We start from the raw sequence: 57,671 nt of genomic DNA on the forward strand, positions 1-57,671 counted from the left end.
TAGGAAAGCCTTTTCTTATTTTTGAAATTTAATTTTATAAGGGGGATTTTATTATGTCACAACAAGTTACAATGTCATTTTCAGTAGTACCACAAGCGAAAACGAAAGATGTATATTCTGTTGTCGATAAAGCAATTGAAGTTGTGCAACAATCGGGAGTTCGTTATGAAGTAGGGGCAATGGAAACAACTTTGGAAGGAGAATTAGATGTACTTCTTGATGTCGTTAAACGTGCGCAACAAGCTTGCGGCGACGCTGGAGCAGAAGAAGTGATTACTTCTATTAAAATCCATTATCGTCCAAGCACTGGTGTAACGATAGATGAAAAGGTTTGGAAGTACCGTGATGAATATGCAAAACCAGAAGCAATCTAAACTTATTACAACTATTTGGCTTATCCTTCTCATTGCGATATGGGAAGGATCTGTTTCATTATTTAAAATCGAACCGTGGATTTTACCAAAGCCTTCTGCCATTGTTCAAGAATTAATTGGGATGAAAGATTTACTATTACCAAATACGATGCAAACACTGCAGGAAGTTATAATTGGACTATTCTTTGCAATTTTATTGGGGACGAGCATCGCAATTATTATGGACGTTATACCGTTATTTCGTATTTTAATAAATCCATTGCTCGTTATTTCGCAAACAATTCCAATTGTTGTACTTGCACCGCTATTTATTATTTGGTTTGGATATGGGATGTTACCGAAAGTAATGGTCGTAATACTCGTTTGTTTCTTCCCAATTGCGCTTAGTATTTTAGAAGGTTTTCAAACAGTAGATAAAAACATGCTGAAACTGTTACAAACAATGAAGGCGACAAAATGGCAAGTTTACCAGAAAGTAAAATTTCCAGCAGTGCTTCCATACTTTTTCTCAGGTTTAAAAATTGCAGTTACATATAGCGTAATGGGGGCAATTATCGGAGAATGGCTCGGTGCAAGTGAAGGATTAGGCGTTATGCTTACGAGGGCTACAAAATCCTTTTTGACTGCCCGAGTATTTGGTGTTGCAGCAATCATCGTTATAGTGACATTATTCCTGTATTTTATCGTAGAGTTTATGGCAAGAATAACAGCACCATGGATATATAGAAAGGACGGCAGAAAATGAAAAAAGGTTTGAAAGTTATGTTAGCTGCCTTAGTAGCGGTAGGTGTGGCTGGATGTAATCCGGCGAAGAAAGAAGAAAGTGCAAGTAAAGATCAAAAAGTAAAAGTAGTATTAGATTGGTTTCCAAATACGAATCATACTGGCTTGTATGTAGCGCAAACGAAAGATTATTACAAAAAGCAAGGATTAGATGTAGAAATTATTCAACCAGGTGACAATGTAACAGCAGAGCAAATGATAGCATCAGGAAAAGCAGACTTCGCAATAAGCGCACAAGAAAATGTAACGTTAGCTCGTGTAGAAGGAATTCCTGTTGTATCTGTAGGAGCGATTATTCAGCATAACACTTCAGCGTTTGCATCGCTTAAGAAAGACAATATGACGTCCCCGAAAGATTTTGAAGGTAAACGTTACGGCGGCTGGGGAGGACCAGCAGAAGAAGCGACATTAAAGACGATTATGGATAAACATCAAGCTGATTTTAATAAAGTTGAAAAAATCATCTTAGGACAAACCGATTTCTTTAAATCAATTGGCCGTGATGCAGACTTTGAATGGATTTATTACGGATGGGATGGTATTGAAGCGAAGCGTCAAGGAAAAGAGTTAAATACGATTATGGTGAAGGACTTAGATCCAGCGCTTGATTTCTATAGTCCTGTTATTATTACGAGTGAAAAACATACGAAGCAAGATAAAGACTTTGTGAAAAAGTTTATGAGTGCAACGACAGAAGGTTATAATTTTGCAATTAAGGAACCGAAAGAGGCTGCTGATATTTTAATTAAAGCTGTTCCAGATGTGAATAAAGATTTAGTTCAAGAAAGCCAAAAATGGTTAAGTACGAAGTATCAAGATGATGCTAAAGCATGGGGAGTACAGAAGGAAGAAATTTGGACGAATTACATGAATTTCTTATATGACAACAAAGTTATTAAAAAGAAAATCGATGTAAAAGATGCTTTTACAAATGAATTCCTTCCAAGTGAAAAATGAGCGGATTACAAATAAAAAATATAGTGAAATCTTTCGACGGAAAGAATGTATTAGAGAATATTAGTGCCTCTATACAAGAGGGAGAGTTTGTTTCCTTTGTAGGACCGAGTGGTTGCGGGAAAAGCACATTATTAAACATGATTGCAAATGTTGAAAAACCAACAAGCGGGAACGTAACGTATAAAGATAAGCAAGTACAAGAGCAAGATGTTGTTAGTTATATGCCACAACAAGATTTATTACTACCGTGGCGATCAGCTTTGCAAAATATCGTTCTTCCGTTAGAAATTGAAGGAAAGCCGAAAAAGCAAAGGCTGACAGAAGGAATGGAAGCATTAAAGCAGTTCGAACTAGATGAATATGCAGACCATTATCCAGATGAATTGTCTGGTGGTATGCGTCAAAGAATTAGTTTTCTGCGCACATATTTATGTGAAAAGCCAATTATGCTGCTTGATGAGCCTTTTGGAAAGTTAGATGCATTTACAAAAATGGAAGTACATAGCTGGCTTTTAAACTCTTGGCATCAAGAGAAGCAAACAATCATTATGGTTACACATGACTTAGATGAGGCAATCTTGCTTTCAGATCGCGTATTTATTTTATCTCAAAGACCAGCGTCAATAGTTGGTGAGGTACAAGTGAAATTACCTAGACCGAGAACGATGGATATGTTAACATCACTCGAATTAAAAAAGGATAAAGAAGAGATTTTAAGTGTGTTAGCTCCTTATATGAAAAAATAGAAAAAGCTGATGTTTTAATTTTAGACGAACGGACTAATCATTTGGATGTAGAAACTAAGATGGCTTTACAGGAAGCGTTACAACAATACAAAGGAACGGTTTTAATTGTCTCACATGAACCTTCTTTCTATGAATCGTGGATAACAAAAGTATGAAATATAGAAGAATGGAATACTCAATAATATGAATAAAGAAAAGGCATTAGCTTTTATGAGCTAATGCCTTTTCTTTGTGATTAACATGATTTTCGAGAACTCTTACATGAGAATTGTATGAAGAAGCACTCTTATGGTGCGCTTATAAGCGTGCTTTTTCTTTTGTTATATTTATAATAATACGAAAGCCTTTCCCTAACAGGTGACTATCTTTATTTATATATATAGATAGTTCAAAGTGGAATGAAAATAATTCCTATATGTAAAGAATAATATGGATATTATAGGAAGACAATAGAAATTAAAGGAAATTCATGTAAAATTCAAATGAACTTCATATAAACTTCATATTATAAAATGAATGTATAAACTTAATATAATTATAATAAGTTATTATTATAATTTGATTTTCCGTAAAATTAAAAGTTTGAATTTAGGAGGTATTACTCAAACCTAAATTCAAACTTTAGTGAAGTAATTAATGGATATTACGTCTAGTTTTCGCTAATGACGGCATTTAAAAGTTCGGCAGGATTACCTGTTCCTGCACCGCCAATTGTAATAGACCCACCAGGAGGAATTTCACCATTCCATCCTGCGTTCGTAATTACATAATGATTATTTGTTTTACTACTAATTTTAGAATCCCAAACTTGTGTTAAATTGCCGCTATAATCAAATTCTAATTTCCAATTTTTAATAGGAGTCGTTCCATTATTTTTAATTATAATCGAGAAGTTATAACCACTGCCCCAATTCGAAGTGACTGAAAATGTAGCAGTACCATTTCCATCAGGAGGTGTTGTATTAGCTTCATCTGTTTTGACAGTAAAAGCGGTAGGTTGTGATTTATTTCCAGCAGCATCTTTGGCAATTACTGAAAATGTGTATTCCGTATTAGGTTTTAAGTTTTTAATTGTAATGCTATTTGTTGTTGTACTCCATTTCTCTTCTCCAGCAGTAATTTCATATTCCGTAACTCCTACGTTATCAGTAGATGCAGTCCAGTTTAATTGAACTGAGTTTGAATTTTTATTCGTAACTACAATGTTTTTAACATTCGTTGGTGGCTCAGTATCTTTTTGACTAATAGGTCCACCAAGTAATTCTTTTACTAGCGTATCAAGTAATTTTGGACCACTACAACTATATTTTGGACTTGTGCGGCAATCTCCGCTTAGTTCCCAAAACATTGCTCCACTTAAACCTTTCGTCTTTATATAGTCTGTTTTGTATTTCATAGATTCATTGTCATCGTAGCTAATAAATGTGCCTGTAGTTGCATTATATAAATAAGGTACTTTAGCTGTGTCATTCCAGTGGCGTACAAAACCATTTTTATTAACGTAATTGGCTGCTAAATCACCGTAATCATACACACCCGTGTCACCGGTAGAATAATCATCCCAAGTACCTTTAGAAGCAAGTTTCCCATCACTACCTGGTTTGCAAGGTTGATATTGTCCGTTATTTTCTTTGCCACAACTTTTCCAGCCACGTCCGTAAAAGGGTACGCCTAATACTAGTTTATCGACTGGAACACCTTCATTTGTATAAACATTTATAGCACCATCTACGTAAAAATTCGTATTTGCTGCTGGGTCATTTGGATCCTTATATAGAGCTGCATTATGATTAGAAGTAGCTTCCCATCCGCCGTGGAAATCATATGTCATAATATTAATCCAATCGAGTATTTGAGAAATTCTCTTTAGCTCTGTATGATCAGCGTAGCGTTGGCTTGCGCCTGAAGCGATTGTTAGTAAATATTGTTTGCCATCTTCAGCACCTGCTTTATTCAAAGCATTTCGGACGTCTTGAAGAAGGAGAGTGAAATTTTGCTTATCTTCAGGACGGTAACTACCACCAGGAATCGTTTCAACGCCCGGATATTCCCAGTCTAAATCTACGCCATCAAACCCATATGCGCGAAGAAAAGCTACTGTAGAGTCAGCAAATACTTTTCTTGTTTTTTCATCAGCGGCCATATCAGAAAAGCGGTTAGACCAAGTCCAGCCACCAACGGAAATAATTGTTTTTAAGTGAGGATATTTAGCTTTTAATCGTTTTAGTTCACCGAAATTTCCGCAACGGGCATATTTATCGCAATCTTCCCAAGTTGTCCCTGAGCCAGGATACGATTTGGTAACATCAGCCCATGGTTCCCCGAGTACGAGAGTACCATTAGGAACCTCTTTATTTTGCAATGGTACACCAGATTCTTTACAGTTCCACGTTTGTTTATTTGGATTATCAGGATGAGTAGAAGGGTTTCCATGTTTTCCATTCCAACAAATATCCGCGAAAGCATAGTTAAGGTGAGTAAGTTTTGATGCATCAATGTCAGCAACTTGATAATTACGTCCGTAAACGCCCACGAAGGAAAGTACCCAACAATTTTTTGACTTTGCTTTGGTGAATCTGCTAATGCGAGATTTGGAGTAATAAAATTTGTGAGAAAAAGAGGTAAGAAAAGTAGTAGGGATAGTAATAGCAGTGTGAATTTTTGAGACCTCATAGCCATTTCTCCTTTCAAAATAAAAGATATATTTAAAGGCATACGCCAATAAATCAAAATGAATCTAGACGTGTGAAACGTCTAGATAAAATGATCAGACATCACGAAGTCTATACAAGGGAGCTGGGGGTGATTAAATCGTAACAAATGTAAGATTTAGTGTAAACGCTTTATTAAGTTGAAAAAGACTTTCTCAATACAAAAAGGCTTGAATACAAACTATATATGAAAACGAAAAATCGGTATGGGAGGAAAAAGCTCATTATAAATAAATTTGAGAAAAAATTGTATGGAGCCAATTATTAAAGACGTAGAAAGATAAGGAAATATCATGTAAAATAATAGTAAAAATATGTAAAGGAGGGAATAGTGTGGATGTGTTTTTGAACATTGCTGAAGAGAAAATTCGACAAGCAATACGGAATGGTGATCTTGATTATATTCCGGGAAAAGGAAAACCACTACAATTAGAAGATCTTTCAATGGTACCTCCAGAACTTAGAATGAGTTATAAAATTTTAAAAAATGCGGGAATGATTCCACCAGAAATGGAACTACAAAAAGATATATTAAAAATAGAAGATCTAATTGCTTGCTGTTATGATGAAGAAGAGAGAAAGAAATTACGAGAAGAGTTAACAGCAAAAACTCTGCGTTTTCAGCAGGTAATGGAAAAGAGAAAGATTAAAGATAGTTCAGCTTTTCGTATGTATCAAGCCAAAGTATTTCGTAAATTACGTTAAGAGGGATAAGATGAATACATTTAAAACGATAGAAGAATTAGCGACCTATATCGAAGAACAACAATTGGTACTTCTGTTTATTAAAACGGAAAATTGTGGTGTTTGTGATGTTATGCTAAGAAAAGTAAATTGCGTATTAGAGAATTATGATTACGTAGAGAAAATAGAGATATTACTACAAGACATGCAAGAGATTGCGGGGCGATATGGAGTATTTACAGGGCCAACAATTTTATTATTTCATAATGGAAAAGAAATTCTTCGTGAATCACGCTTCATTTCACTTGAAAATCTAGAGAGAACCATTCAATTATTCGAGGAATAAGGGCGGCTTTTAAATGGAATTTATTATTGTCATACTATTATTTGTTGTAGTTGGAACAATCGTAACAGCAGTTCGATCGAACAAAAAGAAGGTAAATCTTACAAAACAAAATAACATTCATAATTCATCTAACAGCTCATCACCATTATTTTTCTTTGCTGGATCTGATAATGATAGCTCGCATGATGGCGGCTCACATGATTGTGGAGGATCTTTTGGGGGAGATAGCGGAGGAAGCTGCGGTGGCGGTGGTGATTGATAAAAATGCGCCTTATATTAGGCGTATTTCTTTTTAAACAAACGTTTGATTAGTCGGCTTACATATGCATAAACACAGTTAAACAAACGTTTGTTTAATATTTTTAACATACTAAGGGGAATGGAAATGAAAAGGGAACCGAAAGTGAAAAATAAGGGGAAAGTAGTGTTATTTTTATTAGCTGCGGGAGGCGTATTTCTTGTTAAATTAGCATTTAAATTTGGAACCATACATATGATTCGAACTTGGTTTGAAAGTACGTTTTCTTAAATAAGGAATATAGCCTCTTGCGATAGAGGTTTTTGATTTGTTATTATTAGACTGAACGGTCGGTTTAAAGAGGTGTGAATATGAGAAGAAGTGCAGAAGAGATAAAGAAAGAAATTGCATATAAAGCAGAAAGTCTATTTTCACAGAAGGGCTACGCAGCTACATCTATGGAAGAGATTTGTGAAATTACAGAGCGAAGTAAAGGAAGTATTTATTATCACTTTAAAAGTAAAGAAGAATTATTTTTATTTGTAGTGAAACAGCATACGTATGATTGGATTGAAAAATGGAATGAAAAAGAGAAGTTGTATAGCACTAGTACTGAAAAACTATATGGTCTCGCGGAATATCATGTAGAGGACATACAGCAACCAATTTCAAATGCAATAGAGGAATTCTCTATGAGCCAAGTTGTAAGTAAAGAGATTCTGGATGAACTGTTAGCTTTAACTAGAGAATCATATGTTATGTTTGAGAAATTAATTGAAGTAGGTATACAGTCTGGAGAGTTCCGTGAAGATAATACTCGTGATCTTATGTATATTGTAAACGGATTATTATCAGGACTTGGAGTGCTTTACTACGAATTAGATTATAAAGAGCTGAAACGTATTTATAAAAAGGCAATAGATGTATTGTTAAAAGGAATGGCAGCTGAATAATAGGTCAGTTGCTTTTCTTACAAAATAAATTAGACCGAACGGTCGGTTTGTGAAAGGGGAATGAAAATGAACGCTTTATTTAAAAACCGAGCATTTATGCTCGTTATGGCGTCTGATATTTTACAACAATTTGCAATTTGGATCAGAAATATGGCTCTTTTGTATTTTATAATGGAGCGAACGAATAATGATCCAGTTTCTGTTTCGTTGTTATCAGTTATGGAATATGCACCTATTTTTATTTTCTCGTTTATCGGTGGTGCGCTAGCTGATCGTTGGAATCCGAAAAGAACAATGGTCGCTGGAGATGTATTAAGTGTACTGTCTATTATAGGAATTGTTTTGTTGTTAAAGCTGGATTATTGGCAGGCTATATTTTTTGCAACACTCATTTCCGCGATTGTAGGTCAGTTTTCTCAGCCCTCATCTTCGCGTATATTTAAGCGCTATGTAAAAGAAGGAGAGGTAGCAAATGCGATTGCATTTAACCAAACATTACAGTCATTATTTCTGATTTTTGGACCAGTGGTAGGATCGCTTGTGTATACACAACTTGGTTTATTTACATCACTATATAGCTTAATCATTTTTTATTTTTGTTATCTGCTATCGCCCTTTCATTCTTACCAAAATGGGTTGAAAAAGAGCAGGTGGCGAGAGACTCATTAAAAAATGATATAAAAGAAGGTTGGAAGTATGTTCTTCATACGAAAAATTTACGTATGATTACGATCACTTTTACAATTATGGGTTTGGCTGTTGGATTAACGAATCCATTAGAAGTATTCCTTGTAATTGAACGTTTAGGTATGGAAAAAGAAGCTGTTCAATATTTAGCGGCAGCTGACGGAATAGGTATGTTACTCGGTGGTATTGTTGCTGCAGTTTTCGCTTCAAAAGTGAATCCGAAAAAGATGTTTGTATTCGGTATGGGTATATTAGCGATTTCATTTTTAGTAGAAGGGCTATCTACATCATTTTGGATTACTAGTTTCATGAGATTTGGAACAGGTATTTGTTTAGCTTGTGTTAATATTGTTGTCGGTACGCTTATGATTCAACTTGTACCAGAAAATATGGTTGGAAGAGTAAATGGAACGATTTTACCACTGTTTATGGGGGCAATGCTAATTGGAACTTCATTAGCTGGAGGATTAAAGGAACTAACTTCACTAGTTACTGTGTTTTGTATAGCAATGGCACTTATTTTATTAGCGATAGGGCCAGTTCTACGCATGCAAATAAAAAAAGACGATGTTGCTAATAAAGAGGCACTAACAAATTCGTTAGTTTCGAAATAACTATTGTAAGGGAGCAAAATTGCTCTCTTTTTCTTTGAGGAACTTTTGACAACTATATGAGCCAATTATATACTGATGTTGTAAAAATAATTTTACAGGTTAGGAGCAATGGTGTGAAAAATCAAATCTATGAATTACGCACTGAAAATAATATTTCACAAGGCGCATTAGCTGATAAATGTAAGGTTTCTAGACAAACGATAAATGCAATTGAGAATAATAAATATGATCCAAGCTTAGCGTTAGCGTTCCGTTTAGCTGAAGTATTAGGAACAACTGTTGATAAATTATTTTTGTACAAGCAGTAGAGTCGTTCATTATAAGGCGCACCTTTAAAAATAAAAAAGATCCTCTTCTTATGAGAAGAGGATCTTTTCTTATAGCGTTTTAGTCTTTGGACTAGGTGGTGTAACGGATGTATTATTTTCTGGAACTCTAGTTAGTAAGAATCCTCCGATAATAAATAGAACAATAATACTAAGAACACCAGCGTTTGTTTGTCCTGTTAATTGCGTTGTAACACCGACTAATACCGGACCCATAATTGCGGCAAACTTTCCAAATATATTATAAAATCCGAAGAATTCATTAGCAGATTCTTTTGGTACTAGTTTTGCAAAGTATGAACGACTTAGTGCTTGAATACCACCTTGAGATGTAGCAACTAACATTGCTAAAATCCAAAAATCAAGTGTTGTTTTTAAGAAATAAGCATATGTGCAAATAATGACATAAATAATGATACCGACATATAGCATTTTTTTACCAGTAAATGGTTCAGATAGTTTTCCGTATAGTAACGCAAATGGACAAGCGACAATTTGTGTTACAAATAATATGATTAATAGATTCGTTGCACTAATACCGAGATCGGTTCCGTAAGCGGTAGACATAGTAATAATTGTATCGACTCCGTCAATATAGAAAAAGTAAGCGATTAGAAACATAAATACAGTTTTATATTCTTTAATATTTTTAAAAGTATCAGCAAGACGTTTGAAGCTCATTCTAATAGGTCTTGGATGACGCTCAATATAGTGTGTTTGCTCTACGTTTTTTAGCATTGGAATTGTAAATAACCCCCACCAAAGAGCTGTTATTGCAAAGGAAATTTGACTAGCAATGCCGACCGATAAGGGAATAGTTCCTTTTTGAGAAAGAATAATAAGAGCGATACAACCGATAAAAGGAATTGTACTCCCGATATAACCTAATGCAAATCCTCTTGTAGAAATTCGGTTCATTCTATCTTCAGAAGTGACGTCTACTAAAAATGCATCATAGAAAATGTTTGCTCCAGCAAAGCCGATTAAGGCGAGCATATAGCACCCTAGCAATAAGTACCACTGAGAGGTTGGAACAATTGCTAACATACTTGTAAATACGATACCAAGTCCAAAGAAGAATGTGAAAAATCGTTTTTTAAATCCTTTATAATCAGCAACTGTGCCGAGAATAGGGGCAAGTATAGAAATTAAAAGTGTTGCGAATGAGTTTGCATATCCCCAATATGCTGTTGAAGTTGCCCCAGATAGTCCAGCTTCTTTTGCAGCTGCTTTAAAGTAAATTGGAAATAATGCAGTTGTAATGACGAGCGAGTATACAGAGTTCGCCCAATCGTATAATATCCAGCTTTTTTCTTGTCTGGACATTTTTTTCATATAATGTTCCCCCTTAAATTTGTTTTACTAACAGTGTACAAAAATAAAAATTATAAAAAGAGAAACAGTGATGAATTTTACATAACTTTTACATATATACACAGTTCTTTACAATTGGAGTAAATCCTCTACAATTGCTCCGTCTGTTTCACCTAAGTGTAAACCTAGTAGTCTAGCGATAGTTGGACCTTCATCAATAAGTCTCATATATGGGATTGTCACACCACTTTTTATGCCTTTTCCGGCAGCGATAAAAATTGTTTCATAGTTAGGTTTTGTTGGAGAGTATCCATGCGTACCAAATGTATATTTTTTACTAGGCGTAACATCTTTTTCGGTAATTTCTTTTATGAAATCTCCTGTATAGTTTTCAGTGAAATAATACCCTTCTCGTGCTTCTAACATGAATAAACAATTACCGTCTGCACCGCAGTCTTTCGCAGCTTCATCATGAAGTATAAATTCAATTCCGTTTTGTTTATTTTGAAGTAGGTCTTCAAGGAGTAGTTGTACCTCCCGAATTGTATCCGTATCATTTTTGTCCTTTACATATACATAGGCAGAGCCGTCGCAACTTTGGCAATAGGCTTTCCAGTCTACTAATTTTCCTTTTTTATTAAGAGATATAAGTCCTCTTTGATGGAATAGCACATTTAATTGGATGGATTTGTTTTCACTTAAAGCGCTATGATCACCAAGGGCAATAATTGTACTTTCTTCGTATAGGTCACTTTCTTTTAGTGCTTGAATAATTTTCCCTAGACGTTCGTCATGTCTCTGGATAGCAGCTATTGTTTCGTTAGATTCAAAGCCGTGATAGTGTCTTTGGGTGTCTAGATCGGTGAAATGTACAAACATGACATTAGGCTTTTTCGTCTGGATTGTATGCACAGCAGAGGCGAGGACGAAATCATCCAGCTCTGGTTGTGATAAACCATTTCTTATATGGCCGAAACGACGATTTAAATCTAATTGGTATAGTGGGCTACCGCTAAATAAGGAAACTAACACTTGATTTTGCCAAGGTCTATTGGGGAAAATTTCTGGTAAATTGTAATCGATGTTCGCTCTTCCAGTAACAGGCCATAGAAGGGCGGCTGTCGTTAAATTTGCTTTGCGCGCTTCATCATACAATGTTGTTCCTTTTATTGATTTTCGGTACCAATGCCAATCAGGTGATTCACGCCCTGGTTGAAGTAACGTATTGCTAACAACACCGTGCTTGTTAGGATAATTACCGGTTACGATTGTTGAGTGGCTTGGATATGTTACAGAAGGATAAATTGGTTCTACTTTTTCGACAACCGTGCCCTTTTTTATTAGAGATTGGAAATGAGGTAGTTTTTGTAGTATAGGAAAATCTAAAGCTGATAAACAGTCGAATGATAAAATAATGACATGGTTTGTTAATGCTTTATCCATAAAGTTCCCTCCTGATTATATAAAACCTATTCTTATATATTACTATTAATACCTAGTAATAAAAATATATTTTTAGGTGAAAATTTATTATTTATTTTCAGAAAAATTAAACATATAATTAAGTATAAGGGAATCTATGGAAGGAGGAAACACTATGGATTGGTTAGATGGATTTGGTATCTTTTACATCATTGGTGGAATCACGATTATCCTTGTATTTGCTATTTCATATTTACTAAAGAAACGGTTTCCAGACAAACAGTTCGATATTATATTTGCACTTAGTTTAATACTTCTTTGCTTAGCGTCCTTTCCCGTTACAATGATGGTTATTGGTGGGTGGGAAGGAATGGGATATGGATTTATTGGTTTCTTCGTCCTACTTGGTAAACTTATCGGTATGATTGCACATCAACTTGTGAAAATTACGCGGAAAAGCTACGTATAAAACTGCAAAAAATGAAAAGAATATATAATAATAAGAAAATTAGCTATTGTTTTAAAAAAGAATTTGTATTATGATAATCAACAAATTTATTTCGTTATAACGATGAAAAAGGACTAGTACATGTTCAACCTTTTTAGCAGAGAGAGAATCCGCCAGGCTGAAAGATTCTTAAAAAGGCAATATGGAACCTGCCTTTGAGTTCTGCATATGCAGCGGGAATTTCCCGTTATCAAAAAGAGAGCATGCGCAATTTTTGTGCATGAATCAGGGTGGTAACGCCGGCAAAGCTCGGTCCCTATTTAGGGACGCGGGCTTTTTTGTATTTTCTAGAAGGAGGAAGACTGACTATGGCAAAAGAACAAGTGCAAGCCATTACGAAGATGGAAGAGGACTTTGCGCAGTGGTATACCGATATTGTAAAAAAAGCCGAACTTGTTGATTATTCAAGTGTAAAAGGGTGCATGATTTTACGTCCGTATGGTTATGCCTTATGGGAGAATATGCAGAAGGTGATGGATGAGAAGTTAAAAGAAACTGGCCATGAAAATGTATATATGCCAATGTTTATCCCAGAGAGTTTATTGCAAAAAGAGAAGGATCATGTTGAAGGATTTGCTCCTGAAGTAGCATGGGTCACGCATGGTGGAGATGAAAAGTTAGCGGAAAGACTTTGTGTACGTCCTACATCTGAAACTTTATTCTGTGAGCATTTTTCAAAAATTGTGCAATCCTATAATGATTTGCCAAAGTTATATAATCAGTGGTGTTCAGTAGTTCGTTGGGAGAAGACAACTAGGCCGTTCCTTCGTACGACTGAATTTTTATGGCAAGAGGGTCATACAATCCATGAAACGGCAGAAGAATCGCAGGCTGAAACATTAAATATTTTAAACTTATATGCTTCTTTCTGTGAGGATTATTTAGCAATACCAGTTATTAAAGGACAAAAAACAGAAAAAGAGAAGTTTGCTGGAGCAAAGGCAACTTATACAATTGAAAGTTTAATGCATGATGGAAAAGCACTTCAAACAGGAACCTCTCATAACTTTGGGACGAATTTCTCAGAAGCATTTGATATTAAGTTTTTAGATCGTAACGGTAAGTGGCAATATGTGCACCAAACATCTTGGGGTGTATCAACAAGAATGATAGGCGGGCTAATAATGGTTCATAGTGATAATAATGGACTTGTAATGCCACCAAAAGTCGCTCCAGTGCAAGTTGTTATTGTACCGATTGCTCAGCATAAAGAAGGAGTTTTAGCAAAAGCAATAGAGTTACAAGCACATATTCAAAAGGTTGCACGAGTAAAAATAGATGCTAGTAATAAAACACCAGGCTGGAAATTTAATGAGTATGAAATGAAGGGGATTCCAATTCGATTAGAAGTTGGCCCTAAAGATATTGAAAAGAATCAAGTTGTACTTGTAAGAAGAGATACGAAGGAAAAAGAGTTTGTACCAATGGATCAATTAGAAGAACGTATTCCAGCATTACTTGAAGAAATTCATATTGCTTTATTTAATAAAGCAAAAGCATTTCGCGATGAGAATACGTATGTTGCGACAAATTTCGAAGAGATGAAAAAAATAGCTGACGAAAAGCAAGGATTTATTAAAGCGATGTGGTGCGGGGAATTAGCTTGTGAAGAGAAACTAAAAGAAGAAGTTGGAGTATCTTCTCGCTGTATGCCTTTTGAGCAAGAGCATTTAGCTGAAGAATGTATTTGTTGTGGTAAAGAAGCTAAACAAATGGTGTATTGGGGAAAAGCGTATTAATACTTTTTCTGATAGGTGATAAAAAGGACTTTGGGCTGCATAATAAAGTGCAATCCAAAGTCCTTTTTAGTTTTATACAGTATTTCATGTATTCTTTAGATGGAAGTATGTTGCTCTTATTTTACGTTTTTACGACGAATAAACAGTAACATACCAATTAGGAATGTTGAAAGACCCATTAAAATAGATGCAGGATAATGTGTTGCTGTATTCGGTAATTTATCACCTTGTTTTTTTGTATTATCTTTTACATTATCCCCTTGAGAACCGTTGCCCTCCTGAGAATTGTTATCGCCTTTAACACGATTGCCACCTTGAGAGCCATTACCACCTTGAGAGCCATTACCACCTTGAGAGCCATTGCCACCAGAGCCACTGCCATCAGAACCGTTACCGCCGGAACCATTGTCACCAGAACCACTGCCGTCAGAGCTGCTACCACCAGAACCATTACCGCCGGAACCATTGCCGTCAGAGCTGCTACCACCAGAACCATTACCGCCGGAACCATTGCCGTCAGAGCCACTGTTACCAGAACCACTATCGTCCTGAGAACCGTTATTTCCTGGAGGTTTATTATTATCCTTTGAGTTTCCTTCTGCAAAATGATCGCTATTTTGTACAATAGCGTTTGTTAATGGTTGGAAGTTTTCAGTTGCAGCATTACCGATATTTAAACCGCTAAAAAAAGATAAAGAGAGTGTTGATGCTAAAATGAAGATTTTCGTCATGGTTTTCCTCCTAAGAAATTAATATTCCATCAATACATCCCTTTGTAATATTTCTTAGGAAAAAGAGTTTTATGCAAAAAAAACTATATATAGAAAAAGGTGGTGTATTTGTCAAAGCAGAAAAGAGTTAATGTAGATTTTCTACAAATAATAGAGGTGGAGAATTTACATTCATAACGGTAGAGGAAGTGGCAGTGGATGAAAGAGTATATAGCGTTTGATATTGGCGGTACGCAAATTAAGTATGGTATTGTTTCAGAAATAGGGAGAGTATTAAAGCGTAAAACAGTTGCAACAGAAATTCATTTAGGCGGAGAACAAATTATTCAAAAACTTATATATGTATCCCAAAAAATAATGAATGAACATACTATTGCAGGAATTGGTATTAGCACTACGGGAATTGTTGATATTAATAAAGGAATTGTGACGGGAGGTGCGGATCATATTCCGGGATATAGTACGATTCCTATTATTGATAGATTGCAAGAGATATTAAAAGTTCCAGTATCGATTGACAATGATGTGAATTGTGCAGCGTTTGGAGAAAAGTGGAATGGTAGTGGAAGAGAGAAAGATAACTTTATTATGCTCACCATTGGAACAGGGATTGGGGGAGCAATTTTTATAGATGGAGAATTGTACCGAGGACATTCATTTAGTGCTGGTGAATGGGGGAATATGCTAATAGAAGGAAAAACGTTTGAAGAGGTTGCTTCGATTTCAGGATTAATTCGGCTTGTAAGAAAATATAAAGGCAAAGGCGAGTGGAATGGGAAAAGAATTTTCGAGTTGTATGATAAAGGAGATAGAGAAGTTGCTCAAGCAGTTGGGATTTTTTTTAAACATTTGGCAATCGGAATTAGTAATCTTGCTTATATTTTTAATCCAGAAACGATTATTATTGGTGGAGGAATTACCGATAGAGGAAATGAGTTTTTAAAAGAAGTAAAAGAAGAGATCAGTAAATACTTAAATCAAGAGATTTATAATAATTGTGAGATTGAACTTGCGCAAAACGGTAATTGTGCAGGAATGATTGGTGCTATTTACCACTTCTTACATCATCATAAGTAAGTTATATGAATGTTTTCATATAACTGAGAATTTATCCTTTTTATCGCTAGGTAAATAATGCTACAATATAAGAGAAGAATACAATATTTTCCGATTTGGAAAATGCTTTGTAGAAAGGGAGAAACTTCATGCCTATTATTTTAGAAAAAGGTCAAAAGATCGATTTAACGAAAGGACAACCAAAAGTAGCAAAACTACAGGTTGGCTTAGGCTGGGATCCAATTGGGCAATCAGGTGGATTTCTGTCTTCATTATTTGGAAGTAAACCAAATGTAGATTGTGATGCATCTGTTGTTATGTTAGAAGGAGATCGTTTTTTAAACAAAAATGATTTAGTTTACTTCGGAAATAAACTTTCTACTTGTGGTAGTATTATTCATTCAGGAGATAATTTAACAGGTGAAGGCGCTGGTGATGACGAAACAATTTTCGTAGAATTACATAAAGTTCCGAGCCGTATTAATCGTTTAGTATTCGTTGTAAATATTTATGACTGTGTAAATCGTCGTCAAGATTTCGGGATGATTCGTAATGCATATATTCGTATTCAAAACCCGCAAACTGGTGAAGAATTAGCACGCTATAATTTATCGGATAATTATGCTGGCAAAACAACTCTAATTGCAGGTGAAATGTATCGTCACGGAAGTGAATGGAAGTTTTCAGCAGTTGGAGAAGGCACGCAAGATAAAAACTTAAGTGAGATTGTATCACGTTATCAATAAAATAACCGAGGAGGAATTGTATATGGCGTCAATTTCATTGAAAAAGGGACAAAAGGTAGACTTAACAAAAACGAATCCAGGTCTTTCGAAAGTTCTTGTAGGACTTGGTTGGGACACGAATCGTTATGATGGACAAAACGATTTCGATTTAGATGTTAGTATTTTCTTAGTAGGTGCTAACGGTAAAGTTTCAGGTGCAGAGGATTTCGTCTTCTATAATAATCCAAAAGGTGCGAATGGTGCTGTAGAGCATTTAGGAGATAACCGCACTGGTGAAGGTGAAGGCGATGACGAAGCGATTAAAGTAGATTTGAAAAATGTTCCTGCTCACATCGAACGTATTTGTTTCACAATTACAATTTATGATGGAGAAGGCCGTAGCCAAAACTTCGGACAAGTTTCTAATTCTTTCGTACGTATTTTAGATGAAGAAAAGAATGCAGAATTAATTCGTTACGATTTAGGAGAAGATTTCTCTATTGAAACAGCCGTAGTAGTAGGTGAATTATATCGTCATGCAGGTGACTGGAATTTCAATGCAATCGGAAGTGGATTCCAAGGTGGATTAGCGTCTCTATGTAATAACTTTGGTTTAGATGTAGAGTAATAGATTTGATTTATATATCCATTGGTGAAATGTATGTTTACTGATGGATATATTTTTAAAGATAAACATATAGAGGTGAATATAGATGGTTATTCAATTACAAAAAGGCCAGAAAATCGATTTAGGTAAGACAAGCCCTGGTTTAACAAAAGCAGTAATTGGTCTTGGATGGGATATTAAATCTTATGACGGTGGAGCTGATTTCGATTTAGATGCATCTGCCTTTTTATTAGATGCAAACGGAAAATGTACGAAGGAAACTGATTTTATCTTCTATAATAATTTACAGTCTCCTTGTGGATCTGTTTTACATACAGGAGATAACCGTACAGGTGAAGGTGAAGGTGACGATGAGCAACTTGTTGTGGACTTGAAGAAAGTTCCAGCAGATGTGCACAGAATTGCTATTACAGTTACGATTTATGATGCAGAAGGCCGTAGTCAAAACTTTGGGCAAGTAGGAAATGCGTTTGTTCGTTTAGCGAATGAAGAAACGAGTGAAGAAGTTCTTCGTTTTGACTTAGGGGAAGATTTCTCCATCGAAACAGCAGTTGTCTTTTGTGAATTATACCGTCATAATGGACAGTGGAAGTTTAATGCAGTAGGAAGTGGATTCCAAGGTGGTTTAGGTGCGCTTGTAAGAGCGTATGGCTTGGATGCATAGAAAGGAAACGATATTCGTTTCCTTTTTTTGACCTTTCTATAAATCTAGCAAAGAATAGGGGATAAAGGTAAGATGAGTATTTTGCAAGGAATCCTTGATACGTATGCTCAGTTTTTTGACTTGGACATGTGGATTAAAGTGTTGCAAGATCCAGTATCTTGGGGATTAATTGGTACACTTGTTGTACTTGAAGGGTTGTTATCTGCTGATAACGCACTTGTGTTAGCAGTAATGGTAAAACACCTTCCTGAAGAGAAACGTAAAAAAGCATTATTCTATGGACTTATTGGAGCTTATATATTCCGCTTTATTGCAATTGGAATTGGAATGTTCTTAATTAAATTATGGTGGGTAAAACTTCTTGGTGCACTTTACCTTGCTTGGTTATCAGTAAAATACTTTATTGATAAGCGTAAAGGTGCAGGTGAAGAAGAGGAAGCTCATGGTATGAACCAAAACAGTATTTTCTTCAGAATGTTCGGTGTCTTCTGGGGAACAGTTGCAATGGTCGAATTAATGGATATCGCATTCTCTGTAGATAGTGTACTTGCTGCATTTGGTGTATCTAATGAAGTTTGGATTTTATTATTAGGCGGAATGCTAGGTATTTTAATGATGCGTGGTATTGCCGGTGTATTCTTGAAATTGTTAGAGCGTATTCCAGAGCTTGAAACGACAGCATACATTTTAATCTTAATTATTGCATCGAAAATGTTACTGTCTTTAATCGAGATTGAGATTAGTCATACACTATTCTTTATTATTTTAGTTGTAGCATTTGGAGCAACATTTATAATTCACTACATGAAGAATTCTGGACAAGCTAAAGAAGAAGTTGCAGCTACTAAAGAAGACAATAAATAATTGGAATGGGTTTGCTCGTTTTGTGAGCGCCCATTTTTTATAACCAAAAATAGTTTATAATAGAAGAAGGACTTAGAAAAAACGTAAATGTTTTTGGAGGTGAACAGTTGTGTTTTCACGTTTTACACTTCAACCATATGCATTAAAAGATGAATCAGATTTAAAGCAATTTGAAACGCTTTTAGAAAAACGTCCACAATATGAACTGACAGAGAATGAGATGAAATTTAGTTATATAGCATGTCGAATCCTTGGCGTTCCTAATGATGTAGATGAATATTTTAATGAACTGTTTGATTATAGTGAAGCGAAAGGAATCGAAGTTTTACACGAACAAAATTTAAACAAAGTGATTGATTCGGAAAAGCTTCGTCATATTCAAGAAGTGTTCGGATTACATCAAGAAGCACCAAATGGTCTGACAGTAAATAGGTTAGTTGCACACTTATCTGGGAAACAACTTTTACCGAAAGTAGACAATCCTGATTTACAGCATTACATACATACGACGTTTATTTCACTATTGAAATTATATGAGAAACAACATAATCAGTCGTTAAAGACAGAAGGCTTCCGTCGTTTCTTAATCGACATAATTAAACTAAGCGAAAATTATGTAGCGAAGTGGTTCTCTACGATTAATTATAAGAAACAAATGCCGCGTATCGTTTGGTATGGTGATGCACAGGAAAGCCGTATATATTTCTTATACTTTCTTATTATGCTCGGTTGTGATGTGCTTTATTATCATCCAGAAGGAAAAGATGGATTTGAGAATGTCGATGAAGAGGGAAGGACCTTTATTGTGTCTCATCTAGGCCGTATTTCTCTTGAACCATTTCCAGATCGCCGCCGCGAGCGTGTGGCAACAGTAGCGTATCAAGCTTCAAAAGAAATTGAGCAAGTACTTCACCATGATAAGTCACTGCTGTACAAGCCGTGGCAATTCCGTTCCTATACGCCTGTAGCTCGTACACTAAAAACAACATATGATGAACTCTTTTTAATTACGAAAGAAAAGGCGTTTGTACGCCCGACATTCTTTGTTGAAAATAAACACATTTATATCCCTTCTTTATTTGCGAAAATATCAGGTGTTTCAAAGAATGATAAAGAGTATTTTCAACGATTAAAGGCTGTTACATCATTTGATAACAGTTTACTAATTAATACATTCCCATTTACGAAAGAGCAAAAAGCAAACTTCCAATATCATTATCGAGATGCATTGGACCGAGCTGGGAAATTACATCCGGATCTAATTATGAATAGCCATTGGTGGCCGCATAAGCGTTTACCGGAAGGTTTACAACATGGGATTGCAGAAGCGATTATCCATACGTGTGAAAGTGAAATGTGCAAACCAATTGCGAAAGAGACGAAACAAGATGTAGCGCTATATGTTTTCGCGCAACTTTCTCAAATACCACCGAATATTTTAGAACAGCTTGAGAAATTTGATTATTCACAAGATGTACCGAAAATTGTTATATTTAATAATGAGAAGAGTGGAGAGTTAACTCGTTCTGATGCTGTTTTATTACTATTTTTAAATCAAATTGGAGTAGATGTATTCCATTTCAATCCAACGGGAAGAAACGATATTGAACCGTATATTGAAGCGGGGGCATTTGATTCCCATTGGCTTGAAGAGGTTAATTTCGATCTTGAGTTTCATGGTTCATCAGCTTATAAAAATTTATCACAAACAATAAAAGGACTATTTCGTCCATTTTTATAAGGAAAGGGAGAATACTATATGAATAACCCAGTCGTACTAGATCCGAAAACAGAATTAAATGAGCAAACAGCACAAGATGTTCGCTTACAACTTAGACAAGATGCGGATGTACAACGTATTTATAATGCGGTAGATATTAAAGATCAATTAGAATTAATTGAACTTGGAAAAGAACCTTCTATGGAAATTTCACGTTTTGCTGATCAAATTTTACATACAATGTCATTATCAAAGATAGAAGATTCTGGTGAATTATTAAAACAGCTTGGTAAAATTATGGACAGATTTGATAGCAAAGACTTTGCGGAAGAGAAAAGTGGTTTCTTCTCACGTATGTTCAAAAAAGCGGATAAAATGATAGAACAAATTTTTAGCAAGTATCAAACGATGGGCCGTGAAATTGATAAAGTATATGTGGAAATTACGAAGTACCAAGATGAGATGAAAAAATCAATTGGTACGTTAGATGGCTTGTATGAGCAAGACTTAAAATATTATTTAGACTTAGAGAAGTACGTAGTAGCAGGAGAAATGCTATTAGAGCGTTTAAATACAGAATTAGTTCCGATGTATGAAGAGCGTGTGCGTAATAATGATCAATTAGCAGGTATTGAATTAGAGTCGCTTAAAAACTCTGTTGAAATTTTAGAGCAACGTATTGATGATTTAGAAAAAGCGCGTATGGTTGCGCTACTTACAGCACCACAAATTCGTATGATTCAACGTGGTAATAATAAATTAATTGGTAAAATCAATACAGCATTTATTACAACGATTCCTATCTTTAAAAATGGTATCATTCAAGCGGTAAATGCGAAGCGTCAAAAGCTTGTTGCAGATTCTATGGCTGAACTGGATCGCCGTACAAATGAATTACTTAAGAAAAATGCACAAAATATCGCAACGCAAAGTGTAGAAGTAGCGAGATTATCAGGTTCTTCTAGTATTAAGATGGAAACACTTGAGGAAACTTGGAACATTATTTCAAGAGGTATGCAAGAAACACAACAAATTGAAGAGCAAAACAAACGTGAGCGTGAAGAAAGCCGCAAACGTATGGCTACATTAACTGAGAATATTAAAAAAGAATTACAAGGGTAAATGAAAAGGCAATGAGGAAGAGTCCTCATTGCCTTTTAGTTTCTCTTCACTAATTTAACAATCTCATTCACAACAAGTGGAATGATACTTAATAAGAGAACAAATCCCCAATCTCGCATCGTTAATGCATGTACACCGAATATACTTGCAAGGGGCGGGATGGAGATGATACAAACTTGCATAAGAACACCGATAAGAAGGGAGAAGACTAAATATTTATTTGTAAAGATCCCAATTGAAAAAATTGATTTCGTTCTTGAACGCAAGTTAAATGAATGAACGAGCTGAGAAAAACTAAGAACGACAAATGCCATCGTTTGAGCGTGTAATAGAGCATCGTCATCAATTCGCTCTGGGAAAAGAGGGAATAAATTTGTATCTCCAGTATAGAATTTTGCTCCGGCGATAAAAGCTATTAGCGTTAAAAGTCCAATGATAACTCCATTGAAAATCAGGAAAGGAACGCTGCCACTAAATAAGCTTTCTTTCGCATGTCGTGGTTTTTCCTTCATCACATCTGGATCTTCAGGATCAACCCCAAGTGATAATGCAGGCAGTGTATCTGTAATTAAATTCACCCACAAAATATGAATAGGTCGTAGTGGTGTTGCCCAGCCGAGTAAAATCGCTAAAAATAAAGCGATAATTTCTCCGAAGTTACAAGAGAGTAGGAAGAGAATTGATTTTTTAATGTTACGATAAATATTTCTACCTTCTTCAACGGCTTTCACAATAGATGAGAAATTATCATCTGTTAACACGACATCTGCTGCCCTTTTGCAACGTCTGTTCCTGTAATGCCCATCGCTACGCCAACATCAGCTTGCTTTAAAGATGTTGCATCATTGACACCATCACCAGTCATAGAAACGATATTTCCTTTCGCGCGTAATGCCTTTACAATTTTCACTTTATGCTCTGGAGAGACTCTAGCGAATACATTTAAATGATTAATTTTGCTAGCTAGTTCTGTATCAGAAATGTTATCTAATTCAGTTCCAATCATAATTTCCGATATTTCTTCAGCAATGCCAAGTTCTTTGGCAATTGCAAAGGCGGTATCTTTATGGTCACCAGTAATCATAACTGTGCGAATACCGGCTTTTTTACATTCTTTAATTGAATCTTTCACTTCAGTTCGTGGTGGATCAATCATACCGACAAGACCAATAAAGATAAGATTTTCTTCAAGATGATTTATATCCATATCGTTTGAATTGTATTGTTTAAATGCGAATGAAAGTACTCTTAAAGCTTCTTGAGACATTGCTCCGGCAGCTTCTAATATTTGATTTTTATCAGAATCAGTTAAAATCTCGATTTTGCCGTTTTTAAAAATATGGGTACATCGAGGTAAGAGCTTATCGATAGCGCCTTTCGTCATGCTATAGTAGCTTTCATCGTATGTATGTACGGTTGACATCATTTTACGATCTGAATCGAAAGGTACTTCGTTAACACGTTCATGTATTTTTTCTAAATAATCTTTTTGCATGTTAAAAGTGGTTCCAGCAACGAGAAGTGCAATTTCAGTCGGGTCTCCCGTTTGTGATTCGTTATTATAAGACGCATCATTACATAGCACCATATTTTCTAACAATAGACGTTGCGCATCATTATTTACATTTAAACTTTCTAAGCGATCGTATGTGTTATCACTATAAAAGTGAGTAACGGTCATTTTATTTTGCGTTAACGTACCTGTTTTATCTGAACAAATAATTGTGACAGAACCGAGGGCTTCAACAGCTGGTAGTTTGCGAATGATAACGTTTTGTTTAATCATACGTTGCACACCAATTGCAAGAACGATGGAAACGATAGCTGGCAAGCCTTCTGGAATAGCTGCAACGGCTAAGCTAATAGCAGTCATAAACATTTCTAACGTATCCCGGCCTTGTAAAAAACCGATGAGGAACATAATGATACAAATAGCTACAGCGACAAAGCCTAAATATTTTCCGACTTGTGCTAAGCTTTTTTGAAGTGGTGTCATATCATCGTCTGCTTCATGTAAAAGGGTAGCAATCTTACCAATTTGTGAGTTCATTCCAGTTTCAACAGCAACACCGACGCCTCTTCCGTATGTTACAAGAGTAGACATAAAGGCCATGTTTTTTTGATCGCCGAGTGGTACTTGTTCATCACTTTGCATGGAAGGGTGGTAGATTGCATCTTTATCAACAGGGACAGATTCACCAGTTAGAGCAGATTCTTCAACTTTTAAATTTGCGGTTTCAATAAGGCGTAAATCGCAGGGGATATATCGTCCGGCATCGAGCATAACGATATCCCCTGGAACGACGTGTTCAGATGGAATTTCTTTTAGTTCACCATGTCTCTTGACGATAGCTTTAGGTGTTGCCATCTTTTTTAGTGCCTCTAAAGCTTGTTCTGCTTTAGATTCTTGGACAACACCGATAACAGCATTTAAAACTACAACAAGCGCGATAATACTGGCATCCGCCCATTCACCTACAAAGGCAGAAATAAGGGCAGCAATAATAAGGACATATACGAGGACGTCATTAATTTGGGCGAAAATACGCTGCCATAAAGTGCGTTTTTGTTTTGTAGCTAATTCATTAGAACCGTATTGCTTTAAACGTTCACTTACAATTTCATCTGTTAAACCGTGTTGTTCGTTTGTTTCTAGGTCAATTAATGTTTGATCTTTCGTCTTACTGTACCAATTGCTCATAAGTAAGCACCTCCAGTAAAAACAGTTAGCAATGGTAGTGTTGCTATTATTTGTGAGTAGTATGTATGGAGAAAAAATCTAAGATGAGGTTCTACTTCTATTGTACAATATTTTACAGTTGGTTGAGGGAAAGAGATGAGTTGTCATGAATTTGTTGGAAATAAAAAAGAGCCTCATATAAGAGAGGCTTTTTTACTTTTTAATTAATGTACCTAATTCTTCTGTAATAGCTTGCATTTCACTAATGCTGAATGTTTCACGTTTCATAACATGATCATAAATGTCACGTAAATCTTCGTACATTTCTTCGTTAAAACTAGCAGCTCTCATCGCTCCAGCATTAACCATACGTAATTTTTCTTTAATAGCTTCGACCATATATTCAACGTTTTCTTCTGACTTTACGGATAAATCCACCGAAGTGTCCCCCTTTAAAATAACATAAGGCTATCTTAACATTTTTTATCATTTTCGTTAATGAATCTTTTCAATCCCATTAAATTAGTAGGGATTTCCTTTATATTTAATAATTGGTTGTTTATACTATAAGTATATATTAAGAAATGCACCAAGAAGGGAAGAAACAAAAGTATGGTTCAAGTATTGTTTGTTTGTCTTGGGAAAATTTGCCGTTCTCCGATGGCAGAAGCGATTTTTCGAAATCTTGTCGTAAAAGAGGGACTTGAAGAGAAAATTGTCATTGATTCTGCAGGAACTGGAGATTGGCATGTTGGCCATCCGCCACATAAAGGAACACAAAAAATTTTAAAAGAAAATGCAGTCACTTTTGAAGGAATTAAAGCAAGGCAAGTAGAAAAAGAAGACTTAACAAAGTTTGATTATATTATTGCCATGGACAACAAGAATATAGCAGATTTAAAAAGTTTAGGTAAAACTGGAGGCTATATTGGTAGGCTGTCCGACTTTGTTCCAGACGTTCCTGACCCTTACTATACAAGGAATTTCCAAGAAGTATATGACCTTGTAACAGAAGGGTGTGCAAAGCTATTAGCTTTCATTCGAAATGAACAAGGAATATGAGGAAGCTTAGAAAGAAATACTTTCTAACATAAGAAATGAAAGGGTGAAGGAATATGGCAAAGAAAAATAATATTGCTCGAAACATTGCGATTGGTGTAGCGGCAGGTGTAGCTGTATCCATGTTAAAGAAAGAAAACCGTGAAAAAGTAAAAAATACAGCAGAAAAAGCAAAAACAAAGATGATTGAAATTGGTGAAAATGCAAAGATCAAAGAAAAAGTGCAAACTGTTACAGATAAAGGACGCGAACTTGCTGATTTCAATGTGGTAAAAGCGAAAGTAGCAGAAATTAAAAAATTAACACCATCTGTTGTAGAGACGTTAAAAGAAACGAAAGAAATTTTTAGTAAGAAAAAAGTTGAGCCAGAAGAAAAGCCAGAAACGATTGAAATTCAAGCTGTATCTCCAAAGGTAGATGAGCTGAAAGCAGAAGAAGAGCCAGTAGTTGCTGAAGATGGTGGTATGAAAGAAGCGCGTGAATTATTTATGAAAGACTCAAATGCAGTGGAAAAAAAAACTGAAGCGTACATTGAGTTAAAGCAAGATAAAGAAGAGAAGAAAAGCGTTTAAACATATATGAGAAAAATTTTAGAAAAGGTGAGAAGAAATCGTACCTATTCGTTTGGTAAAGATTTATATGACCGGACGACGCGCGATGATGTAGCGGGCTTGGCAGCACAGCTCGCTTATTTCTTCTTGCTTGCAATTTTTCCTGGGCTCGTTTTCTTAATTACGCTTCTTGGATTTATTCCCATTCAAACAGAGGATGTGCTTAGTTTATTAGAGGTTTATGTACCAGATGATGCAATGAACTTAATTGAGGTAAATGTAGATAAAGTTGTAAACCAGCAAAATGGTGGTTTATTATCATTTGGTTTATTATCCATGTTATGGTTTGCCTCAAATGGTGTTAATGCGGTTATGAATGCTTTTAACCGCGCTTATGACGTGAAGGAAACACGTTCTTTTATTACAACAAGAGCGTTATCAATTGTGTTTACATTAGCTATTATTTTTATGATTGTCTTTGCGTTAATTGTTCCGGTATTCGGACAAGTTATTGGAGCAGCGGTGTTTAAAGCACTCGGTTTATCAGATAGTTTTTCTTTCGTGTGGAGCATTACACGATTAGTAGCGAGTTTCTTCGTGCTATTTGCTTTGTTTAGCTTCTTATATACATTTGCCCCAGATCGAAAGTTAAAAAGAAGAGAAGTTATTTCAGGGGCGTTATTTGCTACTGTAGGATGGATTGTGGTATCGTACTCATTTGCTTATTATGTAGATAAGTTTGCGAATTACGCCAATACATATGGTGGTCTCGGTGGTATCATTATTTTAATGTTATGGTTTTACTTAACTGGATGGGTAATTTTACTTGGCGGTGAAATTAATGGTTTACTCCACCATTATAGAACCGGTGACAATAATTCCCGTAATGAATAATGAGCTCTTGTTCCATAATAAAAAGGAACAGGGGGGATATTTCATGAGTAATAATAAAAAGAACCATAACAATAAAAGTAATAATAAACAAAAGAGCAGTTCGCATCCAAAGCATAAAACGAGTAGCAGTGCGAACGGTCATAATAGCTATCATTAAAAAAAACGGGTCCTCTATGAGGGACCCGTTTTATTTGCTGCCTTTTAATAATCGTAAGCCATTCAAAATGACAAGAATCGTACTTCCTTCATGGCCAATAACACCGAATGGAAGAGCTAAAAATTGCAAGAAGTTTGAACAAATTAGCATGGCAATAACGGCTAGCGAAAAGATTACGTTTTGCTTCACAATACGGTTCATTCGTTTTGATAAACGAATTGCTTGGGAAAGACGAGATAGTTCGTTCTTCATCAGTACAACATCCGCAGTTTCTAAAGCTACATCTGTTCCTTCTCCCATTGCGACACCAATGCTAGCAGTAGCTAGTGCAGGTGCATCATTTATACCGTCTCCGACCATTGCTACTGTACCGTATTTTTCTTTTAACTTTTTAATCGTTTCAACTTTTGTTTCTGGTAAACATGATGCGTAATATTCCTTTATATTACTTTCAGAGGCAATTGCTTTTGCCGTTTCTTCATTATCTCCAGTAATCATAATTGCTTCGACACCAATGCTTTGTAATTCACGAATAGCAGCTATTGTTTCTTGGCGAAGCGTATCTTTTAAAGCGATAAGTCCAAGAATGCCTCCCTCATCACTAATATAAACGACAGTTTTACCTTCCTTTTCAAGTGAGGCAGAAATACCATTATGAAATGTTTTTGTTTCTTCACCGATAAAATCAGCTTTACCTATTTTATAAGCAGTGTTTTCCAATATTCCTTTTAGCCCAAAACCAGTTACATCTTCAACCTTTTCAGGTTTTTTTAATGTAATGTCGTACGCATGTTGTGCATATTTAACAATAGATTCAGCCAAAGGATGTGTAGAGTGACTTTCAATGGATGCTGTAATAGAAAGTACTTCTTTTTCTGTCATATTTTCTCGAACATATACATCTGTTACGGTAGGTTTTCCTTCTGTTAATGTTCCTGTTTTATCAAAGGCGATTGCTTTTACTGAAGCGAGGCGTTCTAAATGTATGCCACCTTTAAAGAGAATTCCATTTCTTGCTCCGTTAGAAATTGCAGATAACGTTGCTGGTGTAATGGCAGCAACGAGTGCACAAGGAGATGCGACTACAAGTAAGATCATAGCGCGATAAAACGTTTCATTCCAGCTCCAGTCAAGTAAGAAATGAGGAACGAACATCATAAGCGCAACAACGAGTAGTACACCTTTTACGTATGTTCCTTCAAACTTTTCGATGAATAGTTGTGATGGTGATTTTTCACTTTGTGCACTTTGGACGAGACGGATAATCTTTTGGAATAATGTTTGATCGCTTGGCTTCGTAATTTTAACTTCGATAGCACCACGTAAATTTACAGTACCTGCAAATACTTCATCGCCATGTCTTTTCTCATTTGGAATAGGTTCTCCCGTGATTGCTGCTTCATCGATATTTGTTTCACCGTTATGAATCGTACCGTCAGCAGGAACACGTTCACCTGGTTTAATTAAAATAATGTCGTTAATTTGTAACCCTCCAACAGGAACACGTTCCTCAGTTCCGTTAGAAATACGTAATGCTTCTTCGGGTTGTAAGTCAAGAAGAGCGGAAATTTCTTTTTGGCTTTTACTTAGCGTATAAGATTCCATAGCACCGCTGAGCGCAAAGATAAAGATTAAGATAGCTCCTTCTGCCCAGTAGCCAATAATTGCAGCACCAATAGCTGCAAAGAGCATTAGCATTTCAACATTTAGCTCTTTTTCTTCAATCGTATCTTCAATGCCTTCTTTCGCTTTTGCATATCCACCAACTATATAAGCAAGGATATAGCAAGTAATACCTACATTCATTGCATCGTTCTTTGTGAATAACCAGCCAACTAAAATAAAAATACCAGATGCTACTGCAAATACAAGTTCATAATGTTTTTTTAATGTGTCCCATAAAGAGGGATGGGAAATTGTTTCTTTTGCCTGTAACGTTTTTACTTCTGAGTTCATTACTACCCGCTCCTTCCGAATTCTTATTGAGAAAAATAATCAAAATCGAAACCCCTATAAAACGACGAAAGCTGCCATCCATAATGGATAGCAGCATTTCTGTTGAATCTGTTTTTAATAGTTATTATGTTATAATTATTCTATATTATATCATATGTTTTTATGAGATGGTATGGTTTTGTTTCAAGTATAAACGGAAAACTTGTGTTTTCGCAACTCCTCTGGTATATATGAATATTGTTCATAAAAAGGTCGGAAAGGAAGACAACAAGTGAAGACAGAGAAATTTTTTACCCATCCGATTGGCGTATTTATTGCTGCAATAGTAGCAACTTTTTTATGGGGAAGCGCATTTCCTTTTATTAAGTTAAGTTATGTTGAACTTGGAATTCAACCACAAGAAGTTGGAGAGCAAATATTATTTGCCGGTTATCGTTTCTTTTTATCTGGAGTCATGCTCTTATTATTCTTTAAAGTGTTAGGAAAAGATATGAGCTTCAAAAAAGGAACAGGGAAACAGTTAATACAAATTGGTTTATTCCAAACGTTTCTTCAATATATCTGTTTTTACATTGGAATGAGTTATAGTTCAGGAATTGAAGGAGCTATCATTTCAGGGACATCATCATTCTTTCAAATTTTACTCGCCCATTTTTTATATAAAGATGATGCTCTCAATATGAGAAAAATAATTGGGGTATCGATTGGTTTTTGTGGCGTCATTTTAGTAAATGTGCCGAGTGATGGTAGCTTATCATTTCATTTTGGGATCGGAAGCTTATTACTTCTTAGTGCAGCAATGCTGTATTCATATGGAAACATATTAGCAAAAGAAGGTAGTAAAACATTAGATGTTGGCTATATGACAGCATACCAAATGGTTTTTGGTTCTATAGGATTATTATGTATAGGGGCTTTACAAGTTGGAGTCATGCCATTTACATTTAGTCTACATGTAATACTTATGCTAATTTATTTATCTTTCTTATCTGCAGCTGGTTTTTGCATTTGGAATACAATTATGAAGTACAACAAGGTTGGAAAAGTATCTATGTACATGTTCTTTATACCCGTATTTGGTGTGTTATTATCGAGCATGATTTTAGGTGAAGCAATTCATTCATTTGTACTACTCGGTTTAGCATGTGTAGCCGCGGGAATCATTGTGGTAAATAGGACACCAGCTAAGCAAAAAATGGAGCAAGAAAAACAAGTAGCATAGAGAGCAGAAAAGCGATTACAATGGAAGAACAGTACTGTTCTTCTTTTTTCATAGAAAAAGGATAATAGACTAAGTGTAACGAAAAAAGATACAAAAAGCATTTATTGAGGAGAAAATATTATGAATCTACTTTACGTGGTGTTAATTGGGCAAATATTTCTTTTTTTTATTGGTGCAATTTATGCAATGGGGCAGACAAAAAGAACGAAAGATAATATGCCGTTACCTTTAGCAATTCGTCTTATTCTTAGTTTTTCTTTAACAGGTAGTGCAATTTGCATATGGTTACAAGATCCATCTGTAGAGTATAGTACGTGGGTTGCACTTGGTATGACTTTATCGACTGTGGGAGATTTGTTTATGGCTGGGCTGATTCCAATTGGTCATCGATTAATTGGAGGGATGGTTACTTTCGCTCTTGCTCATTGCTTTTATGTAAAAGCATTTTTGCAAACAGGAATTTCATGGAATGGTTTTTGGATTGGCTTACTCGTATATGGGCTCTTTCTAATTGTAGGATGGTTCTTCTTTATCCGAAATGATAAACAGGATAAGTTGTTTACGATAGGAGCTCTAATTTACGGATTGTGGGTTGGAGGAATGGCTTGCTTTGCATTCGCCTTATATTATGAAAATACAGGGATATGGTGGATACCAGCGTTTGGTGGCTTACTGTTTGTAATTTCTGATTTCATTATTGGCGTGACAGATATCGGAGGGCGTAAATTGAAGTATGAGCCACTTTGGATTTGGTTTACATATGTAGCTGCTCAAATGTGTATTATATATGTGGGATTATAAAAAGATACTCTCAAAAATAGTGGATAGACTATTTTGAGAGTATCTTTCTTGCTTGTTAATTTGATCAGTATTTTTATTTTAAAATTTCTAATATTATAATTTTAAAATTCAGAATTTTGCAGAAAATCATCGGTCGTATTATTTATAATAAAAGTAAAAAGATGATGAGTTGGTGAAATGATGCAAAAGAAAAAACGTTGGTGTGAATTCTTTGGAACTATTGCAATTGCATGTTTATTGGTGTTTTTGGCGAAAATTTTTGTGTTTTTTCCGACGACTGTAAAAGGAGCATCTATGAGGCCAACGTTGCAAGATGGAGATAAGGTGATTGTTAATAAGTTAGCAAAACAATTTGAAAGCTATGGGAGAGAAGATATTATTGTTGTGAAAACAGATAATTTTTATGTCAAAAGAGTGATTGGATTGCCTGGAGATATAATTGAGATGAGAAATGATCAATTATATGTAAATTCTGAAGTGAAAGATGAAGAGTATTTGGATAGTAATAAAAAACAAGCAGAAAAAAAACTTATGAATTTAACAGAGGACTTTGGACCGATTACAGTTCCTAAAAATAAGATTTTTGTTATGGGAGATAATCGCTTAATAAGTAAAGATAGTAGAAATGGTTTAGGTTTTATTGATAGAGAAGATGTGTTAGGAAAGTTAGCAGGCATTTATTATCCGTTTGAACATATGAAAATAATAAAGTAAAAAAAACCAAGCAAATTTTAGTTTGCTTGGTTTTTTTGTTAAACAGTAGGAGATTCGTTTGATACAAAGATATCTTCATGTTTCTTTGTAGTACTTAAAACAAATTTATGTTGTAGTAATTGTAGCTTAAATAACGCCAAAGGATCATGATATGTTTCTGGATTACTTCTTAGCGTCGCTAATGTTTGCTCGTCTTCCTGTATCTCAAGTTGAGCTGCATCTACATTTTGTTTCAATATATTAAGTGGATCTTTGAAGAACATCATGATATCACGTTCTAATGCACCTTCAAATACTTCAAATTGAAGGAAGAATTGTTTGGAAATTGTGTGAGCAATTTCTGTATAGTCTTCTGTTTCAATATATTGTTTATATTTGTTGGCGAGCATAGATTGGTTTTTTTGCATATTACCAAATAATTTTCCGGCACTTTTTAAGAAAAACTGTGTCGGTGTAAAGCGTAATAAAATATTGATGTTCGTTACTGTAATTCGATTTGTCATTCGTGCAACATCTCGATTCCAGTCATCTAATAATTTGAAATCGCAAGGAAGTTTCATACGTTCTTCTTTATATAATTTATTAAACGTTTCACTCATTTCATCTAAATAAGCTTGAGCTTGAATAAATTCATTATGTGCGGTTTCAATCCATTCTTGAATAGACTCAGTAAATTTAGGAAGAAGTACCTGTTGTACATGCTTTTGAACACGTTCATTCATTGCAGCATTTAATTCTTCATGAACTAGTTTGAAATCACTATCTTCTTGAACAAGATCAGAGCAACTCTGTAATAATTCAGGAATTTGAGAATGTATATCTCGTGTAATTTCTTCTTTCGTTAAAAGATAAGATTCGGTAATAGAGCGAATTTTATCTTTTTCAAGAGCAGTAAGGTTATTAATAAATCCAGTAAGTTTCACTGAGATGTGTTTATTCCAGCGTACGGATTTTACTAATGTATTTTCTAATTCCACACGTTTATTTATGAGATAAGCAATTGTCTTTTGCGTAAACCATATTAGCTTTTCTATACGTTCTTTTTCTATATCGCGCTTTGCAAGATTAGAGAGAATAGATTCTGTTACATCTCCAAGTTGCTGGCTACTCTCTTGCGAAGGAGAGTATGGGAAGAATTGTGCATCTGGAAAATGTATTTTAAGTTTACTAATTAGTTTTTCATTAGTAGTCGTATTATTTGTGTGTGATACGAAGTGAATTTGTAAGTTTGGTACTTGTTCACGTAAATAAATTAATGTATCAATTTCTTTACTATGCAATGGTGAAGAAGAATTTAATACGTAAACAAGACTATCTGCTGCTTGTAAGTATTCAACGTATGCATTGCTTTTATCCAATTGCTCTTGAATGGATGGTGTAAGAAGAAATGTAAAATTATTTTTTCTTAAAAACCTACTTGGTAGCTTAATTTCTATACATTTTTTCTCAAGTTCTGACTGAGCAGATGTAGCCGTTATTTGATGGAATTCATCAAGGTTAGGGATATTTCGTATATCTAACTCGGTAAATTCTGTTATTTCAGTTTGACTAGCGTCTTTAAATAGAATAGGAGTTGTTAAAGTTTCAGTTAAGATGTTCTCTCCTAATATTGAATTAACAAATGATGTTTTATCATGGTCACTAGTTCCAGCTATTAGTAGTGGTGTGATATTTAAATCACATAGTTCATGGACTAGTAGCGTAAATTGATGACTTAAATCTACATCATTTTTCTCAGCCCATACAGCGATTGTTTCGAATAAATGAGAAACTGTTTCCATATTTACATCTGCTTCAGCTGATGTATTAGAAAGTAAGGATCCAGCACTTTTTACGAGTAATGATTCTAAAGTTGTAGGTGAGACTTCATTCCATGCTAACACTGCTGCAGAGACAACTAGAGAATCTTTTGCTTTCGTTAAACTGAACCAATTTGTTAATAAATTTGGTACAAGTCCGTTTAATTCATGCATAAAGTGATTTCCGGTAATTAATGCAAAGTATGTTTCTTGATAGCGAGTAGAAATTTCATTCCAATCGTCATTATTGTCTGTTTCAATATGCAAGAATAAATGATTGATACTTTGAATCCAAGGAAGGTATAAGGATTCATGTTAATAGCTATTCCAAAGAGCAATAACAAGTTCTTTAAATTGAGCTTGATCAACAGCATATAGAGCTTTTAAAGACTCATAGAAATATTCAGGCTTAATATTTTTTGTAAATCCTTTGTTTATGTAATTTATTAACGTATCAAACCAGTGTAAAGATTGTGTTCGAATACCTTCTTGAACAGCTAGTTCGATAGCGTTGTTCCAATCTTCTTGTTTTTCATAGAAAGAACGTGCAATTGCAGTAATATTTGGATAATCCGGTTGGAATGCAACAGCTTCACTAATCGTCTTAAAAGCGAGTCCTAAACGATCTTGTTCGATATAAAGAGAAAGAAGTTATAAGGAAACCTCCATCGTAAGAGTTGTATCTTCCGTTTGAATAGATTGATAAAGTTCTTCTGCCTTTGGTAAGAATCCTAGTTCAAAATAAGCATCTGCAATATTTTTTGTCGCCCAAAGTGCAAGAGCATTATTTACTTTTTCCCATTTAAATATAGCTGCTTCAAAATCTTTATTTTGATAATAAAATTCACCTTGAGCAAATCGAATATTAGAAATGTTGGAGAATTCATTTTTAGATTCATTTATATATGCTTCACCGAGTACTTCCGATGCAGGAGTAGAAGTTTCTTCTGTTAAAAATGTTTTATAGTAAACTTTTTGAATAAATTGATTTTCAATGGTCATGTTCGTTCCCCCCTGTATAATTTAGAAAAATGATGTCGTATGTAAAAGGGTGTATGTTCTTTTAATAGGTAGAAGTTGCATTATATAGACCAAACTATGTTTTTGCTAGATATATCATTTTTCTTGAGAGTTAAACCGTTGCGAAAAGTAACTTTCCTTTATTGTAACAAAAAAACACGCATATGAATTTTTATTTTTTATCGGGTTATTTGCGGGCAGTAAGAATCTAATCTCAAAATTGGTGAATATAAGTAAGTTATGTGGGAGTCGGGATGTCTGTAGAAGCAAGATTGGCTTAGGTTAATAATTGGTAGAGGATGAAGAAAACTCCCACTGATTAAAGTTTCACTTTATCTCTGTTAAAGGAAAGAATAGAAGTAGAGTTCATTATAAAAACAATGTATAGTGAATATGTATACCATGTTTGCCTTAAAGATAGAAAGGGTACAATGTGGAATAACGATCGTGCATAGGATGTGTCTTCCGAATGGAACAACATATTGGCGAGTTAATCGCGCATTATGGCTATTTTGGAATTGTTATAGCTTTGGCTGGTGGGATTGTCGGATTACCGATACCAGACGAGTTTTTATTGACCTTTGTTGGTTATAATGTTTCAAAAGGAGTTATGTCAGGAACTGCTGCTTTTTTAAGTGGGATGGCTGGTGCGATGTTAGGGATCACGTTAAGCTACATATTAGGTTTAAAACTTGGGCTCCCTGTTTTAAAGAAATATGGGCCGAAAATTAGAATTAAAGAACATCACATTGAAAAAACACATATTTTATTTGAAAAATATGGGCCATTTCTTTTAATGATTGGTTATTTTATACCGGGAGTACGTCATTTAACGGCATATTTTGCTGGGGTATCAAATTTGACACTTTGGCGTTTTTGTTTGTACGCTTACGGTGGTGCGTTCATTTGGATAAGTGTTTTTATTGGGCTTGGCTGGAATTTAGGCGAGAAGTGGCGCTTCGTTGAGTATAGTTTACATCATTATGGAATATGGATTTTATTAATTTCAGCAGTTGTTACATGTGTTGTATGGTTGTACATAAAGAAAAAGAAAAACCGCTAATAGCGGTTTTTTTAGCTGAAAGCAATAAATAATACACCAGCTGTAATAAAGACTACACCAACACCGGTCATAAAGTTTAACTTTTCACCGAGGATAATCATAGCGAGAATGATAGAAAATACGACGCTTAATTTATCGACAGGAGCTACTTGTGAAACCTTTCCTGTTTTGAGGGCAAGAAAATAAAATAGCCATGACGAAGCACCTGCAACCCCACTTAATGTGATAAATAGCAGTGCTTTTTTATTTAGCAGTACGTCGCCGATATTTTGAAATTTACCTTGTATGATAATAACGCCTATCATAAATAATGCCATAATAATAGATCGAATTGTTGTTGCAACGTTTGCATCGATGCCGTCTAAACCAAACTTTCCAAAAATCGATACAAGGGCAGCAGCAATTGCTGATAATAGTGCAAATAAGAGCCACGAACTCATAGTAAAATTCCTCCAATCTTACAGTATTATACATGAAAATCATTCTCATGTATAAAGTTGAAGCAATTGAGCTTTATAGAAAGCGCGACTTCAACTTAACTTCTTGCTCCACCTGAATTTTAAGGTGGGAGTTTTACTGCCTGCAAATAGTGGGCTAAATAACGAAATAATCCCCACCTTATATTTTTAATAAGGTGGGGATTATTATACTACTCTGCAATTTCCTCATATAAAAAGTACGTTACATTATAAATATGTTCTACTTCATCGTCTGTCATAAACAGTAATTCGTCACGCTCAATCCCTTTTTTCTTTTCAATAAACTCAATCATGTTTTTGCGTTCTTCTCTCTTCATCAATTTTATTTCTCCTCTCAATCTGTTTTAATACAGTTTATTTAAGTTACTTCTATTATATAACAGAATCTTTAGAAAGTTCCACCTATTTTATTATTTTTTTAAAAGAACTTTTCGACAAAACAAGCCCACCTAAGGGGGGGCTTGTTTTATTTTATAGTCGTAAAAACTCAGGCTCCGTCGTACCGGCACCATCAATGTAATAAATTGTGTCGGGATTGATTTTTATCAATACGTAATTAGGGTCTTCAGGACCGAGTAACCAACGTTTTAAGCTATTATTCCAAAACTTGTTTTTTAATGTTGAGTCTTCCTCGATTGAAGCTAACCCTTCAACTTCAATATAATCTTCATCTAATTTTTTCCCTTCTCGTCCGAGTAGTACATGGACATTAGGATTTTGTTCAATATCTGTTATCTTTTTTGATTGTCGATCTGTTGCAACATATAGTACAAAATCTTCATGGAAAAACATCATAAAGGCACTATGCGGTTTTTCGTTACGTACTGTAGATAATACACCGGTACGTTGTCCTTGGATAATAGTTGCAATTTTCTCTTTTAAGTGCATATTCTTTACCTCTTTTCCTAATTTATATTTTCTCTGTTTAAACAAGATAATTTAAATATCTTTCATACTGTTTTCTTCAAGTCCATTTTTTAAACGTAATTGTGATGAAATCGGACAAGTTAGGAGAAGAATAATAATAATATTGAGGAGAAATACATACGATGGAAGGATGAAAAGCATGTTTAATAAAATATTTCTTATAGTAGCACTTATAGGTGTACCACTATCTGTACTTGGAAAAACACTTCATTGGCCAGAAACACTTATGTTCGCTGTGTATTGTATTACGATTATCGCATTAGCTGGTTTTATGGGGAGAGCAACAGAGAGTTTAGCAATTGTTTCTGGTCCTAGAATAGGCGGGTTATTAAATGCTACTTTCGGTAATGCTGTTGAACTTATCATTTCAATTTTTGCACTTCAAGCAGGGTTAATTGAAGTGGTGTTAGCTTCTTTAACCGGTTCTGTACTTGGAAATTTATTATTGGTAGGGGGGTTATCTTTCTTTGTTGGAGGTCTTAAATACAAAAGACAAAGTTTTAATGTATATGATGCAAGGCATAATTCAGCTTTATTAATATTTGCTGTTGTTGTGGCCTTTGTTATTCCAGAGATCTTTTCAATGAAGATGGACGCTGGCAAGACGTATCAATTAAGTATAGGTGTTTCTATTATTATGATTATCATGTACCTTGCTGTATTACTATTTAAGTTAGTTACGCACCGTGGTGTATATCAACATAAAAGTGACGAAGTAGCGCATGAAGAAGAGCCAGAGTGGTCGAAAGGGAAGGCGCTCCTTATTTTAGCGATAGCAACACTGGCAGTAGCTTATGTGTCAGAGGCACTCGTACATACTTTTGAAACTGTCGCAAAGTCATTTGGCTGGTCAGAGTTATTTATAGGGGTTATTATCGTTGCAATTGTTGGGAATGCAGCGGAACATGCGTCTGCAATTATTATGGCCTATAAAAATAAAGTAAATATTGCAGTCGAAATTGCAATAGGCTCTACATTACAAATCGCCATGTTTGTTGCTCCTGTATTAGTATTGCTATCTATGTTCTTCGCGCAAAGGATGCCTTTAGTATTTACCATACCAGAACTTGTGTCTATGATTACAGCCGTTTTCTTAACGATTGCGATTTCCAATGATGGAGATACAAACTGGTTTGAAGGTGGCACTTTACTAGCGGCGTATGTCATTATGGGAATTGGTTTTTATTTATTATGAAAAATAGGCATAACAATTGCGCTCAGAGAAAACAATAAACGAAGTAGTATATATACCTACATAGGAAGGAGCCAGACAGGTGAAACGAGTATACAGCATATGTCTTTCAACTATGGTCTCGTTTATTTTATTATTTCCTAACATGAGTTTTGCAAAGACAACAGTAGGAACAAAAATGCCTTCATCTGTTTTAAATATTTCAAAAGACAATACATTTCCAAATGATGCGCAAGATTTGCCACGTTTGCAACCAAGTAAATTTGCTCAAGAGCTATTGAAAACGGCCAATATTAAAATTGAAAATCCAGACTTAATTCGGATGTTTAATGAAACGACAATTTCAAATGCGCCGCTTGCAGTAGGGTATCGGGCAAAAATTTATTTGGGTCAATGGGCTTTACATTATGAATCAGTAGACACATCGATTAATTGGGAATATAAACAAGTGAATCGAAATGTGTATGATAATCGCGGAGGAGACCGTTTATATCCACTTCGCTATAAGCAAGAAACACAAAAGACGGTTGAAGGCGATTTAACAGCAGATATGAAAGATGCTGCAGATGTGAAAAAAATGATGCTTCTCAAAGCACTTGAAAAAGTACAATTACCCCTTTCGTTTAAAACGACCATTGGTTATGGTACTGGACATGAGCGTGTGTATAATATTAGTCCGAGTCAACTCGGATATTTATACGCTTATACACCAGCAGTAAATGAAAAAGGAAAAGTAACATTTGGAGAAGTGTATCTTGTATTAAAGGGAAATCAAAAAAGACTTGTTGTGAAAAATATTACTTCTCAAGGAATTGGAGCTGCTATTCCAATTCATGATCATTTGTATTTTAAATTCATTTCTTCTTCCCACTCGCAATAACATGAAAAAACGTCAGCTTATAAGCTGACGTTTTTTTATAATGTAATGTTTGCTGTTTTTGATAAGAAATCTTCTGTCGGATAGTAGCTGTTTTTTACAAGAACATTTGGTCCAAGACATTTTACTGCAGGACAGTGACAGCTTAATGATTTTGCAGTTTTTGAAGCGCTCCATTTTTCATACGCTTCTTGTAATGTGTTTGTTTGTATGTTTCCTAGAAGTGGAACATCACCAAAATCAGTAACGATAATATTGCCATCAAAAATATTTACATTTAAGCGTGAACGACCATCTGGATCGTTACGAACAGTTACATTTTTGCTCTCTTGTAACTTTTTAAATGTGGCAATGTCTCGCTCGTCATCGCTACAAGCATAGAAAGGTAAAGTTCCAAATAACATCCATACATTTTCATCGCGAATTTCTAGTAAATGCTCAATCGCATCACGAATTTCAGCTTTTGTTAAAATCTCTAGATTACTCGCGAAGTCACTTGGATACATTGGATGAACTTCATGACGTTTACAGCCCATCTCTTCGACGATTTGGCGGTGAATATGTTCAATATGTGGTAGAGTTCTTTTGTTTAACATTGTTTCGGCAGATACAAGTACACCTGCATCTGATAGAGCCTTACTATTTGTAATCATTTTTTCGAATAATTTTGCACGTTGTTCGTAAGTAGGTTTACGCTCCATCATTGCAAATCCGCCTTCAACGAAGTCATCGATTGTTCCCCAGTTATGAGAGATATGCAATACGTCTAAATAAGGAATAATTTGTTCGTAACGTGCTAAATCTATAGTTAAGTTAGAGTTGATTTGAGTGCGAACGCCTCGTTCATGGGCGTATTTTAAGAGTGGTGTTACATAGTTGTCGACGGATTTTTTTGAAAGCATAGGTTCTCCGCCAGTAATACTTAAAGAACGTAAATGAGGAATCTCATCTAATCGTTTTAATAAAAGATCCATCGGAAGCGGATTTGGGTCTTTCGGCTGTAACGTGTAACCAACAGCGCAATGCTCACAGCGCATATTGCATAACGTCGTCGTTGTAAATTCAACATTTGTTAATAGTAGTTTGCCGTACTCTTCAAGGTCCATATACGCTTCCCATGGATCGTAAGAAGGAGTAATCGGCTTCATTTTTTGTGATATCGTCATATGAAATACTCCTTTGACTATTGAAATAACAATTTGTCCATTCTCTATAATAGAAGAATATGTGCTTTTTATAAAGTGAAACTTTTTAGCATGAAAAGAGAGAGGGCTTACATTATAGTGGATGACTGTGACAAAATTGATGAAATTTCATGCCCATAGCAATCGTTTTTGCGGTATAATAAAAGCAACTCGAATTAAAAGGAGAGTGCCTTCATGGGAAAAGCAATTCAAGATAAAGATACACAATTAGTATATTTAAAAGAACGTTTAAATATGTTCATTGAAGTAATTGATACAATTGAACCCGAAGAAGTAGAATTAGAAGATGTAGATCGTCTTCTTGCAATGTTAGATGAATTAGAATTAAAATGTGAGCAATTTAAAAAAGACGAATAATATATTAAAAAGGCTACCAATTCCAATTTGGTAGCCTTTTTCTGTTCGGGTAATAGAAGGACGATAGAAAAAGAGGTATAATCAAGTTGTGAAAAATTTCATTTATGCTCTAATAGCGTGAAATAAATAGCTAAAAAGCATAACAATTGAATTTTCAGCTCATAACGTTTTGGTAGCGTTCACAATTGAGGGGGAAGTAACAATGAAAAAGCTTCAAGAAAGCATGTATCAACTAATTGTTGAAACGTCAACGAACTTACCGAAAGATGTTCGTCGTGCGATTCAACAAGCGAAAGAGCGAGAAAATGCAGGGACTCGTTCTGCGATGGCACTTGGCACAATTACAAATAATATTAAAATGGCCGATGATAACATCTCGCCGATTTGCCAAGATACAGGGATGCCAACGTTTAAAATTTATACACCAGTTGGTGTGAATCAATTAAAGTTGAAGGAAGCTATCTATAATGCGCTTGAGCGGGCGACAAAAGATGGTAAACTTCGTCCCAATTCTGTTGATTCTCTTTTTGGAGATAATAGTGGAAATAATTTAGGACCAGGTACACCGGTGATTAAGTTTGAACAATGGGAAAAAGATTATATTGATGCACGTTTAATCCTAAAAGGTGGTGGCTGTGAGAATAAAAATATTCAATATAGCTTACCGTGTGAACTAGAAGGACTTGGACGAGCTGGCCGTGATTTAGAAGGGATTCGTAAATGCCTTCTTCATGCAGTATATCAAGCACAAGGGCAAGGATGTAGCGCTGGTGTAATTGGTGTTGGTATCGGGGGAGACCGCACATCAGGTTATGAATTAGCAAAAAATCAATTATTCCGTACATTAGATGATGTCAATTCAGTACCAGAGTTACAACATCTTGAAGAGTACGTATTAGAAAATGCGAACAAGCTTGGCATTGGTACGATGGGATTTGGCGGAGAAACAACTTTACTTGGTTGTAAAATTGGCGTCTATAATCGTTTGCCAGCTAGTTTCTATGTATCTGTTGCGTATAATTGCTGGGCATATCGTCGCCTTGGTGTGAAAATCCATCCTGAAACAGGAGACATTATGGATTGGCTATATCAAGAAGGGGAAGATACACTTCAGCATGAAGTACAAGAAAAAACAGAGCAACGTGAGATTGTATTACAAGCACCAATTACAGAAGAGCAAATTCGTGAACTTCGCGTTGGTGATGTTGTAACAATTAATGGCATGATGTATACAGGTCGTGACGCAATCCATAAGCATTTAATGGATAATGATTGTCCAGTAGATTTAAATGGGCAAATTATTTACCACTGTGGTCCAGTTGTTGTGAAAGATGAAAATGACACTTGGCAAATTAAAGCGGCAGGTCCAACGACAAGTATTCGTGAAGAACCGTACCAAGGCGATATTATGAAGAAATTCGGTATTCGCGCTGTCATTGGAAAAGGCGGTATGGGTGCGAAAACATTAGCGGCTTTAGAAGAACATGGCGGTGTATATTTAAACGCAATCGGTGGTGCAGCGCAATATTATGCTGAATGTATTAAAGAAGTGAAAGATGTTGATTTCTTACAATTTGGTATTCCAGAAGCAATGTGGCATTTACGTATCGACGGGTTTAAAGCAGTTGTAACGATGGACTCTCATGGTAATAGCTTACATGCAGATGTTGATAAAACATCACTTGAAAAATTAGCTAGCTTTAAAGAGCCAGTATTTAAGTAAATAAAAAATGCATCTCGAATGATTCGAGATGCATTTTTTTGGTATATATAGAAAAACATGTTCAGCATGAAAGAATGCGTTGCAACAGAAACTACAAGTACGATTATATATGGAAAGGAGACTATTTATGAAATATAAATGGTTATATATCGGTCTCATTTTTTCAATTATGATGGCACTTGTTCCAGTTTCAGCACTGGCTTATACAAATACTCCACATAACTGGGGAATCCCGCGTCCTAAAAATGAAACAGTACCAGATGCAGGAAAGTTATATACAGATTTACTACAAAAAAATGGCGGGTTTTATTTAGGAGATACGAAGAAAAAAGATATTTATTTAACATTTGATAATGGATATGAGAATGGATACACAGGGAAAATATTAGATGTATTAAAAGAGAAAAAAGTACCAGCAACTTTCTTTGTAACGGGACATTACATTAAAACACAAAAAGATTTATTGTTAAGAATGAAGGATGAAGGACACATTATTGGAAACCATTCTTGGAGTCATCCTGATTTTACAGCGGTAAATGATGAGAAACTTCGTGAAGAATTAACGAGTGTAACAGAAGAAATTAAAAAAGTAACTGGGCAAAAAGAAGTGAAATATGTACGTCCTCCGCGCGGTGTATTTAGTGAAAGAACGTTAGCTCTTACGAAAGAAATGGGCTATTATAATGTATTTTGGTCACTTGCATTTTTGGATTGGAAAGTGGATCAGCAAAGAGGATGGCAATATGCGCATAATAATGTTATGACGATGATTCATCCAGGATCTATTTTATTACTTCATGCAATATCAAAAGATAATGCAGAAGCACTTGCAAAAATCATTGATGATTTGCGCGAGAAAGGGTATCATTTTAAAAGTCTAGATGACTTAGTAAAAGGCAATCAACCGTAAGCATGTATGCTTACGGTTTTCTCATGCTATAATGATGTGTAAAAAGGATGGGGAAACGTATGTGGAACGAGCATGTTACGTTAGAGTATCCGTATCATTTTGAAGAGGTATTAAAACGTTTATCTTTTGATCCTCTTAACGTCATTCAATTAGATGAGAAAGTTATTTATATCCCGCTTTGTATCGACGAGGAACAGGTTGTTGTTCGCTTACAAGGGATTGGTACTGTTCAAAATCCACAGTTTTGGATTTCTAGTCAGACAGGAGATCCAGAGAAAGTCATGAAACGAATGAGAGCCATTTTTCATTGGAATGAACCGTTTCAAGATATACAAAATCATTTTTTAAACACATCATTACGTCCACTATTTGAAACATATGCTTATACTCCAATTATTTTAGAATTTGATTATTTTGCTTGTCTGCTTCGCTGTATCATTCACCAACAAATAAATTTGAAATTTGCTACTGTGTTAACAGAACAATTTGTGAAACGGTATGGAACAGAGAAGAACGGTGTATTCTTTTTCCCCACTCCGGAAATAGTAGCAAATATTTCAATAGAAGAATTGAGAGAGCAGAAGTTTAGTCAGCGAAAGGCTGAATATATAGTAGGATTAGGTCGAAGTATTGTCAGTGGTACATTAAATTTAGCGAGTATAGAAAATGGGACGGAAGAAGACATTTCAGCACAATTGTTGCCAATTAGGGGAATTGGTGCATGGACAGTGCAAAACTTTTTAATGTTTGGGCTTGGACGGAAAAATATGTTCCCGAAAGCGGACATTGGGATTCAGCGTGCAGTGCAAGGTATATTTCAATTAGATGATAAACCTGATGATGCATTTTTAGAAAAATTGAAACAAGAGTGTGAACCATACTGCAGTTATGCAGCGTTATATTTATGGAAAAGTATAGAGTAGAGGTGTAATAATGATACAAAAGCAACATGAGAGTAAGTTGGAAGTTGGTCAAACGTTTCCTGTGACAATTAAACGTCTTGGGATTAACGGAGAAGGCGTTGGTTATTTTAAGAGACAAGTTGTTTTCATTCCAGGGGCATTACCAGGAGAAGAAGTTGTTGCAGAAACAACGAAAATTCAGCGTGGCTTCGCTGAAGCGAAAGTGAAAAAAGTTCGTAAAGCTTCACCGCATCGTGTGAAAGCACCGTGTCCAGTATATGAGGAGTGTGGCGGTTGTCAGCTGCAACATTTAGATTATAAAGAACAATTGAATCAAAAGCGTGATATCGTTGTACAAGCATTTGAGAAGTACATGAAAAATAGTATGGAAGAGAAAATTCGTCCAACGCTTGGCATGGAAAATCCATGGCATTATCGTAATAAGAGTCAATTACAAGTGGGGCGTAAAGACGAAAAGGTTATTACAGGGCTATATAAACAAAACTCACATCAGTTAATTGATATCGCTCACTGTATGATTCAACATAAAGCAACGAATGAAGCGACAAAAGTTGTAAGACGTATTTTAGAAAAATTAAATGTTTCTATTTACAATGAGAAAAAACAAAAAGGTTTAGTACGCACAATTGTAACACGTACTGCAGTTCAAACAGGTGAAGTACAAGTTACACTTATTACAACAAAAGAAGAATTACCAAATAAAGAACAATTTATTGCAGAAGTACAAAAACAGATGCCAGCGGTTAAATCAATTATGCAAAATGTAAACTGGCGTAAAACATCTGTTATTTTTGGCGACAAAACATTTAAATTAGCTGGAAAAGAAGTAATCCAAGAAACACTTGGTGATTTATCATTTGAATTATCAGCACGTGCGTTCTTCCAGTTGAATCCAGAGCAAACCGTTGTTTTATATAATGAAGCAAAAAAAGCCGCTGCGTTAACAGGCGATGAGAAAATTGTAGATGCGTATTGTGGCGTTGGTACAATCGGTCTTTGGCTTGCAAATGATGCAGCGGAAGTACGTGGTATGGATGTAATTCCAGAAGCGATTGCAGATGCAAGAAAAAATGCAAAGCGTCACGGATTTACAAATACGAAATATGAAGCAGGTAAAGCTGAACAATGGTTACCGAAATGGGTAAAAGAAGGATGGCGTCCAGATGTAATTGTTGTCGATCCACCACGTACAGGTTGCGATGATAAATTACTGGAAACAATTTTAAAGGTGAAGCCGAAACAAGTTGTGTATGTGTCTTGTAATCCTTCTTCATTAGCACGTGATGTACAAGCATTAATGAAGAGCTATGAAGTGGAGTATGTGCAACCAGTTGATATGTTCCCGCATACTGCGCATGTAGAAAATGTAGTGAAGCTTGTTAGAAAGTAAAGTTTATTAATATTCCCTCATGGTATGAGGGAATATTTTCTATGAAGGAGAATATTATGCATAATTATAAATTAACGATTCAGTACGATGGTGCACGTTTTAAAGGATGGCAACGTCTTGGTAATAACGATAATACGATTCAAGGAAAAATCGAAAGTGTCATATCTGAAATGATCGGAAAAGAAATTGAAATTATCGGTTGTAGTAGAACAGACGCTGGTGTACATGCTTTGAATCAAGTTGCTAACTTTCAAAGTGATGAGAAGTTAGTGGAACATAAAGTGAAAAAATATTTAAATCAATATTTACCTAATGATATTAGCATTACGAATGTGGAAGAAGTACATGATCGTTTCCATGCTCGTTACAATTCTAAAGCAAAAACATATCTGTATAAAATTTGGAATGAAGAGCATACAAATCCATTTATGCGTAAATACAGCATGCATGTGAATAAAAAATTAAATGTGAAAAGCATGAAAGCAGCTGCAAAACATTTAGTTGGTTCACATGACTTTACTGCTTTTTCAAATGCGAAATCAAAGAAAAAATCTATGGTTCGAGAAGTATATACACTTGATGTGATGGAAGAGGCAGGGTTTGTACAAATTAGAGTAAGTGGTAACGGCTTCCTTCATAATATGGTAAGAAAAATTGTTGGGGCATTAATTGAAGTTGGATTAGGACAATTAGATGCTGAAGCAATTCCCAACATTTTAGAAGAAAAGCAGCGCAATCAAATTAATTGTCTTGCTGAGGCAAGTGGGTTGTATTTAGAGAATGTTGAGTTTTAATGGCAAATAAAAAAATCGGGCTAAGTAGCTCGATTTTTTTAGTATTACGAAGATTTTTCATTTTTTATACGTAGCTTTAAATTCCAAAAAGCAGCAAGCATAATAGCTGCAAAGGAGCCAAAAATTGTTCCTAATAGCTTTGCATAAGGAGAGCTGCTTACATCGGCATTAATGAATAACATCATACAGAGCATGGCAGGGAAAAAGTATAAGTATTGTAATAACTTTAATTTTTTATCATTACTCATATATATAGCCCCTTTCTAGCATGTTATATGTTTATTATAACATATTTTACCAAGTTGTTTTTGCACTTGGAGACATGTTCATTTCATATGTGTAAATGCAGTTTTTTAATTCGATATTGTAAGTTTTGCCTACTTAATCCTAAAAATTTTGCAGCTTGTGAAATGTTGCCATGATTCTCTTTAAGAATTTGATTAATGTAGTTCTTTTCCATTTTTTCTATTGTGTGTTTTAAAGTTTTAGGTGCATCAGTATTGTGATTAGTTAGTGCATGCTGCATATTGAATTCTGTTTTTATTCGTTCACGAAAGCGAGTAGGCATATGAAACGCTGTAATGATGGTTTCATCTTCTATCAAGTTCATGGAACCTTCAATTATATGTTCCAACTCCCGTACGTTTCCAGGCCAATCGTATGCATAGAAAAATTCTCTTACATTTACATCTACATCGGTTACGTTGAGCCCAAATTGAGTATTATATTTTTCAATAAAGTGCTGAACAAGATCTGGAATATCTTCTTTTCTTTCACGTAAAGGCGGAAGACATAAAGTAACGACGCTTAATCGGTAATATAAGTCTTCTCTTAATCGATTATGTGCGATGGCTTCGAAAGGATCTTCATTGATAGTTGCTATAATACGAACATCAATTTCTTTTTCGTGTGTGCCTCCGATTCTTCGTATTGTTTTTTCTTGTATAGCTCGTAGTAACTTCGCTTGAAGTGCTAGACTTAATGAGTTGATTTCATCTAATAACAAAGTTCCTCCGTTCGCTTCTTCAAATAAACCAGCTTTATCGATAGCTCCTGTAAATGCACCTCGGTTTGTACCGAATAATAAGCTTTCCATGAGTGTATCAGGTATAGCGGCACAGTTCTGTGAAATAAAGGGTTTTGTTGAACGCTGACTTTCATTATGGATGCTTTGTGCAAATAGTTCTTTCCCAGTGCCTGTTTCTCCTACTAGAAGTATGGAGGAAGATGTACGAATTACTCTTTTTCCTTCAGTAATGATTGATTGAATAGCTTCAGAATCACCAATTATGTGATCAAAGGTAAATTTAGTACTTTGTTTTCGAGAAGGGCCCATTCTTATTGTTTGCTTTAAGTTACTAATTTCTTTTGATATTTCAATAGCGCCTTTAATTTTTCCATTTTCTATTATAGGAAAAGTATCGTTAATCGTTGTAATTTCTTGTCCTTTATTGTTAAAATACGTTTGTTTTATATTTTTCTTTGTTTTTCCAAATTTTAATGCCTCTATAAGAGTACTATTTTTATTTTCTTCAAATGCAAATACCTCTAAAGGACTTTTATATAGCACATCTAAGCGATCCATTGATTCAATTTCCATCATTTTGCGGTTATAGACAATCGTTTTACTTTCCTCATTAATAATATGAATCCCGATATCGAGTTCATTGATTAAAGTTTCATATAGCATATTCATTTCAATAATTTGTTTGAAATTAATTTCTTCTGTATGCATGTAACATCTTCTCCTCATTTCACCCTATGAAGACTGACTTTTTATAATCTTATTAAAATTCTTATAAAATCGCAAAAAATTTTTGCTATTTTTCGTTTAAAACTTTTTAAATGATCGAAAAATTTTGCGGTTGTGCACATTTTTTTGTATGAAACTCTCATTTAATACATGAATTAGAGACTTGGTACGTATTTTGCATAAATAATATTTGAAATCTCTAGAGGGGAGAATATGAATTTTTACAGGATATACAACGTTTCGGTGTCAATTAATAAGAGGGAGGGATTTATAAAGTGAAGACAGTTATAGAAGGTGTGTATAGTCCTTGTTATGGAAAAGTAGAGAAGTTATTTGTTACGGAAAGTTCTTACGTATACGAGTGGGAGAAATTAGCGTTAATTGAAACGATAGATAAACAGAAAGTAGAAATTAAGATAGGAATCAGTGGTTATATTGAATCATTAGAAGTAGTAGAAGGACAAGCTATTGCTGATCAAAAGTTATTAATAACAGTAAGGGATGACCTTTTAGTAACAGGCAGTGATTAATGTAAGTGATGTGTATTTTTGCTCTTTTAAATCATTATTTTTACGGTGAAGAATTTTAAAAACGCTTACATTAAATGGATTGGCAAAGTGAAAAGGGGGGATTTATATGATGGATCAAAACCAAGGATTAAAAAGAGAATTGAAAAGCAGGCACATATTTATGATTGCACTCGGTGGAGTTATTGGTACAGGACTTTTTTTAGGGTCAGGTTATACGATTCATGAGGCTGGACCTGGAGGAGCAATTGTAGCGTATCTTGTCGGTGGATTTGTAATGTATTTAACGATGCTCTGTCTTGGAGAATTAGCTGTTGCGATGCCTGACGCAGGGTCTTATCAAACGTATGCGACAAAGCATATTTCCCCTGCAGCAGGTTATGTAGTGGGATGGATGTCATGGTTAAACTGGTCTGCTACGATAGGTATTGAATTAATTGCAGTTAGTATTTTGATGAAACGTTGGTTTCCTGATGTACCGTCATGGATTTGGTGTGTAGTGTTCGCGGTACTGCTCTTTGCTATTAATGCGTTATCTTCAAGAAGTTTTGCGGAAGTGGAATTTTGGTTTGCAAGTATTAAAGTAATTACAATTATTGCATTTATTATTTTAGGCGGGACGGCAATGTTTGGTTTTCTAGATATGAAAGGAAATGAACCAGCACCGATGTTCTCTAGCTTTACTGATTACGGGGGACTGTTTCCGAATGGATTATCAGCCATTTTAATTACGATGATTGCAGTTAATTTTTCTTTCCAAGGAACAGAACTAGTTGGTATTGCAGCAGGTGAGAGTGAAAATCCAGAGAAAACGATCCCGAAGGCAATTAACAATACAGTTTGGCGTATACTTGTTTTCTTTGTACTATCTATTTTTATTCTTGCTGGACTATTCCCTTGGCAGCAAGCAGGAGTAATAGAAAGTCCATTTGTAGTTGTATTTGATAAAATTGGTATTCCTTATGCAGCCGATATTATAAATTTCGTTATTATTACAGCAGTTCTATCCGTTGCGAATTCAGGATTATATGCAACTTCTCGTATGCTATGGTCTATGTCTAATCAAGGAATGATTAGTCCGATTTTTGGTAAGTTATCTAAAAACGGTGTTCCTATTTATGCATTGATTGTAAGCACAATTGTAGGTTGTCTCTCATTATTATCAGGTATTTATGCGGAAGATACAGTTTATTTATGGCTGCTTTCTATCGCTGGATTTGGAGCGATACTAGTTTGGGCATCTATTGCTCTATCTAACTTATTAGCTAGAAGGTCATACATAAAGCAGGGCGGGGATGTGAAAGACCTGAAATTTAAAACACCGCTGTATCCATTCGTACCACTGCTTGCGTTAGTATTAAATGTAACAGTAATCGTTGGCATGGCCTTTATTCCAGAACAAAGAATGGCATTGTATTGTGGTATTCCATTTATGATTGTTTGTTTATTGTTTTATCGTGCTACAAGAAATAAGGGAAGTAATGTAGAGCATATTGAAAAGACAAATACAACGGAAGTAGAGAGTTTATAATAGTGATTAATTAGGAGACTGTAAAATTGTAAACAGTCTCTTTTTTTGTGAAAATAAAGCTGGAAACATACTATGTATGCAAAGGGGAATTAGCGATGAATCGAGAAATTTCGCAGTTGTTAAAACAAATAGATTCAAGGAAAGAGGAATTGTTAGAACTTACAAAAACATTAATTCGTTTTGAAACACCAGCACCGCCAGCGAGAAATACAAATGAAGCGCAAGAATTTGTTGCAGAGTTTTTAAGAAAACGAAATTTTAGTATTAATAAATGGGATGTATATCCGAATGATTCGAACGTTGTTGGGGTAAAAAAAGGAATAAAAAGTGACTCATATAAAAGTCTTATTATTAATGGTCATATGGATGTAGCTGAAGTGTCAGCAGATGAGGCGTGGGAAACTGATCCATTTGATCCATTTATAAAAGATGGCTGGTTAGTTGGACGTGGCGCAGCAGATATGAAAGGTGGGCTGGCTGGAGCGCTATTTGCCATTCAACTTTTACAAGAAGCTGGTATTGAATTACCTGGAGATTTAATCTTTCAATCAGTAATAGGGGAAGAAGTTGGAGAGGCAGGAACACTTCAATGCTGCAGGCGAGGTTACGATGCTGATTTTGCAGTCGTAGTGGATACGAGTAATTTACATATGCAAGGGCAAGGTGGTGTCATTACTGGATGGATTACAGTGAAAAGTCCGCAAACGTTTCATGATGCAACGCGCAGACAAATGATCCATGCTGGAGGACGTTTATTTGGAGCGAGTGCGATTGAAAAAATGATGAAAATTGTGCAGAGCTTACAAGAATTAGAGCGTCACTGGGCAGTCATGAAAACATATGAAGGCTATCCATCTGGAACAACAACAATTAATCCAGCTGTTATTGAGGGGGGAAGGCATGCGGCGTTTATTGCGGATGAGTGCCAGTTATGGATAACAGTGCACTTCTATCCGAACGAAACACATGAACAAATAATAAAAGAAATTGAAGAATATATTGGAAAGGTAGCAGCTGCCGATCCATGGTTAAGTGAAAATCCGCCACAATTTAAGTGGGGCGGAGAATCAATGATTGTAGATCGTGGTGAAATTTTCCCTTCATTAGAAGTAGATAGGGAACATGCAGCTGTAAAAAAACTTAGCTCAGTACACGAGTCTATTTTATCAAAAAATGCAATTTTAGATATGTCTGCAACGGTAACTGATGGCGGTTGGTTTAGTGAGTTTCATATTCCAGCGATTATATATGGACCAGGTACATTAGAAGAAGCACATTCTGTAAATGAGAAAGTTGAAATTGAACAGTTAATTGAATTTACAAAAGTAATAACAGCATTTATATATGAATGGTGCCACACGAAAAAATAGATTTGTATAGTAAAATCGTACGAGTATGTATACTTGTACGATTTTTTAGTGAACTATTTCAGAGGTGAAAATAAACAACTGAAATAGTTCTTTATTTTGCTATGTCTTTCGTTTTATTTCAAGTAATTTCTCTTTTGCTAATTCAACGGCGATCGCATCATCTAAATAGCCAATTGGAAAGAGATAGTCGGGAATAATATCTGTCGATAAAATGAAATACAGTAATGCGCTCCCAAGAACTGCACGTTCTTCTTTTGAAATGGTTTCATTGCAAAATTGTTGATACATATCTGTTAATTGTTCAATAAAAGGACCAGCACTATCAATTTGCTCTAATTTGCTTGCGAAACTGTCATGAATACGTTTTTCGCCTTCTGTTGTCTGGGCATAGCGTTCGTAATTTTCGAGTTCTTGTTTTACGCGAGTTGTAGTGTAATCGAAATCGAATAAGTTAGAGGATTGCAGCGTTTGCTGAATGGTATCAAGAGATGTGTACATATCTGTTTTTTCTTTATTTATGTGAGGAGAATCAGGGTACATTTCATCAAATAACAATTGGGGTGGAACTTGAAGACATTCTGCAAATTTTTGTAGATGTTTTTGTTTTGGCGGTTGTTTTCCATTAATAATTCTTGAGACTGTTGCAGGATCAATATTTGTAAGTATTCCTAGTTGGCGCATAGATAAGGCGCGTTCTTTTAAAAGTTTTTTTATTAATTTGCCAAGCCGATCATTCGGGTTTTCATTAGCCATAGTGTAGGCACTCCTTTTTTAGTATTGAAAAAATATTGAGCATTTATTACAAGTATATGAAACAGACAGGCACAGTTGCTCAACATTTTCATAATATGCATTGAAAAGTGAGAAAAAGGGGTGACTATTTATGAGTACAGTAGGCTTATTTTCAATTTTTTTAATCGGGATCGCTTCTAATTTAGATAATGCAGGTGTTGGAATTGCATATGGCATTCGTAAAATTCGTATTTCGTGGTTTAACAATTTTATCATCGCATTCTTTGGATTTTTATTTACTTTACTAGCTGGATTTTTTGGAAACTGGATTGCGTTATTTATTTCAGAGTTTACAGCAAATCTGATTGGAGCAATCGTTTTAGGGATAATCGGTGTGTTTATTTTGTGCCAGCCTTTCTTGGGTCAAAAAAATACTGCAGGTTCTAAAGATGATAATGTACTTATGGGCATTTTACGTAATCCGGAAAAAGCAGATTTTGATGGTTCTAAAACAATTAGTTTCTCAGAAGCAATTGTTTTAGGAGTTGCGTTGTCTATTAATAATATTGCAGGTGGATTTGATGCAGGGGTAACAAATTTAAATCTTTGGCTTACAGCGACTATTTCTGGGGTGTTTAGTTTTATTTGTATTAGTGGTTTTGCGTATGTAGGAAAACGATTTTTAGCAGAATACTTAGGGAAATGGGCGACAGTTATCGCAGGACTATTATTAATTCTTATTGGGATCGATCAGTTGTTGTAAGGAGAGTAGAAAACAAGGTTCGAGTATTTCCTTGGAAATACAGCAAGAGATTGCATATATCGACGTACTTTTCTCCATACTAATACGGATTTCTTTTAAGAAAGGGGGATTTGTATGGGACGCGGGAAAGCATTTGATCATAAGAAAAAAGGGCATGATCATCAACCACCTAAAGGTGCGTTCATTCATAAAGATGTAAATGAACATACTTTGGAAGAGGAAGAGCTACCAGTAAATATTGAGGCGTATAAAAATAGTTTGAAAAAACATTAAAAGCACCTACATAGGTGCTTTTTTACCGTATATCTTCAATTAATTGTTCGGATTCTTCATGCATACTGTACTCACTTAATACTTGAATGCAAAGCCACTTTAATTCCTCAATCGTATGCTCAAGTTCTTCAGGAAGCACATGATAAATGTCTTCAAGTCCCATCCCGAAATGAATAAGTTCAAGTACTTGATCATCGATGTTCCGATCCATTAATAATTCAAGTACTTCTAAATTGAATATGTATCGGTGAGCTTCGTCGAGTGAAACAACTTTTAACTTCAAGCTTTCTACAATACTTAATATAAAAAGAAGGATTGTTTTTTCAAGAACAGGTTGTTTTCCCATTTGAAATATTAGTTTCATCTTTCACACCTCCACATATAGCGCTAGGTTGTACTATATTATTCAGGAGGGGGGAACAAATATGCATGATATAGAGAAACTTTCAGCACTGTTTTTGTAAGAGGATTGATAACTGACAAAAGTGAGGTTTTGGCGAAATAAAAAATCCTGCTAGTATAGCAGGATAACTCACGATTAAAAAATGCTCCAACCTTCTTGAGCAGAAAGAAGTTCAAGAATTTTAAAACCGGCAATACTATTTCCGTTTGCATCTAAAGCTGGTCCGAAAATACCGATTCCCATGTCTCCTTTTACGCAGCCAAAAATACCACCGGCTACACCACTTTTTGCAGGAATACCAACACGAATTGCAAATTCACCAGATTCGTTATACATACCACATGTGACCATAAATGTTTTGCAAATTTTTGTAATATGCTTAGGGATAATTTGTTTTTTCTTATATGGATCATATCCATCCATTGCAAAAATTAAGCCGATACGTGCTAAATCGATGCAGTTTACTTCAACTGCGCATTGACGAGTATATAAATCCATAAGTTCTTCAATATCACAATCGATAATTCCGTTTTGTTTCATATAATAACAAAGTGAACGGTTTAGGTAAGCTGTCTCTAGTTCTGAATCGGCAACTTTAGAGGAATAATTAATAGTAGGATTATCTGTTATTTCACGTACAAAATGAAGAATACGTTCCATTTTTTCCTCGTTATCTTTTCCTGCTAGCATGCTTGTAATAGCTAAAGCCCCTGCATTTATCATTGGATTAAGGGGTTTGGATGGACTTGTCGTTTCTAACTTAATAATAGAATTAAATGGGTCACCCGTTGGTTCCATTCCAACTTTAGAAAATACATATTCTTCACCACGGTCTAAAAGGGCAAGGGCAAGTGTAATTACTTTGGAAATACTTTGAAGAGTAAATAGTGTTTGTGAGTTGCCTGCATGGATATATTCTGTTTCTTTATGGAAAATGGCAATCCCTAAATCGTCTGGATTTGCATTTCCTAGTTCGGGGATATAAGTAGCAAGTTTTCCTTTTTTCGTATATGGTTTTACGTGTTCTAACAACTGTTGTAAGTTGTTTGTTTCAATGCACTGCATAGTACCAACGCTCCTATTTTGAATTAACTAAGTTTACTTTTCCCGATATGCTCGGAAATAAATAATAACATGAAAAAGTGGAATGATAAAACGAAAGTTCAATGTGCTATAATAGGTCTTTCGTTTCGAGTATTCTGTATTTTAAAAAGGATAATTTTCCTTTTATATAACAGTTTGGAAATAGGAGATTTATCCATAAAAAGTTCAGAAATAAAAACTACACATCTATACAACTATATGTTATTATGGTTATGTAATAGAAAGCGTTTTCTAAAGCGTACTTATAATGATAACGATTTCATAAATTTGATTAGGGGGAATTAAAATGTTGCAGTTTTTACAACGTATTGGTAAAGCTTTAATGCTTCCGATCGCAGTACTACCAGCAGCAGGATTATTGCTTCGTTTAGGGCAACCAGATGTATTTGATATTCCTGTTATGGCACAGGCCGGCGCAGCAGTTTTTGATAACTTAGCACTTATTTTTGCAATTGGTATTGCAATCGGTCTTTCAGTGGATGGTAGTGGTGCAGCAGGTCTTGCAGGTGCAATTGGTTATCTTGTTATGAAAAATAGTATTGATGCACTTAGCAAAGGGTATTCAACTGCTGAATTACAAGATAAATTAGGTAAAGTCCAAGATTTAATAGGTAATAGCGCAAATGTAGATCCATCTAAGCTTGCGGATACAATGACACAAGTATCTAAGGCTGCTGAATTATCGACTAAAGTAGATATGGAAGTCTTAGGTGGTATTATTGTTGGTGTTATAGCAGGACTTCTTTATAATAAATTCCATAAGATTAAACTTCCAGAATGGTTAGGTTTCTTTGCTGGAAAACGTTTCGTTCCAATTGTTACATCAGTCGTGATGCTGATATTAGGAATTCTATTTGCACAAATTTGGCCAACAATTCAAAATGGTATTGATGCATTAGCTCATGGAATTGTTAATTTAGGTGCAATTGGTTCAGGATTATTTGGTTTATTAAACCGTTTATTAATCCCAATTGGTTTACACCACGTAATGAACACATACTTCTGGTTTGTATTTGGGGACTTTACAAATGCAGCAGGTAATGTTGTTAATGGTGATATTGCTCGTTTCCTTGCAGGTGACAAAACAGCAGGTATGTTTATGACTGGTTTCTTCCCAGTTATGATGTTCGGTTTACCAGCAGCATGTTTCGCAATGATTGCAGCTGCTAAACCAGAAAAGCGTAAAGCAGTTACTGGTATGTTAGCTGGTCTAGCATTAACTTCATTCTTAACTGGTATTACAGAGCCTATTGAATTCTCATTCATGTTTTTATCACCAGTATTATATGGTATTCATGCTGTACTAACAGGTCTTTCTTTATTCATTACAACATCGCTTGGCATTCATGATGGTTTCTCATTTAGTGCCGGTGCAATCGATTACGCTTTAAACTTCGGTATTGCAACAAAACCAGTCTTACTAGCAGGTATCGGTTTAATTTACGCAGCAATTTATTTCATAGTATTCTACTTCTTAATTAAGAAGTTCGATTTAAAAACTCCTGGTCGTGAAGATGACGATGAGTTAGTTGAAGATGGTGAGGCACCAGTTGCAGGTTCAATTGGTGAAACTTATGTAGCAGCTTTAGGCGGAAAAGAAAACTTAACAGTTATTGATAACTGTGCAACACGTCTACGCTTACAAGTAAAAGATGCTGGTCAAGTAAATGAAGCAGCATTAAAACGTGCTGGTGCAAAAGGTGTTATGAAATTAAGTAATACAAGTGTCCAAGTTATCGTAGGTACAAATGTTGAATCTGTTGCCGATGATATGAAAAAACACGTATAAATAATGAGATAAGAGGATGTCCAAAAAGATTGATAACATCAATTTTTTAGAGGATATCCTCTTTTTTTGTTAATAATTTAACGGGAATCTTACTTTTGTAAATTTTCTTTTTCTTTTTTGTACATATAGGTTGGTAATATGTGCAGTGCGTGATAAAGTAGGGATGATATAGAGTGGATTATCCATAATCTACTAAAACGAATCTTTAGTAAAGGAATTAAATTATTGGTGAGTAAGGGGAAAAAAGCAATTATGGATCAGGAAAAAAATAATGCGAATGGGAAAGTACGTCGGCCGATTGTATACATAAACAGAACAATCATTCTCGTCTTACTATTATCACTTGTATATTTCATGTATACAAAAATTGTTGCGCATAATAAGAAAGAAGAAACTTTAAAAGCGGCAGCAGAAATGAAGAAACAAGAAGAGCTAAAAAAGAAAGAAGAAAAAAAGAAACAAGAAGTACAGAAGCAAAAACAAAAAGAGCAGGAAGAACAAGTGAAGCAAGCGCAAGCTGTGGAGAAGCTTCCCGAGGGACCACCTCAAGAAATTAATGAAAACGCTCAATTGGACCAGTATTTACAAAACGCAGGATTTAGCGGGACAGCTGTTATTGTGAAGAACGGAAAAGTTCTTTTGAATAAAGGGTACGGTATGGCAAATAAAGAACAGAAAGTACCGAATAATTCAGAGACGACTTTTTATATTGGTTCTATTTCAAAGGCATTTGTAGCAACTGCTATTATGCAGTTGAAAGATCAAAATAAATTACAAGTAGAAGATACTGTTGCAAAGTATATTCCAAATTTTCCTCAAGG

Annotated in this window: 55 protein-coding genes, 6 pseudogenes and 1 other annotated feature (1 of these 62 cut by a window edge); of the genes and pseudogenes, 44 read left to right on the top strand and 17 right to left on the bottom strand. The window is 35.1% G+C overall.

Annotated elements, in window-relative coordinates; translation table 11 throughout:
* Positions 1-53 precede the first annotated feature (53 nt).
* From MR169_RS04230 to MR169_RS04250, 5 genes and pseudogenes are all read left to right on the top strand, one after another.
* On the top strand, positions 54-374 hold the full coding sequence (locus MR169_RS04230) for an MTH1187 family thiamine-binding protein (protein ID WP_242318943.1): 321 nt from the start codon (positions 54-56) through the stop codon (positions 372-374).
* The gene (locus MR169_RS04235) at positions 346-1,119 is read left to right on the top strand and encodes an ABC transporter permease (RefSeq protein WP_001057165.1); all 774 of its coding nucleotides are present in this window, start codon (positions 346-348) and stop codon (positions 1,117-1,119) included. Before MR169_RS04230 ends, MR169_RS04235 begins: the two co-directional genes overlap by 29 nt.
* On the top strand, positions 1,116-2,114 hold the full coding sequence (locus tag MR169_RS04240; RefSeq protein ID WP_000715573.1) for an ABC transporter substrate-binding protein: 999 nt from the start codon (positions 1,116-1,118) through the stop codon (positions 2,112-2,114). Before MR169_RS04235 ends, MR169_RS04240 begins: the two co-directional genes overlap by 4 nt.
* Positions 2,111-2,860, top strand: a complete 750-nt coding sequence (locus tag MR169_RS04245; protein WP_000016081.1) for an ABC transporter ATP-binding protein — start codon at positions 2,111-2,113, stop codon at positions 2,858-2,860. Before MR169_RS04240 ends, MR169_RS04245 begins: the two co-directional genes overlap by 4 nt.
* Positions 2,857-3,015, top strand: a pseudogene (locus tag MR169_RS04250) (P-loop NTPase family protein); the annotation flags it as partial. The gene MR169_RS04245 and the pseudogene MR169_RS04250, both read left to right, overlap by 4 nt.
* Positions 3,016-3,509: 494 nt before the next feature.
* Here the strand turns inward: MR169_RS04250 and MR169_RS04255 are convergent.
* Positions 3,510-5,533, bottom strand: a pseudogene (locus MR169_RS04255) (glycosyl hydrolase family 18 protein).
* A gap of 371 nt (positions 5,534-5,904) precedes the next feature.
* Here MR169_RS04255 and MR169_RS04260 point away from each other — a divergent pair.
* From MR169_RS04260 to MR169_RS04290, 7 genes and pseudogenes are all read left to right on the top strand, one after another.
* Positions 5,905-6,276: a DnaJ family domain-containing protein gene (locus MR169_RS04260; RefSeq protein ID WP_242318944.1), complete on the top strand. Its 372-nt coding sequence runs from the start codon at positions 5,905-5,907 to the stop codon at positions 6,274-6,276.
* Positions 6,277-6,286: 10 nt separating this feature from the next.
* A complete protein-coding gene (locus MR169_RS04265; RefSeq protein ID WP_001091336.1) occupies positions 6,287-6,601 on the top strand; it encodes a thioredoxin family protein in 315 nt (104 codons plus the stop codon).
* Positions 6,602-6,614: 13 nt separating this feature from the next.
* A complete protein-coding gene (locus MR169_RS04270) occupies positions 6,615-6,860 on the top strand; it encodes a hypothetical protein (RefSeq protein WP_000394369.1) in 246 nt (81 codons plus the stop codon).
* A gap of 126 nt (positions 6,861-6,986) precedes the next feature.
* Entirely contained in the window at positions 6,987-7,130 is a 144-nt protein-coding gene (locus MR169_RS04275; RefSeq protein ID WP_000817981.1) for a hypothetical protein, read from the top strand.
* A gap of 80 nt (positions 7,131-7,210) precedes the next feature.
* A complete protein-coding gene (locus MR169_RS04280) occupies positions 7,211-7,792 on the top strand; it encodes a TetR/AcrR family transcriptional regulator (protein WP_001254434.1) in 582 nt (193 codons plus the stop codon).
* Positions 7,793-7,858: 66 nt separating this feature from the next.
* Positions 7,859-9,093, top strand: a pseudogene (locus tag MR169_RS04285) (MFS transporter).
* Between the two features lie 56 nt (positions 9,094-9,149).
* Complete coding sequence (locus tag MR169_RS04290) at positions 9,150-9,401, top strand: helix-turn-helix transcriptional regulator (RefSeq protein WP_065845593.1); 252 nt, start codon at positions 9,150-9,152, stop codon at positions 9,399-9,401.
* Between the two features lie 69 nt (positions 9,402-9,470).
* On the opposite strand, the gene MR169_RS04295 is transcribed toward MR169_RS04290, so the two are convergent.
* Together MR169_RS04295 and MR169_RS04300 are read right to left on the bottom strand one after the other, a co-directional pair.
* Complete coding sequence (locus MR169_RS04295; protein WP_242318945.1) at positions 9,471-10,754, bottom strand: MFS transporter; 1,284 nt, start codon at positions 10,752-10,754, stop codon at positions 9,471-9,473.
* A gap of 108 nt (positions 10,755-10,862) precedes the next feature.
* Positions 10,863-12,176: an alkaline phosphatase family protein gene (locus tag MR169_RS04300; RefSeq protein WP_000356413.1), complete on the bottom strand. Its 1,314-nt coding sequence runs from the start codon at positions 12,174-12,176 to the stop codon at positions 10,863-10,865.
* 154 nt (positions 12,177-12,330) lie between these two features.
* On the opposite strand from MR169_RS04300, the gene MR169_RS04305 reads away from it, so the two are divergent.
* Complete coding sequence (locus MR169_RS04305) at positions 12,331-12,624, top strand: YesK-like family protein (RefSeq protein WP_242318946.1); 294 nt, start codon at positions 12,331-12,333, stop codon at positions 12,622-12,624.
* 93 nt (positions 12,625-12,717) lie between these two features.
* Positions 12,718-12,924: a binding site (T-box leader), on the top strand.
* A 47-nt stretch (positions 12,925-12,971) separates the two neighbouring features.
* Positions 12,972-14,402 (top strand): proline--tRNA ligase, encoded by a 1,431-nt coding sequence (gene proS, locus MR169_RS04310; RefSeq protein WP_001040974.1) that lies wholly within the window; start codon positions 12,972-12,974, stop codon positions 14,400-14,402.
* A gap of 116 nt (positions 14,403-14,518) precedes the next feature.
* On the opposite strand, the gene MR169_RS04315 is transcribed toward proS, so the two are convergent.
* Positions 14,519-15,133: an LPXTG cell wall anchor domain-containing protein gene (locus tag MR169_RS04315; RefSeq protein WP_242318947.1), complete on the bottom strand. Its 615-nt coding sequence runs from the start codon at positions 15,131-15,133 to the stop codon at positions 14,519-14,521.
* A 198-nt stretch (positions 15,134-15,331) separates the two neighbouring features.
* Here MR169_RS04315 and MR169_RS04320 point away from each other — a divergent pair, with 198 nt between their 5' ends.
* The 7 genes from MR169_RS04320 to MR169_RS04350 all read left to right on the top strand — a co-directional run bounded on the left by MR169_RS04320 (position 15,332) and on the right by MR169_RS04350 (position 21,912).
* Positions 15,332-16,210, top strand: a complete 879-nt coding sequence (locus MR169_RS04320; protein ID WP_000666112.1) for an ROK family protein — start codon at positions 15,332-15,334, stop codon at positions 16,208-16,210.
* Between the two features lie 128 nt (positions 16,211-16,338).
* Positions 16,339-16,935 carry a TerD family protein gene (locus tag MR169_RS04325; protein WP_001121586.1) on the top strand — a complete coding sequence of 199 codons (597 nt, stop codon included), beginning with the start codon at positions 16,339-16,341 and terminating at the stop codon, positions 16,933-16,935.
* 22 nt (positions 16,936-16,957) lie between these two features.
* On the top strand, positions 16,958-17,542 hold the full coding sequence (locus MR169_RS04330) for a TerD family protein (RefSeq protein ID WP_242318948.1): 585 nt from the start codon (positions 16,958-16,960) through the stop codon (positions 17,540-17,542).
* An 85-nt stretch (positions 17,543-17,627) separates the two neighbouring features.
* Entirely contained in the window at positions 17,628-18,206 is a 579-nt protein-coding gene (locus MR169_RS04335; RefSeq protein WP_000236643.1) for a TerD family protein, read from the top strand.
* Positions 18,207-18,278: 72 nt separating this feature from the next.
* Positions 18,279-19,070: a TerC family protein gene (locus MR169_RS04340; protein WP_000025688.1), complete on the top strand. Its 792-nt coding sequence runs from the start codon at positions 18,279-18,281 to the stop codon at positions 19,068-19,070.
* Positions 19,071-19,179: 109 nt separating this feature from the next.
* Positions 19,180-20,811, top strand: a complete 1,632-nt coding sequence (locus MR169_RS04345; protein WP_242318949.1) for a YceG family protein — start codon at positions 19,180-19,182, stop codon at positions 20,809-20,811.
* 18 nt (positions 20,812-20,829) lie between these two features.
* Positions 20,830-21,912 (top strand): toxic anion resistance protein, encoded by a 1,083-nt coding sequence (locus MR169_RS04350; protein WP_242318950.1) that lies wholly within the window; start codon positions 20,830-20,832, stop codon positions 21,910-21,912.
* 35 nt (positions 21,913-21,947) lie between these two features.
* Here the strand turns inward: MR169_RS04350 and MR169_RS04355 are convergent.
* Together MR169_RS04355 and MR169_RS04360 are read right to left on the bottom strand one after the other, a co-directional pair.
* A pseudogene (locus MR169_RS04355) lies at positions 21,948-24,613 on the bottom strand (cation-translocating P-type ATPase).
* A 192-nt stretch (positions 24,614-24,805) separates the two neighbouring features.
* Positions 24,806-25,030: a DUF1128 domain-containing protein gene (locus MR169_RS04360; protein ID WP_000366196.1), complete on the bottom strand. Its 225-nt coding sequence runs from the start codon at positions 25,028-25,030 to the stop codon at positions 24,806-24,808.
* 174 nt (positions 25,031-25,204) lie between these two features.
* Between MR169_RS04360 and MR169_RS04365 the strand changes: the two genes are divergently transcribed.
* The 3 genes from MR169_RS04365 to MR169_RS04375 are packed head-to-tail and all read left to right on the top strand — an operon-like array spanning position 25,205 to position 27,096.
* Complete coding sequence (locus MR169_RS04365) at positions 25,205-25,654, top strand: low molecular weight protein-tyrosine-phosphatase (RefSeq protein WP_242318951.1); 450 nt, start codon at positions 25,205-25,207, stop codon at positions 25,652-25,654.
* A gap of 53 nt (positions 25,655-25,707) precedes the next feature.
* Positions 25,708-26,223, top strand: coding sequence for a DUF4075 domain-containing protein (locus MR169_RS04370; RefSeq protein ID WP_001085388.1), 516 nt, complete (start codon positions 25,708-25,710; stop codon positions 26,221-26,223).
* A 6-nt stretch (positions 26,224-26,229) separates the two neighbouring features.
* On the top strand, positions 26,230-27,096 hold the full coding sequence (locus MR169_RS04375) for a YihY/virulence factor BrkB family protein (RefSeq protein WP_242318952.1): 867 nt from the start codon (positions 26,230-26,232) through the stop codon (positions 27,094-27,096).
* A 187-nt stretch (positions 27,097-27,283) separates the two neighbouring features.
* On the opposite strand, the gene MR169_RS04380 is transcribed toward MR169_RS04375, so the two are convergent.
* Positions 27,284-29,209, bottom strand: a complete 1,926-nt coding sequence (locus MR169_RS04380; protein WP_001083770.1) for a heavy metal translocating P-type ATPase — start codon at positions 29,207-29,209, stop codon at positions 27,284-27,286.
* Between the two features lie 271 nt (positions 29,210-29,480).
* Between MR169_RS04380 and MR169_RS04385 the strand changes: the two genes are divergently transcribed.
* The 3 genes from MR169_RS04385 to lepB all read left to right on the top strand — a co-directional run bounded on the left by MR169_RS04385 (position 29,481) and on the right by lepB (position 31,946).
* Entirely contained in the window at positions 29,481-30,431 is a 951-nt protein-coding gene (locus tag MR169_RS04385) for a DMT family transporter (RefSeq protein WP_000845706.1), read from the top strand.
* 120 nt (positions 30,432-30,551) lie between these two features.
* Complete coding sequence (locus MR169_RS04390; RefSeq protein ID WP_001051070.1) at positions 30,552-31,232, top strand: lysoplasmalogenase; 681 nt, start codon at positions 30,552-30,554, stop codon at positions 31,230-31,232.
* Positions 31,233-31,409: 177 nt separating this feature from the next.
* Positions 31,410-31,946, top strand: coding sequence for a signal peptidase I (gene lepB / locus MR169_RS04395; protein ID WP_000983301.1), 537 nt, complete (start codon positions 31,410-31,412; stop codon positions 31,944-31,946).
* A 38-nt stretch (positions 31,947-31,984) separates the two neighbouring features.
* Here the strand turns inward: lepB and MR169_RS04400 are convergent.
* Positions 31,985-34,747 (bottom strand): annotated as a pseudogene (locus MR169_RS04400) (tetratricopeptide repeat protein).
* 487 nt (positions 34,748-35,234) lie between these two features.
* On the opposite strand from MR169_RS04400, the gene MR169_RS04405 reads away from it, so the two are divergent.
* Entirely contained in the window at positions 35,235-35,828 is a 594-nt protein-coding gene (locus MR169_RS04405) for a DedA family protein (RefSeq protein ID WP_242318954.1), read from the top strand.
* Positions 35,829-35,839: 11 nt separating this feature from the next.
* Here the strand turns inward: MR169_RS04405 and MR169_RS04410 are convergent, their stop codons facing one another.
* The 3 genes from MR169_RS04410 to MR169_RS04420 all read right to left on the bottom strand — a co-directional run bounded on the left by MR169_RS04410 (position 35,840) and on the right by MR169_RS04420 (position 37,195).
* Positions 35,840-36,268, bottom strand: a complete 429-nt coding sequence (locus MR169_RS04410; RefSeq protein ID WP_000100296.1) for an EamA family transporter — start codon at positions 36,266-36,268, stop codon at positions 35,840-35,842.
* 209 nt (positions 36,269-36,477) lie between these two features.
* The gene (locus MR169_RS04415; RefSeq protein ID WP_000817786.1) at positions 36,478-36,624 is read right to left on the bottom strand and encodes a BH0509 family protein; all 147 of its coding nucleotides are present in this window, start codon (positions 36,622-36,624) and stop codon (positions 36,478-36,480) included.
* A gap of 154 nt (positions 36,625-36,778) precedes the next feature.
* Entirely contained in the window at positions 36,779-37,195 is a 417-nt protein-coding gene (locus MR169_RS04420) for a pyridoxamine 5'-phosphate oxidase family protein (protein ID WP_000550220.1), read from the bottom strand.
* A gap of 178 nt (positions 37,196-37,373) precedes the next feature.
* Here MR169_RS04420 and cax point away from each other — a divergent pair, with 178 nt between their 5' ends.
* Positions 37,374-38,429, top strand: coding sequence for a calcium/proton exchanger (gene cax, locus MR169_RS04425; RefSeq protein WP_242318955.1), 1,056 nt, complete (start codon positions 37,374-37,376; stop codon positions 38,427-38,429).
* Positions 38,430-38,508: 79 nt separating this feature from the next.
* Positions 38,509-39,306, top strand: coding sequence for a YfkD famly protein (locus MR169_RS04430; protein ID WP_002102695.1), 798 nt, complete (start codon positions 38,509-38,511; stop codon positions 39,304-39,306).
* A 35-nt stretch (positions 39,307-39,341) separates the two neighbouring features.
* Here the strand turns inward: MR169_RS04430 and yfkAB are convergent, their stop codons facing one another.
* On the bottom strand, positions 39,342-40,469 hold the full coding sequence (gene yfkAB / locus MR169_RS04435) for a radical SAM/CxCxxxxC motif protein YfkAB (RefSeq protein WP_086423811.1): 1,128 nt from the start codon (positions 40,467-40,469) through the stop codon (positions 39,342-39,344).
* A gap of 213 nt (positions 40,470-40,682) precedes the next feature.
* Here yfkAB and MR169_RS04440 point away from each other — a divergent pair, with 213 nt between their 5' ends.
* From MR169_RS04440 to truA, 6 genes are all read left to right on the top strand, one after another.
* Entirely contained in the window at positions 40,683-40,865 is a 183-nt protein-coding gene (locus MR169_RS04440) for an SE1561 family protein (protein WP_000513558.1), read from the top strand.
* A 202-nt stretch (positions 40,866-41,067) separates the two neighbouring features.
* On the top strand, positions 41,068-42,588 hold the full coding sequence (gene fumA / locus MR169_RS04445; RefSeq protein ID WP_242318957.1) for a class I fumarate hydratase: 1,521 nt from the start codon (positions 41,068-41,070) through the stop codon (positions 42,586-42,588).
* Between the two features lie 127 nt (positions 42,589-42,715).
* Positions 42,716-43,498 (top strand): delta-lactam-biosynthetic de-N-acetylase, encoded by a 783-nt coding sequence (gene pdaA, locus MR169_RS04450; protein ID WP_000875956.1) that lies wholly within the window; start codon positions 42,716-42,718, stop codon positions 43,496-43,498.
* A 59-nt stretch (positions 43,499-43,557) separates the two neighbouring features.
* The gene (locus tag MR169_RS04455) at positions 43,558-44,421 is read left to right on the top strand and encodes a DNA-3-methyladenine glycosylase family protein (protein ID WP_242318958.1); all 864 of its coding nucleotides are present in this window, start codon (positions 43,558-43,560) and stop codon (positions 44,419-44,421) included.
* Positions 44,422-44,431: 10 nt separating this feature from the next.
* On the top strand, positions 44,432-45,811 hold the full coding sequence (gene rlmD, locus MR169_RS04460; RefSeq protein ID WP_000615200.1) for a 23S rRNA (uracil(1939)-C(5))-methyltransferase RlmD: 1,380 nt from the start codon (positions 44,432-44,434) through the stop codon (positions 45,809-45,811).
* A 56-nt stretch (positions 45,812-45,867) separates the two neighbouring features.
* Positions 45,868-46,605 carry a tRNA pseudouridine(38-40) synthase TruA gene (truA, locus tag MR169_RS04465; RefSeq protein WP_000553114.1) on the top strand — a complete coding sequence of 246 codons (738 nt, stop codon included), beginning with the start codon at positions 45,868-45,870 and terminating at the stop codon, positions 46,603-46,605.
* Positions 46,606-46,649: 44 nt separating this feature from the next.
* Here truA and MR169_RS04470 read toward each other — a convergent pair whose 3' ends face one another.
* Both MR169_RS04470 and MR169_RS04475 read right to left on the bottom strand, forming a co-directional pair.
* Positions 46,650-46,853: a hypothetical protein gene (locus MR169_RS04470; protein WP_000063861.1), complete on the bottom strand. Its 204-nt coding sequence runs from the start codon at positions 46,851-46,853 to the stop codon at positions 46,650-46,652.
* Between the two features lie 83 nt (positions 46,854-46,936).
* Positions 46,937-48,340: a sigma-54 interaction domain-containing protein gene (locus MR169_RS04475; RefSeq protein WP_242318959.1), complete on the bottom strand. Its 1,404-nt coding sequence runs from the start codon at positions 48,338-48,340 to the stop codon at positions 46,937-46,939.
* A 293-nt stretch (positions 48,341-48,633) separates the two neighbouring features.
* Between MR169_RS04475 and MR169_RS04480 the strand changes: the two genes are divergently transcribed.
* From MR169_RS04480 to MR169_RS04490, 3 genes are all read left to right on the top strand, one after another.
* Complete coding sequence (locus tag MR169_RS04480) at positions 48,634-48,888, top strand: biotin/lipoyl attachment domain-containing protein (protein ID WP_000859489.1); 255 nt, start codon at positions 48,634-48,636, stop codon at positions 48,886-48,888.
* Between the two features lie 106 nt (positions 48,889-48,994).
* Entirely contained in the window at positions 48,995-50,416 is a 1,422-nt protein-coding gene (locus tag MR169_RS04485; protein WP_242318960.1) for an amino acid permease, read from the top strand.
* Positions 50,417-50,511: 95 nt separating this feature from the next.
* On the top strand, positions 50,512-51,786 hold the full coding sequence (locus MR169_RS04490) for an acetylornithine deacetylase (protein WP_242318962.1): 1,275 nt from the start codon (positions 50,512-50,514) through the stop codon (positions 51,784-51,786).
* 99 nt (positions 51,787-51,885) lie between these two features.
* On the opposite strand, the gene MR169_RS04495 is transcribed toward MR169_RS04490, so the two are convergent.
* Positions 51,886-52,539 carry a DUF1232 domain-containing protein gene (locus tag MR169_RS04495; RefSeq protein ID WP_001262772.1) on the bottom strand — a complete coding sequence of 218 codons (654 nt, stop codon included), beginning with the start codon at positions 52,537-52,539 and terminating at the stop codon, positions 51,886-51,888.
* 130 nt (positions 52,540-52,669) lie between these two features.
* On the opposite strand from MR169_RS04495, the gene ytaF reads away from it, so the two are divergent.
* The gene (ytaF, locus tag MR169_RS04500; RefSeq protein ID WP_000108729.1) at positions 52,670-53,281 is read left to right on the top strand and encodes a sporulation membrane protein YtaF; all 612 of its coding nucleotides are present in this window, start codon (positions 52,670-52,672) and stop codon (positions 53,279-53,281) included.
* Positions 53,282-53,395: 114 nt separating this feature from the next.
* A complete protein-coding gene (locus tag MR169_RS04505) occupies positions 53,396-53,554 on the top strand; it encodes a hypothetical protein (RefSeq protein WP_000532409.1) in 159 nt (52 codons plus the stop codon).
* 22 nt (positions 53,555-53,576) lie between these two features.
* Here MR169_RS04505 and MR169_RS04510 read toward each other — a convergent pair whose 3' ends face one another.
* The gene (locus tag MR169_RS04510; protein WP_000766604.1) at positions 53,577-53,918 is read right to left on the bottom strand and encodes a DUF3969 family protein; all 342 of its coding nucleotides are present in this window, start codon (positions 53,916-53,918) and stop codon (positions 53,577-53,579) included.
* A 174-nt stretch (positions 53,919-54,092) separates the two neighbouring features.
* Positions 54,093-55,022 (bottom strand): glutaminase A, encoded by a 930-nt coding sequence (gene glsA, locus MR169_RS04515; RefSeq protein ID WP_242318963.1) that lies wholly within the window; start codon positions 55,020-55,022, stop codon positions 54,093-54,095.
* A gap of 69 nt (positions 55,023-55,091) precedes the next feature.
* Here glsA and MR169_RS28440 point away from each other — a divergent pair.
* From MR169_RS28440 to MR169_RS04525, 3 genes and pseudogenes are all read left to right on the top strand, one after another.
* Positions 55,092-55,206: pseudogene (locus MR169_RS28440) on the top strand (transcriptional regulator).
* A 141-nt stretch (positions 55,207-55,347) separates the two neighbouring features.
* The gene (gene nagE, locus MR169_RS04520; RefSeq protein WP_242318964.1) at positions 55,348-56,850 is read left to right on the top strand and encodes an N-acetylglucosamine-specific PTS transporter subunit IIBC; all 1,503 of its coding nucleotides are present in this window, start codon (positions 55,348-55,350) and stop codon (positions 56,848-56,850) included.
* A 252-nt stretch (positions 56,851-57,102) separates the two neighbouring features.
* A protein-coding gene (locus MR169_RS04525; protein ID WP_000371845.1) for a serine hydrolase domain-containing protein crosses the window boundary here: on the top strand, positions 57,103-57,671 show its beginning. Its footprint extends 679 nt past the window's final position; the window shows 569 of its 1,248 coding nt (coding positions 1-569); it begins with the start codon at positions 57,103-57,105; its stop codon lies off the right edge, out of view.

Source organism: Bacillus cereus group sp. BfR-BA-01349 (assembly GCF_022663795.1).
GTDB classification, from domain to species: domain Bacteria; phylum Bacillota; class Bacilli; order Bacillales; family Bacillaceae_G; genus Bacillus_A; species Bacillus_A cereus.

Bases quoted from the DNA above. Each gene is read 5' to 3' on its own strand.
- MR169_RS04275 (WP_000817981.1), top strand. From the start codon at position 6,987: ATGAAAAGGGAACCGAAAGTGAAAAATAAGGGGAAAGTAGTGTTATTT.
- MR169_RS04405 (WP_242318954.1), top strand. From the start codon at position 35,235: ATGGAACAACATATTGGCGAGTTAATCGCGCATTATGGCTATTTTGGA.
- MR169_RS04370 (WP_001085388.1), top strand. From the start codon at position 25,708: ATGGCAAAGAAAAATAATATTGCTCGAAACATTGCGATTGGTGTAGCG.
- MR169_RS04320 (WP_000666112.1), top strand. From the start codon at position 15,332: ATGAAAGAGTATATAGCGTTTGATATTGGCGGTACGCAAATTAAGTAT.
- MR169_RS04290 (WP_065845593.1), top strand. From the start codon at position 9,150: ATGAGCCAATTATATACTGATGTTGTAAAAATAATTTTACAGGTTAGG.
- rlmD (WP_000615200.1), top strand. From the start codon at position 44,432: ATGATACAAAAGCAACATGAGAGTAAGTTGGAAGTTGGTCAAACGTTT.
- MR169_RS04325 (WP_001121586.1), top strand. From the start codon at position 16,339: ATGCCTATTATTTTAGAAAAAGGTCAAAAGATCGATTTAACGAAAGGA.
- MR169_RS04315 (WP_242318947.1), bottom strand. From the start codon at position 15,133: ATGACGAAAATCTTCATTTTAGCATCAACACTCTCTTTATCTTTTTTT.
- MR169_RS04485 (WP_242318960.1), top strand. From the start codon at position 48,995: ATGATGGATCAAAACCAAGGATTAAAAAGAGAATTGAAAAGCAGGCAC.
- cax (WP_242318955.1), top strand. From the start codon at position 37,374: ATGTTTAATAAAATATTTCTTATAGTAGCACTTATAGGTGTACCACTA.
- MR169_RS04390 (WP_001051070.1), top strand. From the start codon at position 30,552: ATGAATCTACTTTACGTGGTGTTAATTGGGCAAATATTTCTTTTTTTT.
- MR169_RS04455 (WP_242318958.1), top strand. From the start codon at position 43,558: ATGTGGAACGAGCATGTTACGTTAGAGTATCCGTATCATTTTGAAGAG.
- ytaF (WP_000108729.1), top strand. From the start codon at position 52,670: ATGAGTACAGTAGGCTTATTTTCAATTTTTTTAATCGGGATCGCTTCT.
- fumA (WP_242318957.1), top strand. From the start codon at position 41,068: ATGAAAAAGCTTCAAGAAAGCATGTATCAACTAATTGTTGAAACGTCA.
- MR169_RS04495 (WP_001262772.1), bottom strand. From the start codon at position 52,539: ATGGCTAATGAAAACCCGAATGATCGGCTTGGCAAATTAATAAAAAAA.
- MR169_RS04305 (WP_242318946.1), top strand. From the start codon at position 12,331: ATGGATTGGTTAGATGGATTTGGTATCTTTTACATCATTGGTGGAATC.
- MR169_RS04245 (WP_000016081.1), top strand. From the start codon at position 2,111: ATGAGCGGATTACAAATAAAAAATATAGTGAAATCTTTCGACGGAAAG.
- MR169_RS04470 (WP_000063861.1), bottom strand. From the start codon at position 46,853: ATGAGTAATGATAAAAAATTAAAGTTATTACAATACTTATACTTTTTC.
- MR169_RS04380 (WP_001083770.1), bottom strand. From the start codon at position 29,209: ATGAACTCAGAAGTAAAAACGTTACAGGCAAAAGAAACAATTTCCCAT.
- MR169_RS04475 (WP_242318959.1), bottom strand. From the start codon at position 48,340: ATGCATACAGAAGAAATTAATTTCAAACAAATTATTGAAATGAATATG.
- pdaA (WP_000875956.1), top strand. From the start codon at position 42,716: ATGAAATATAAATGGTTATATATCGGTCTCATTTTTTCAATTATGATG.
- proS (WP_001040974.1), top strand. From the start codon at position 12,972: ATGGCAAAAGAACAAGTGCAAGCCATTACGAAGATGGAAGAGGACTTT.
- MR169_RS04235 (WP_001057165.1), top strand. From the start codon at position 346: ATGAATATGCAAAACCAGAAGCAATCTAAACTTATTACAACTATTTGG.
- MR169_RS04505 (WP_000532409.1), top strand. From the start codon at position 53,396: ATGGGACGCGGGAAAGCATTTGATCATAAGAAAAAAGGGCATGATCAT.
- MR169_RS04350 (WP_242318950.1), top strand. From the start codon at position 20,830: ATGAATAACCCAGTCGTACTAGATCCGAAAACAGAATTAAATGAGCAA.
- glsA (WP_242318963.1), bottom strand. From the start codon at position 55,022: ATGCAGTGCATTGAAACAAACAACTTACAACAGTTGTTAGAACACGTA.
- yfkAB (WP_086423811.1), bottom strand. From the start codon at position 40,469: ATGACGATATCACAAAAAATGAAGCCGATTACTCCTTCTTACGATCCA.
- MR169_RS04440 (WP_000513558.1), top strand. From the start codon at position 40,683: ATGGGAAAAGCAATTCAAGATAAAGATACACAATTAGTATATTTAAAA.
- MR169_RS04365 (WP_242318951.1), top strand. From the start codon at position 25,205: ATGGTTCAAGTATTGTTTGTTTGTCTTGGGAAAATTTGCCGTTCTCCG.
- MR169_RS04295 (WP_242318945.1), bottom strand. From the start codon at position 10,754: ATGAAAAAAATGTCCAGACAAGAAAAAAGCTGGATATTATACGATTGG.
- MR169_RS04240 (WP_000715573.1), top strand. From the start codon at position 1,116: ATGAAAAAAGGTTTGAAAGTTATGTTAGCTGCCTTAGTAGCGGTAGGT.
- lepB (WP_000983301.1), top strand. From the start codon at position 31,410: ATGATGCAAAAGAAAAAACGTTGGTGTGAATTCTTTGGAACTATTGCA.
- truA (WP_000553114.1), top strand. From the start codon at position 45,868: ATGCATAATTATAAATTAACGATTCAGTACGATGGTGCACGTTTTAAA.
- MR169_RS04410 (WP_000100296.1), bottom strand. From the start codon at position 36,268: ATGAGTTCGTGGCTCTTATTTGCACTATTATCAGCAATTGCTGCTGCC.
- MR169_RS04415 (WP_000817786.1), bottom strand. From the start codon at position 36,624: ATGAAGAGAGAAGAACGCAAAAACATGATTGAGTTTATTGAAAAGAAA.
- MR169_RS04510 (WP_000766604.1), bottom strand. From the start codon at position 53,918: ATGAAACTAATATTTCAAATGGGAAAACAACCTGTTCTTGAAAAAACA.
- MR169_RS04280 (WP_001254434.1), top strand. From the start codon at position 7,211: ATGAGAAGAAGTGCAGAAGAGATAAAGAAAGAAATTGCATATAAAGCA.
- nagE (WP_242318964.1), top strand. From the start codon at position 55,348: ATGTTGCAGTTTTTACAACGTATTGGTAAAGCTTTAATGCTTCCGATC.
- MR169_RS04420 (WP_000550220.1), bottom strand. From the start codon at position 37,195: ATGCACTTAAAAGAGAAAATTGCAACTATTATCCAAGGACAACGTACC.
- MR169_RS04375 (WP_242318952.1), top strand. From the start codon at position 26,230: ATGAGAAAAATTTTAGAAAAGGTGAGAAGAAATCGTACCTATTCGTTT.
- MR169_RS04300 (WP_000356413.1), bottom strand. From the start codon at position 12,176: ATGGATAAAGCATTAACAAACCATGTCATTATTTTATCATTCGACTGT.
- MR169_RS04330 (WP_242318948.1), top strand. From the start codon at position 16,958: ATGGCGTCAATTTCATTGAAAAAGGGACAAAAGGTAGACTTAACAAAA.
- MR169_RS04490 (WP_242318962.1), top strand. From the start codon at position 50,512: ATGAATCGAGAAATTTCGCAGTTGTTAAAACAAATAGATTCAAGGAAA.
- MR169_RS04340 (WP_000025688.1), top strand. From the start codon at position 18,279: ATGAGTATTTTGCAAGGAATCCTTGATACGTATGCTCAGTTTTTTGAC.
- MR169_RS04230 (WP_242318943.1), top strand. From the start codon at position 54: ATGTCACAACAAGTTACAATGTCATTTTCAGTAGTACCACAAGCGAAA.
- MR169_RS04335 (WP_000236643.1), top strand. From the start codon at position 17,628: ATGGTTATTCAATTACAAAAAGGCCAGAAAATCGATTTAGGTAAGACA.
- MR169_RS04270 (WP_000394369.1), top strand. From the start codon at position 6,615: ATGGAATTTATTATTGTCATACTATTATTTGTTGTAGTTGGAACAATC.
- MR169_RS04265 (WP_001091336.1), top strand. From the start codon at position 6,287: ATGAATACATTTAAAACGATAGAAGAATTAGCGACCTATATCGAAGAA.